This is a genomic window from Allobosea sp. GW821-FHT10B12 (assembly GCF_059415545.1).
Genome location: NZ_JBWKNL010000001.1, coordinates 276714 through 334384, shown reverse-complemented (window position 1 = coordinate 334384; position 57671 = coordinate 276714). Strand labels below are relative to the sequence as shown.

The following is a 57671-nucleotide window of genomic DNA, read 5'->3' as shown; positions in this document are numbered from 1 at the left end:
TCGGAGAGCAGCTGCGCCGTCTGCGACACCGTCAGCAGCCAGGCGAAGATCGAGGCGGCGGTGACGATGAACAGTACCGAAGCGGTGGTCTCGATCGTGTCGAAGGTCGCCTTGGTCAGGCTGCGCATGGTCATCGAGCGATAGCGCACCAGGCCGAGGAAGAGCGACCAGATCACCGCGGCGGCGGCGGCCTCCGTGGGCGTGAACCAGCCCATGGTCATGCCACCGATCAGGATGACCGGCGTCATCAGCGCCATAACGGCCGAGAAGTTGAAGTAATAGTCCATGGCCAGCAGCACGGCGAGCGCGATGCCGATGGCGAGGTTGGGGTCGAGCCCGGCGAAGACCAGCCCATAGGCCAGGACCGGAAAGCCCATGACGACCAGGACCTCGATGCCGGCAGAGCCGAGCTCGCGCAGCGAGAACTTGGTGTCCGAGCCCCATTTGTAGATGCGGGCAAAGATCGCGACGGTGAGCATCATGAACAGCGTCATGACCACGCCGGGGATGACGCCGCCGAGGAAGAGCGCGCCGATCGAGGTGTTCGCCATCATGCCGTAGATGACGAAGGGCAGGGACGGCGGGATGATCGGACCGAGCGTTGCCGAGGCGGCGGTGACGCCGACCGCGACCTCGGTCGAATAGCCGTGGTCCTTCATCGCCTTGATCTCGATCGTGCCGATGCCGGCGGCATCGGCGATCGCGGTGCCCGACATGCCGGAGAAGATCACCGAGCCGATGATGTTGACCTGGGCGAGGCCGCCGCGCATCCAGCCGACGAGGGCGACGGAGAAGGAGTAGATGCGGCCGGTGACGCCGGCGATGTTCATCAGATTGCCGGCGAGGATGAAGAAGGGCACCGCCAGCAGCGGGAAGCTCTCGACGCCGGCGATCATGCGCTGCGCCAGGATCACGTCCGGCACGGTGCCGGAAACGAGGATGAAGGCAAGCGAGGCGACGGCCATCGAGATGGCGACCGGCACGCCGAGCACCATCAGGCCGAGGAAGGTTCCGAGCAGGATCAGCATGGGTCAGGCCTCCGAGCCGTCGAAGGCCGAGGGACGTTCCAGCACGGAGTAGCCCCGGCGCCAATTCTGCCAGGCGACCTGGATCGAGCGCAGCGTCATCAGCGCGAAGGCGACGACGACGGCGTAGAACACCGGCGATTTCGGGAACTGGATCGTCGTCATCATCTCGTCGGGGATGAGCTCGGCATAGCGATGCACCAGCACCGTGCCATAGGCGAAGAAGCCGATGCGGATGACATCTACGGCGGTCGAGAGCGCCCGGCCCGCACCATGCGAGAGATAGCGGTAGAGGAAGTCGACCTGGATGTGCCTGGAGGCGCGCACGCAGAGCGAGGAGCCGAGGAAGACCACGACGATCAGCGCATAGATCGCGATCTCCTCGGTCCAGGCGAAGCTGTCATTGAGAACGTAGCGGGTGAAGAACTGCGCCACGACGCAGGCGACCATCAGCCAGAAGGCGGCCAGCGTCGCCCAGTCCTCGAGGCCGTAGCCGGAGAGGTCGGCCGGCGGCGGCGCCTCGTCGAAGACGTGGGCGATCTCCTCGCTGGTGACTTGGGTATGGACTTCCGGCGTCGTGGTCATGGCATGGTCTTCTGTTCGACGGAATGCGGGAACCTCGCCGTCTTTCCGGGGCAGGCCGAAGGCCTGAGCCCGGAACCCAGAACCGATGCGGGCGTCCGCCGGAGTGAGACGGCCACCGCGCCTTGCCTGAAACGGCATCGGCTCTGGATTCCGGGCTCGCCGCTACGCGGCGCCCCGGAATGACGGAGGAGTCACTTGATCGCCTGGATCCGCTCCCAGTCGGCCTTGCGATAGCCGTACTGCTCGAAGGTCACGTTCTTCTGGACCGCGGCGAGGAAGTCGGCCTTGTCGATCTCGGTGACCGAGAGGCCCTTGTCCTTGAAGACCTGGACGAGCTTGGTTTCGTCCGCCTGGATCTTCTTGGTGGCGCGCTCGGCCGCCTCCTGGGCGACGTCGGTGAAGATCTTCTTGTCCTCGGGCGGGAGCTTGGCCCAGAGCTGCTTCGAGACGACCGTGTTGAGGTGGTCGACGATGTGGCCGGTGAGCACGATGTGCTTCTGCACTTCGTAGAACTTCTTGGCGTCGATGGTGTTGAGCGGATTCTCCTGCGCCTCGACGGTGCCGTTCTGGAGCGCCAGATAGACCTCGGCGAAGGCGATCGGCGTGGTGTTGGCGCCGCAGGCGCGCGGCATGGCGAGATAGGCCGGCACGTCGGGCACGCGGATCTTCAGGCCCTTCATGTCGGCGCAGGTCTTGATCGGCTTGTTCGAGGTGGTGTGGCGCGTGCCGTAATAGGTCACGGCCAGGATCTGGTGGCCGCTCTTCTCCTCATAGCCCTTGGCCATCTCCTTGAAGACGTCGCTCTTCACATAGGCGAGGAGATGGTCGGGGCCGCGGAAGATGAAGGGGTAGTAGGTCACGCCGATCGGCGGATAGGCGCGCGCCGCGAAGCTCGAGCCCGAGATGATCATGTCGACCGTACCGAGCGTCAGGCCCTGGTTGATGTCGGTCTCCTTGCCGAGCTGCGAAGCCGGATAGACCGTGATCTCGTATTTGCCGTTGCTGCGCTTCTTGATCTCCTCGGCAGCCCAGACCGACTCCGTGTGGAAGGGCTCGGAGGTTTCGTAGACATGGGCCCATTTCAGCTTGGTCTGGGCCTGCGCCGGCGCGCCGGCGAAAAGAGCGCCGGCGGCGAGCGCGGCGAGGGCGTAGTGCAACTTCATGGTCAGTCCTCCCTGGAACTCTCGGATATGATCGAAGCCTGCGTCATTTGATCGGCCGCGGCCGGCGTTGACGCTCGCCTGCCCGCTTGAGGTCGGTGTCACCGAAGCTCTGCGAAAAGCGCTCCTGCGAGGCCTGGAGATGGGCGTACATCGCCGCGCGCGCCGCATCGCGATCGCCGTTGGCGAGTGCAGCAAGGATGGCGCGGTGCTCGCGCGCCGCGGTGCGCCAGGATTCCTCGTTCTCGAAATACTGCGCGAGCTGGCGGAAATACGGGCTCATGCGCTGGTCGAAGAGCTCGCCGACACAGCGCACCAGCACGGTGTTGCCCAGCATCGCCGCGATCTCGACATGGAAGGCGCGATCGAGCGCGATCAGCCGTTCGGCCGGCAAACCCGGCGGCTCCATCTGGTCGAGAATGCCGGCGAGTTCGGTCAGATGCTCCGGCGTCGCCTGCCCTGCCGCCTCGGCCGCGACCGCGCCCTCGATCAGCCGGCGTGCCGCCAGCACCTCGAACGGCCCCTCGACGGGAAAGCCCGCTCCGGCGAGTTGCGCGGCGGCCTGGGCGGGATCGACGACATAGACCCCCGAGCCCATGCGGATGCGCACCCGGCCCTCGACTTCGAGCGCGATCAGGGCCTCGCGCACCGAGGGACGGGAGACGCCGAGCTTCTCGGCGAGCTCGCGTTCGGGCGGCAGGCGGCTGCCGACCGGGAATTCATGCTGGTCGATGAGATGGCGCAATTGATCGGCGATCTGCCGATAAAGACGCGGCGACTCGACGACTGCGAGCGGCATCGCTCCCCGGACCCTTCCCTGCGCCGCCTGTTTGGGACGGCTTCGATTTGGCCATGTGGTCAGGCCAATTTCGACAGGGAAGGAACCACCATACCGGTCCGGAGTCAACCGGTATGGTGGCTTAGGCCCTCAGTGTCCCTCGGCCGCCAGCACCGCCTCGACGCGGATCTCCTCGACCAGCCGCTCCTTCAGCGCGACGAATTCCGGCGAGGTCTTGATCGTGTAGGGCCGAGGATGAGGCAGCTCGACCGGGATATCGGCCTTGATCCGCCCCGGCCTCGCACTCATCACCACGACGCGCGAGCCGACGAAGATCGCTTCCTCGATGTCGTGGGTGACGAAGAGCACGGTCTTCTGCTCGCGCTCCCAGATGCCGAGCAGCATTTCCTGCATCAGCGCGCGGGTCTGGTTGTCGAGCGCGCCGAAGGGCTCGTCGAGCAGCAGGATTTTTGGATCGTTGGCGAGCGCACGCGCTATCGCGGTGCGCTGCTGCATGCCGCCGGAGAGCTGCTTGGGGAAATGGTCGACGAAGCCGGCGAGGCCGACGCGTTCGGCCCATTTGCGGGCGATGCCGAGGCGCTCGCGCTCGGGCACGCCCTTCTCGCGCAGGCCGAAGGCGATGTTCTGCACCACGCTCAGCCAGGGGAAGAGCGTATAGCTCTGGAAGACGAAGCCGCGATCGGCGCCCGGCCCGGTGACGGGGGCGCCGTCGAGCAGGATCTTGCCCTCGCTCGCCGTCTCCAGCCCGCCGATGATGCGCAGCAGCGTCGACTTCCCGCAGCCGGAGGGGCCGAGAATGGTGATGAAGTCGTTGTCGGCAACGGTGAGCGAGGTCGGCATCAGCGCGCGCGTCGCCTGGCCCTTGCCACGCGCCGGAAAGACCTTGCCGACCTGGTCGATCAGAAGCTTGCTCATGCTTGCGCCCACGGAAACAGGCGCTGGTTGACCGCCTTGAAGAGAAAATCCGAGATCAGCCCGATCAGGCCGATGACGATGATGCCGAAGATGATCTGCCCGGTGTTGAGCAGCGCCTGGCTGTCGGTGATCATGTGGCCGATGCCGGAGGAGGAGCCGATCAATTCTGCGACGATGACATAAGTCCAGGCCCAGCCGAGGACGAGGCGGAAAATCTCGGCGATCTCCGGCGCGGCATTGGGCAGGAGCACCCGGCGCACCACCGAGGAATCGCTGGCGCCCAGCGTATAGGCAGCGTCGACCAGGTCGCGCCTGATGCCGCCGACCGCGACCGCGATCATCAGCACGAGCTGGAAGAACGAGCCGATGAAGATGACGAGCAATTTCTGCGTCTCGCCGATGCCGGCCCAGAGGATCAAGAGCGGGATGAAGGCCGAGGCCGGCAGATAGCGCGCGAAGGAGACGAAAGGCTCGAGGAAGGCCTCGACCGGCTTGTAGGCGCCCATGGCGATGCCAAGCGGCAGCGCCACGATCACCGCCAGGATGAAGCCGCCCAGCACCCGCCAGATCGTCATGCCGATGTCGAACAGGAAGCCGTGATTGACGAGCAGGTTCCAGCCTTCGCCGACCATGGTCAGCGGATCGGCGAGGAAGAGCTTCTGGACATAGCCGCCGAAGGTCGCGACCGACCAGACGACGACGAAGAGCGCGAAGAAGGCGACGCCGTAGCCGACACGGGCGGCGGCGGAGACCGGCTGAAGTGGTTTCATCGTCTGAGACTTGTTTCCTTCACGAGAGCGGCGAGTTCACGCCAGGGCTCGATGGACCAGTAGCCGGAGGCTGCCCCGGAGGTGGAGGGCAGGATGAAGACGCTAGCACCGGCGAGCGGCGCGGACCGCAGGCCATAGCCGAGCCTGTCGCCCCTCACCTCTCCCAGGGCAGCCTGGGCGGCACGCTTGCCGTTGAACGCGACGATCGCCGGAGCATGCTGATGAATCTTGACCAGGAAGCCGGCGATATCGAAATGCTGCGGCGTCAGCGCCGTGTCGGGGCCGGACGTCCCCTTGGCGACATCGGTGAAGCCGATGCCGTAGCGCGGCAGCTCCCGGAAATCCGCGGGGCCGAGCGGCTCAGGGATCAGCCCGGTCTCGAACAGGGTCTTCCAGAACTTGTTGCCGGGACCGGCATAGTAGGCGCCCCGCCGGGCAGAGGCTGCTCCGGCCTGCGTGCCGCAGAAGACGACATGCAGGCCGGCGCTCAGCACATCCGGCAGGACATCACCGCTCACTTGCCGGCGACGTACTTCGTCTCGACCAGCGTGGCGATGTCGGGCTTGGCCTTGATCAGGCCGATCTCGAGCAGCAGCTCGGCCGCCTTGGTGGTGAAGGCCTGCCACTCGCCGGCGAAGAAGGCCTTGTTGCCGGCGGCATCCGACCAGCGCAGATAGCCGGCCGACTTGCCGAACTGCTCGCCGGTCTGCTTCACATCGGCGCCCATGATGCCATAGGCCTTGGCCTGATCGGCCTTGATCAGCTCCAGCGCCTCGAAATAGCTCTTGGTCAGCGCTACGGCAGCGGCGTCGTTCTCGGCGAGGAATTTCGGCGTGCAGCCGAAGGTGTCCATCACCATCGGGTAGTCGAGCGTGGTGGCGATGATCTTGCCGGCCTCGGGCTTCTCGCGCACGGCCGAGAGATAGGGTTCATAGGTCATGGCGGCGTCGTTCTGGCCGGCGATGAAGGCCTGCGCAGCCGGGCCGGGCTCCATGTTGACGACGCTGACGTCCTTCACCGACATGCCGTTTTCCTTGAGGATCCAGGCGAGGGCGAAATAGGGCGAGGTGCCGGGCGCGGAGGCTGCCACCGTCTTGCCCTTCAGGTCCTTGATCGAGCTGGTCGAGCCGCGCACCGCCATGCCGTCGGCGCCATAGCTCTTGTCGAGCTGGAATATCTGCTTGGTCTTGATGCCGACGGCGTCCCAGACGATCCAGGTCTCGACCGTGGTCGCGGCGCACTGGATGTCACCCGAGGCGATGGCGAGGTGGCGGTCCTTCTGCGGGATCTTCTTGATCGAGACGTCGAGCCCGTTCTTGGCGAAGATGCCGGCCTCCTTGGCCAGCACCAGCGGCGCGAAGCCGGTCCAGCCGGAGATGCCGACATTGACCTTGGTCTGCGCCTGCGCGCCGCCGGCGGCCATGAGAGCCGCAAGACCGATCCCGGCCAACATCCCGATACGCTTGATACCCGTCATGACGAACCCTTCCCCTCTTGTTTCCGCCTGTGGCAGACACCCCGGCCAACGCAGCCCGATGGCGCCCGATAAAGCAAGCTTCGTTCCAGATCACGTTAAATGCATATGCAAACCGGTCAAGGCGGCATCACCCGGACTTGGGAAAGCAATGACATTCTCTTGTTTGACACTGCGGTAGCGATCCCTTCCCCTCGGCATGACAGGCGCGGTGCGCCTTTGGCTATGAAAGAGGTCTTCCCGGATGAATGGCGCCGACCGCCTGTGCGACACGCTGCTGGTCAACGATGTCGATGTCTGCTTCGCCAATCCCGGCACCTCGGAAATGCATTTCGTCGCGGCGCTCGACCGCAAGCCGCAGATGCGCTGCGTGCTCGGCCTGTTCGAAGGCGTCGTCACCGGCGCGGCCGACGGCTATGCCCGCATGGCCGACAAGCCGGCGGCGACGCTGCTGCATTGCGGGCCCGGCATGGCGAACGCGCTCGCCAACATGCACAATGCGAAGCGCGCCAATACGCCGATGATCAACGTGGTCGGCGACCACGCGACCTACCATCTCCAGCACGATGCGCCGCTGACCAGCGACATCGAGAGCCTGGCCTGGCCCATGTCGCAATTCGTGCGCCGCATCGCTTCGCCGGAGGATGTCGGCCCGGCGATCGGCGAAGCCTATGCCGCCTCGCTCTCGCTGCCCGGCGTCACCACCGTGATCCTGCCGGCCGATTGCGCCTGGGGCAGCGTCGAGCCGGCGGAACTGAAGCGCACGCCGGTGCCGGCGCCGAAGCAGGTCGATGCGGCCCGGATTCGCGCGGTCGCCGGCCTGCTGCGCAAGCACGGCTCGCGCGCCGCGATCATGCTGACCGGCTCGGCGCTGCGCGAGGGGCCGATGGCGATGGCGGCGCGGGTCTGCGCCGCGACCGGCGCGCAGATCTTCGCACAGATGTCGAACGGGCGGATCGAGCGCGGCGCCGGCCGCGTCGCTATCCCGAAGGTGTTCTATCCGATCGACATGGCGCTGCAGCAGCTCGCCAATATCGACCTGCTCGTCCTGATCGGCGCCAAGGTACCGGTCGGCTTCTTCGCCTATCCCGGCAAGCCGGGCCGGCTCGTCCACGAGAACTGCCAGGTCGAGCAACTGGCCGTGCAAGGCGACGACCTGCCGGATGCGATCGCGGCGCTGGCCGACGAGCTCTCCGCCAAGGCGACGCCGCCCGCCTTCATCGCCGCGCCGCAGAAGGCGGACAACGCGCTGCCGACCGGGACGCTCGACGCCGACAAGGTCTGCACCATCGTGGCGCGGCTCCTGCCGGAGAACGCGATCATCTGCGACGAATCCGTCTCGTCGGGCCGCAGCTTCTACTATGACTGCCATGGCGCGCCGCAGCACGACTATATCCAGCTCACCGGCGGCGCGATCGGCGAAGGCATTCCGCTCTGCGTCGGCGCCGCCGTTGCCTGCCCCGACCGCAAGGTCATCGGCATGCAGGCCGACGGCTCCGGCATGTACACGGTGCAGGGCCTCTGGACGCAGGCGCGCGAGAATCTCGACGTCGTCACCGTCGTCTTCGCCAACCGGACCTATGCGATCCTGCACGGCGAGATGCGCAATGTCGGCGTCAATGATTTCGGCCGCAACGCCAAGCTGATGCTCAATCTCGACGAGCCGGCGCTCGACTGGGTGTCGATGGCGAAGGGCATGGGTGTCGAGGCCGGCCGCGCGACGACGGCGGAAGAATTCGCCAGGCTGTTCAAGGGAGCGCTCGGCCGCAAGGGGCCGTTCCTGATCGAGGCGGTGATCTGAGCTGCGGACCTGCGCCGTAACCAAACGCGACGACATGGCGAATTCGCATGTCGATACTTATCTCGGCGGCAGCAAGGAGGTTTGACATGACGGAACGTGCTGTACTCGCAGGCGGTTGCTTCTGGGGCATGCAGGACCTGATCCGCAAGCTCCCCGGCGTCGAGACGACAAGGGTCGGCTATACCGGCGGCGACGTGAAGAACGCGACCTATCGCAATCACGGCAGCCATGCCGAGGGGATCGAGATCAGCTTCGACCCCGCCAAGATCGGCTACCGGCAGCTGGTGGAGTTCTTCTTCCAGATCCACGACCCGACCACGCTGAACCGCCAGGGCAACGACCTCGGCACCAGCTATCGCTCGGGCATCTACTATGTCGACGAGGCCCAGAAGAAGATCGCCGAGGAGGTGATCGCCGAGGTGAACGCCTCCGGACGCTGGCCGGGCAAGGTGGTTACCGAGGTCAAGCCCGAAGGCGATTTCTGGGAGGCCGAGCCGGAGCACCAGGATTATCTCGAGCGTTATCCGGCCGGCTACACCTGCCACTGGGTCCGTCCGGACTGGGTGCTGCCGCGGCGTGAGGCGGCGGAATAGCGGAGTTCAAAGGCCGCGCACGGCCGTTGATGCAGCCCCTTCTCCCCTCGGGGGAGAAGGTCCCGGCAGGGGGATGAGGGCGCTACGACTGGGTGAACGACAAAGGGCCGCTTACGCGGCCCTTCCCTCATCCGACCCGGCTATGCCGGGCCACCTTCTCCCCCGAGGGGAGAAGGATAAACCTCAATCTTTGAACCCACCCAGGAAGGCATCGAGGCAATCGCCGATCGCCTCGATCGCGTAGCCGCCCTCCTGCACCACCAGGGTCGGCAGGCCGAGCGCCTTCACCCGCTCGCCGATCGTGCCGAAATCGGCGGCTTCGAGCTTGAGCACGCCGATCGGGTCGTCCTTGTGGGCGTCATAGCCGAGGGCGATCACCAGGACCTCGGCACCGAATTCGCGGATGGCGCGGCCGGCGCGGTCGACCGCCGCCTCCATCTCGGCGCCGCCGGCGCCGGGGGCGAGCGGCAAATTGAGGTTGAAGCCCTCCCCTGCCCCGTTGCCGCGCTCGTCCTCATAGCCGGTGAAGAAGGGATAATAGTTCACCGGGTCGGCATGGACCGAGATCGTCAGCACATCGTTCCGGCGATAGAAGATCTGCTGGGTGCCGTCGCCATGGTGGGCGTCGACATCGAGGATCGCGACCTTGCCGAATTTGCTGCGCAGGCGCTGCGCCGCGATCGCAGTGTTGTTGAGATAGCAGAAGCCGGAGGCGCGGTCGGCGCGGGCATGATGGCCCGACGGACGGCAGAGCGAATAGACCGCGCGCTCGCCGGCGAGGATCGCCTCGGCGCCCGAGACCGCGGTCTCGGCCGAGCGCAAGGTCGAGAGCCAGCAATGCTCGCCGACCGGCACGGACATGTCGCCGAGATACCAGCCCATCTGGCCGACGATCCCGGTCGGGCGGCAGGGCGGGCGGACATCCTCGTCGGTGCGGCCACTCCAATAGGGGAAGGTATTGGGCCAGGCCTCGGGCCCGCGCTCGGGCAGAGCGAGCCAGCGCTGCCACAGCCCCTCGAGGAAGCGGACGAAGCCTTCGTCATGGACCGCAAGCACCGGCCCGGTGCCATGCTCGGCCGGACGCTCGGGCGTGATGCCGTGCTTCGCCAGCGCGCCGAGCAGCCGCTCGGTCCGCTCCGGCAGGTCCTTCGGCGCGACGATCTGGCCGAAGCGCATATATTGCTGCGGATCGTGCTTGGACTGGTCGGGATGATAGAAGGCGCGCATGCAAGGCTCCGGTCTTTGATGCCGGCATAGCGCCACGAAAACCACGTCGCGACCAGTGCGCCTGATCAGGCGGCGGCACTATCCCCGTGCATGGCGTCGCCCTTGGGCAGCAGGTCGGGCAGCTGCAGCAGCCAGGGCACGCGATTGGCGGGCGCCGGCTTGGCGTAGCGATAGCCCTGGGCGAAGCGGCAGCCCTGCTCTTTCAGGAATGCCTCCTGCTCGGCGGTCTCGACGCCCTCGGCGATGACGTCGAGGCGCAGATCGGCGGCAAGCTGGAGCAATGCCCGCACGATCGCCGCATCACCGCCATTCTCGGTGACATGGCTGACGAAGCCGCGATCGATCTTGAGCGCATCGACTGGGAAGCGCTTGAGATGGGTGAGCGAGGCGTAGCCGGTGCCGAAATCGTCGAGCGCGACGCGCAGGCCCGCGGCGCGCAGCGTCTTCAGCGTGCGCTCGGCCTCGTCGGCATTGCGGGTGAGCAGCACGGTCTCGGTGACCTCGACCCCGAAATGGCTGGCCGGGACGCCGGCCGCAGCCAATTGCCCGAGCAGGCGCTCCGGCAGCGCCGGATCGCGGAAGACGCTGGCCGCGAGATTGACGCAGATATGGCCGACATCGAGGCCGGCATCGAGCCAGCGCCGCAGGTCGTTCACCACGGCTGCGATGATCGCATCGCTGATCCCGGCGGCGATCTCGGCGTCCTGGAAGCCTTCCTGGAAGGCGGCCGCCGGAATGATCCCCCGCTCGGAATGGCGCCAGCGCGCCAGGGCCTCGAAGCCGGCGATCCGGCCGGTGTCGAGCGCGACCTGCGGCTGGTAGTAGGGCAGGATACGCTCTTCCTTCAACGCCCCGGCCAGCCCCTGGCAGACGGCGACGCGGCGCGCCATCGCGGCCCGCATCGCCGGCTCGTAGACGACGGCCATGTTGCGGCCGTTGGCCTTGGCCCGGTAGAGCGCGAGATCGGCGTCTTTCATCAATTCGACGCCGTCGCGGTCATGCTCGGGCGCCAGCGCGATGCCGAGGCTGGCCCGGGTCGCGATCGTCTGCCCGGCATGTTCGCAGGGCTGGCGCAGCACCTCGATCAATGCTTCGCCCTTGACCAGCGCCTGCAGTCCCGTCAGCCGCTGCGTCGAGAGTACGACGAACTCGTCGCCGCCGAGCCGGGCGACGAGCTCGTCCGGACCGATCGCAGCCGCGAGCCGCTTACCCGCCTCGATCAGCAGCGCGTCGCCGGCATCGTGGCCGAGCGTGTCGTTGATCGACTTGAAGTCGTCGAGATCGATCAGGAAGAGGCCGACAGCCCCGCCCTTGCTCGCCATCCGCGCCAGCGCCTGCTGCATCCGCTCGCCGAACAGCAAACGGTTCGGCAGGCCGGTCAGCGCGTCATGCGTCGCCTGCCGGCGGGTGCGGGCCTCGGCCGCCTTGCGGTCAGTGATGTCGACGATGCCAGCAACGACGGCCGGTGTTTCACCGATCGGCAGCGTCGTCGCGGTGATCAACACGTCGCGGATGGCGCCGCTGCCGTCGCGCACCTGCGCCTCATGGCCCTCGATCTGGTCGTGGTCGTTGAGCAGGCGGGCGATGACGCGACGATTGCCGCCGTCGAGCAGCACGTCCTGGACCTGCGCCTGCGTGACCTCGTCACCGAAATAGCGCTTCGCCGCATCGTTGCCGCGCAGGAAGCGGCCCTCGCCGCGCGAGGTGACGATCAGCGGGATCGGCACGGCCATGAAGACGCGCTCGATCATCGCCTGGCTGGCACCGAGCTCGTTCTTGGCCTGGCGCTCGGCCTGGGTCGCTGCCCATTCGAGCCGGCGCAGGCGGTTGCCATGCACGACGACCAGCCCGAGCGCGAAATTGAGCATGACGAGGACAAGGATCAAGCCGAGCAGCGTCGTGGGTAGCGGCCCGCCGCCGAGATAGCCGGCGAGCATCAGCGCGCTGCAACCCAGCCCCAGCGTCATCGTCCAGCGGAAAGAGGTCGGCGACACCAGATAGAAGATCGACGGCAGCATCAGCACGACGAAGAGCGCGAGATCGCTGCGTGACGACACCAGCAGCGCGACCATCAGCCCGGTCGAGACCTCCCAGAGGATCAGCACGGCTTGCGCCTGCGAAAAGCGCGTCGCCTTGCGCACCAATGCGAAGCAGAGCAGCGAGGCGAAGACGACCATCAGCCGCGCCGGCACGGCGACGAAGAAGTGCGGCGTGCCGTGGAAGCGCCAGTCGCTGGCGAGGAAGAGCGTGTTGAGCACCGCCGAGATCAGGAAGATCAGCCGGCACTGCCGCAGCGTCTCGCCGAAGCGCGCATCGCGAAACGCCGCTTCGCGGGCGGAATCACGAAATTCGCCACCAAATCGAAACAGGCCGTCGCGCGTCATGCCGTACCCTTGTCCGGCACGAGTCAAGGGCAGGTTAAGGCGGGGCGGTCAGCGATCCCCGCCAGCATCGGCCGGCGCAGCCAGGGCCGTGAGCTCGCCGGCAAGTTGCGCGATGTCGAAACGGCCCTCGCGGTACCAGTCGACCGAGCCGTTCATGGCGCCGAGCAGGAAAAGCCGCAGCCGTTCCGGTACGACGCCGGGCGCGAGCACGTCGGCGGCGGCGAGCTCCTCGATCAGCGCCCGCCAGAGATCGTCATAGGCGCGCCGCGTGCGGCGCACGCTTTCCGGCGTCGGATTCTCGCCGAAGCTGAAGACCTTGATGCTGGCGCAGGTGTAGTCGGAATGGCCATGCAAGGCAGCGAGATGGGCCGCGATCGCCGCCTTGAGGCGCTGGCGCGGAGTCGCCTCGCCCGCAACACCCAAGGCATACATCACCGTCTCATGAACCAGGCGGACGCCGTCATTGACGACGGCCTCGACGATTTCCTCCTTGGAGCCGAAGTGGTGATAGAGGCTGGCCTTGCGGATGCCGACGGCCTCGGCGATCTCGCGCAAACTGGTCTGATGGTAGCCATTGCTGCGCAGCAAACGCGCAGCATGGTCGAGGATCAGGCGGCGCGCGCCGCCCTCCAGTTCCGCCCGCTCGGCCCGTCCCGACACCACCGTCACAGCCGCTTCGCCACCTCTTCGAGCATGACCTCGGTGGCGCCGCCGCCGATCGCCTGGACGCGGGCATCGCGGGCCATGCGCTCGATCGCGCTCTCGCGCATGAAGCCCATGCCGCCATGGAACTGGACGCAGGCGTACATCACCTCGTTGACCAGCTCGCCGCAATAGGCCTTGACCATCGAGACCTCGCGCGTCGCATCGAAGCCCCTGGCGTCGAGCCAGGCGGCGTGATGGACGAGCTGGCGTCCGGCCTCGACCTTGCCTGCGAGCATGGCGAGCTTCTGGCGGATCGCCTGCTTGTCCCAGAGCGGCGCGCCGAAGGCGGTGCGGGTGCGGACATAGTCGACCGTCAGCTCGATCGCGGCCTGCGCCTCGCCCATCGCCATGGCGCCGATCACGGTGCGCTCGTTCTGGAAGTTGCGCATGATCGCGTAGAAGCCGCGGCCCTCGCCGCCGAGCAGGTTCTCCACGGGGATCCGGCACTCCTCGAAGACCAGCTCGGCCGTGTCGGAGGAGCGCCAGCCATGCTTGTCGAGGGCGCGGCTGACGCGGAAGCCCGGCGTGCCCTTCTCGACCAGGAACATCGAGACCGACTGCGAGGGCTTGGCCGAAGGATCGGTCTTGGCGGCGACGCAATAGAGATCGGCATGGACGCCGTTGGTGATGAACATCTTGGCGCCGTTCAGCACGTAGAAGTCGCCCTCGCGCCGTGCCGTGGTGCGGATGCCCTTCACATCGGAGCCGGCATCGGGCTCGGTGACGGCGATGGCGCAGATCACCTTGCCGGCGACGATATCCGGCATCCAGCGGTCGCGCTGCACCTTGCTGCCGGCATTGAAGAGATGGACCGAGGCCATGTCGGTATGGACCAGCGCGGTGATGGCGAAACCCGAGAAGGTCGAGCGGCCGAGCTCCTCGGCCAGCACCACCGTCGCGAGCGTGTCGAGCTCGGAGCCGCCATACTCTGCGGGGTAGCGGATGCCGAGGAAACCGAGCTCGCCCATGCGGGCCAGCACCTGCCGCGGCACCATCCCGGCCTCTTCCCAGGCGAGCCCATGCGGCTTGACCTCATTCGTGACGAAGCGGCGCAGCTGGTCGCGCAGCGCCTCGTGCTCCTCGCCGAAATAGGGCGAGCGCAACGTCCCGCCGCCGACCGCATCGAAACTGTCCATCGCCGCCATCATGCTCCGCTATCTCCCCGGGAGCTTAACCTACCGGTCGGAAGGTAGGCAATCTCGATATTGAACAGGACGAGAGGGGCGATAGGCACCCCTCTCAGCCGGGTCGATATGCGTGGCTTCGGCCAGGCTTTCGTCAGGGATCAGTTGCAGCCGCAGCCGTGGCCGCCATTGCCGATCCCGATGCCGCCGCGACCGACGCTGACCTTGTTACCGTTCAGGATGCCATTGCCGCTCAGCACCGAGACGTTGTTGAGCACCTTGACGTTCGAGACGGCGGTCGTGACCGAGGCCACCGTGGTGACCACGCCGCCGAGAAGGCCGCCGCCGCGGCCACCCTTGCTGCCGGCGAAGGCGGGGGTGACGGAAAAGGCAGCGATCGAGGCAAGAACAATTGCGTACTTCATCTTTCTCTCCCTGCACTCGCTCCGGGTATCGAAGCGATATGCACGTTTTGAGTGCATTCCATTTTGATCGCAACTTGAACACATAATTAACCATACTTGCTAGCCTTAACGTACAGGCAAATGAATACAAGAAACCCATTTCAGCAAGTTGCAGTAATTTAGATCGGATCTATCCTTGTAGTGACACGTGAATTCTCTTCGAGATTAACTATCCATTAGGCATGATCATCTACTCTCCACTGAAAGAGAGGATGTTCATGCGTCCTATCCGTACGGTGTTCGCACTCTGCTGCGTGTTGTTCAGCACTCATCCGGCCACCGCTGGCGACGAGCCGGCCGAAACATTGGTCTCGACGGCGGTGGTGGGATTGCGCGGCGGCTTCGACTCGAGCCCGACCAACAGCAAGGGCGAGAAGGGCAGCCCGACGCTGACCGGCTTCGCGAGCTGGAATTACCTGCGCGGGACAGTGCAGGACGGCTACGGGCTCGACCTCCTCCTGGTCGACACGCAGTACGATCCGCGCCAGCTCGCGGCCAGCCGGCAGCACACCCTGACGCTGAAGCACGCCACCGGCATCGGCGAGCGGCTCACCTTGCAGTCCTCGCTCGCGCTCGAGAACGAGCAGACCTGGTCGCGCCGCCGCAACAGCCTGACATGGCGCGAGCGGCTCAATCTCAGCCTCGGCTCCTTCAGGCTCTTCGCCAATGCCGAGGCGCGACTTGCCGCGCTTAACGAGCGCAACGTCTTCGTCGATGGCGATTTCCTGCCGCAGGACGAGAACCTCGCCACCCTCGGCATCACGCCCGGGATCGCCTGGCGCCAGGGCGACACCGAGATCGGCGTCTCCTTCATGGCGTCACGGACGCGCTTCACCAACGGCACCGACTATCTCGGCATGCGCCGCGACAACTACCGGTTGCAGCCGAACCTGTTCGTCTCGACCGCGTTCAACGGGGCGAGCTTCGAGGCCTCGCTCTCGCCGCTGCAGATCATCTTCCCGGACAGGGAGTTCGAGAACGAGAAGAAGCTGCTCTATACGGCCAAGCTGCGCGTTCCCTACCAGATGCTGACGCTCGACCTGTCCTCGGGCCGCACTGCCGAGGACACCACCCTGCCCTTCGCCGTGGTCAACCTCGTGACCCAGCACGAAGGCAAGCTGACCGCCCGCTTCAACGAGACGAACGCGCTCTCCCTCACCGTCCGGCAGAAGCTCGAGGACTATCTCGGGCTCGACGCGACGACCCGCACGTCGAGCATCGGCCTCGACTATGCCCGCGGCCTCGGTGCCGGCATGACCGCGACCGCCTCCGCCGCCTGGCGCAAGACCAAGGATACCGGGCTGGAGGCGGTTCCGGCCTTCGTCGTCCAGCTTGGCCTGCAGAAGCAGCTCGACTTCAGCGAGCCGGGCAAGGGCGCAAAGAAGGGCGGGTGAGCAAACCGACCCTCGCCGTCATGCTCGGCCTTGTGCCGAGCATCCAAGTCTTGAACGCAACCCTCGACTAGCGAAGACGTGGATGGTCGGGGCAAGCCCGACCATGACGGTTGTGGCTCGGTCGTTCGAAGAACTCAGGCGAGTTTGCCGCCGACCGCCTTCTCCAGGATCGCCCAGGCCTCGTCGCCGTATTTGCCCTTCCACTCGCCATAGAAGCCGGCCTTCTGCAGCGTGGCGCGGAATTCGTCGGCCTTGGTCTGGTTGATGACCATGCCCTTGGAGGTCAGCTCCTCGCGCAGGCCGGCATTGAGCTTGGCGACGTCGGCACGCTCCAGCAAAGCGGCGGCGTCGATGTTCTTGGCGACGATGGTGCGCAGGTCCTGCGGCAGCCGCTCCCAGGCGCGGCGATTGGCCAGGAACCAGAAGCCGTCCCACATATGGTTGGTGAGCGAGAGGAACTTCTGCACCTCGAACAGCTTGGCAGTCGCGATGATCGCGAGCGGGTTCTCCTGGCCGTCGACGATCTTGGTCTGCAGGGCGGTGTAGACCTCGGCGAAGTTGATGCTGGCCGGAGCCGAGTCGAAGGCCTTGAACATCGAGGTCCAGAGCGGCGAGACCGGCACGCGGATCTTGAAGCCCTTGAGGTCGGCCGGCGAGTTGATAGGCCCCTTGGACGAGGTCATCTGGCGGAAGCCATTGTCCCAGATCTTGTCCATGACATGCAGGTTCGCCTTGGCGATCTGGCCACGGACATAAGCGCCGAGCTCGCCGTCCATCGCCTTCCAGACGGAGTCATAGTCCGGGAAGGCGAAGCCGATGCCGCTGACCGAGGCGTTCGGCACCAGCGTCGAGAGGATCAGCGGCGACAGCGTGAAGAACTCGACGCCGCCGGAGCGGACCTGGTTCAGCATGTCGGTGTCGGAGCCGAGCTGGTTGTTCGGGAAGATCTGGATGACGACCCGGCCATTGGTCTCGGCCTTGATCTTCTCCATCGCCTCGGTGGCGCGGAGGTTCATCGGGTGCGAGACCGGCAGGTTGTTGGCGTATTTGTAGGTGAATTCCGGCGTCTGGGCGCGGGCGATCGAGAAGGTGCCGATCGTGGCGGCGGCGGTGGCGCCCTGCAGGATCGTGCGGCGTGAGATCGACATGGTCTTTCCTCCCTGAAGGTTCTTCATTGGTCAGCGCGTCCTCAGCCGGGCGCACAAAGGCGTTTTGCTCATGCTGGCGCGGGTTTCAGCCGTTTCACAATCGACGGGCAAGACGGGCGGCCATGATCGGGCGGCATGGCGCCCATCACAGGAACATCGTCGAGAAGGACGGGACGTAGGCGATGATGGCGAGGCCGGCGAGCAGGGCCAGCAGATAGGGCCAGATCGCGCCCATCGCCTCATCCGGTTCGACATTGCCGATCTTGCAGGCGATATAGAAGCCGATGCCGATCGGCGGCGTCATCAGGCCGATATTCATCGCGGTGACCACCACCATCGAATAGTGCACGTCGTTGATGCCGAGGCTCTTGGCGATCGGGAACATCAGCGGCGCCATCAGCACGATCGCCGGCAGGCCCTCGAGCACGCAGCCGAGGATCATGAAGACCACGACCGTCACGGCCATGAAGCTGATCCAGCCGCCGGGCAGATGCGACATCGCGGTCGCAAGATCGCGGGCAAAACCGGTCTGGGTCAGCGCCCAGGCCATGGCCGAGGCGGTGCCCAGGATCATCAGGATCGCGCCCGAGAGCGCCGCGGTCTCGACCAGCATGCCGTAAAAGGTGCGCCAGCTGATGCCCCCGTAGAGCACGATGCCGACGATCAGCGCGTAGAGCACGGCGATGGTCGAGACCTCGGTCGCGGTGGCGACGCCGCCGCCGACGGCGCTGCGGATCAGGAAGGGCAGGACGAGCGCCGGCGCCGCGATCAACGCGGTCTTCCAGATCGTCGCGAAAGGGGCGCGACGCACGCCCTTCAGCATCTCGCCGCGGGCCTTCCAGCGCGCCAGGATCGCAAGCACGAGCAGCAGCACGCTCGCGACGACGAGGCCGTTGGTGAAGAGCCCGGCGATCGAGACGCCGGCGACCGAGCCGAGCACGATCAGCACGATCGAGGGCGGCACGGTCTCGGCCATGGCGGCGCCGGTCGAGAGCAGCGCGATCAATTCCTTGGGCTGGTAGCCGCGGCGCTTCATCTCGGGGAACAGCGCCGGCGCCACGGTCGCCATGTCGGAGACTTTCGAGCCGGAAATGCCCGAGACCAGGAAGAGCGAGCCGAGCAGGACATAGGACATGCCGGCGCGGACATGGCCCAGCAGCGAAGCGAGGAAATCGACGATCGCCTTGCCCATGCCGGTGGCATCGAGCACGCAGCCGAGCAGCACGAAGATCGGCACCGAGAGCAGGATCAGGCTCGACATACCCTCGTCCATGCGCCCGATCATCACGAAGATCGGCACACTGGTGCTGAAGGAGAGGAAGCAGAGCGCGCCCAGCCCGAAGCAGAAGGCGATCGGGATGCCGGCGACGAGGCAGAGGCCGACGACGCCGAGCAGGAAGATCGCGATGTTGACGTAGCCCAGCGTCTTGAACACCGGCGTCAGCAGGAAGAAGACGGCCGCGACGACGCCGATCACCGCAGCCGAAATCAACAGGTCGCGCAGCGTGCAGGTTCGGACGGCATAGGTCAGCACCAGCGCCAGCATGGCGATGATGCCGAAGGCGATGGCCGAGACGCGATAGCTCGAGGGGATGTTGAGCGCCGCCGAGGTGACGTAGGATTCTTCGATGACATAGTCGATCGCCGGCCAGGTCATCACTGCGAGGAAGGTCGCGACCGCGAGCAGGCCGAAGGCATGGACAAGGCCGCGCAGGCGCTCCGGCAGCATGCCGACGAACAGCGTCAGGCGCAGGTGCTCGTTGCGGTCGATCGCGATCGCGGCGCCGAGCATGGCGAGCCAGAGGAAGCAGATCGAGGCGGCCTCGTCGATCCAAACCACCGGGATCGACAGGACATAGCGCGAGGTCACGCCGGCGAGCAGCAGGGTGACGATGGCGACGAGCAGGCACGCGGCGATGATTTCGAGCGGGCGCACCAGCGCCGAGCCGACACGCTTTGGGGTATGGTCGAGGCTCTCCAGGACCGCGGCGACGCCATCGCTGGCATGCGCGCCGGCGGCGGCGCTCGTGCTCGTCTCGGCCATCAGGGCCGCTCCTCCCATCCGCCCGTTCTGCCGGCATCGCCGATCCAACGGGTCCACATTATGGCGATTTTGCTCGCTCGTTCCGGCTGGAACATACACGGATCGACCGCTGTTGCAATCGCTGGCAGCGCCATCTACACCTTTAAAGCAGATGAGAGGTCCGCATCATGGACCCAATACGGCAGAGGAAATGCAGCCCGAGATCATGCCGACGCCCGATCTCTCAGGCTCGCAGAGCGTCGATCGCGCTTTGCGATTGCTGGCGCTCGTCGGCCGCGAGAGCGCATCGGGCCTGCCGCTCAGCGAGATCGTCGAGGAGAGCGGCCTGAACAAGCCGACCGTCCGGCGCCTGCTGCTGGCGCTGATGCGGGCCGGCCTGGTCGAGCAGGAGGTGCGCACAAGGCGCTACCATCTCGGCGAGGAGGCCTTCGTCCTCGGCCTGCTCTCGGGCCAGCGCCATGGCCTGCTCGACCTCGCCATGGCGAGCCTGCACGCGCTCTCGGACACGACGCAGGATACCAGCTTCTTCTCGATCCGGCGTGACCGCTTCGCCATCTGCCTGCATCGCGAGGAAGGCACCTGGCCGGTGCGCACCCATGCCCTGCAGGCCGGCGACCAGCACCCGCTCGGGGTCGGCGCCGGCTCGCTCGCCATGCTGGCGCTGATGCCGGACACCGAATCCAGCGCGGTGATCGAGGCCAACCGTGCCGTGCTCGCGGCACGCTACCCCGCCTATTCGCCTGCCCAGCTCATCACCGATATCGCGCTGGCGCGTGCGCAGGGCTTTGCCCTCAACCCGGGGCGCATCGTCACAAACTCCTGGGGCATCGGCGTCGGCGTGCGCTATCCGGACGGGCGCATCGCCGGCGCGCTCAGCATCGCCGCGATCGATTCGCGCATGCAGCCGCAGCGGCAGGAGGAACTCGCCGTCCTGCTGCGCCACGAGGCGCGGCAGGTCGAGACGAGGATCGCGGCCATGCTCGACCGGCGGCAGGCGCAGCCGAAGCCGGCGCAAGACGAGATCAGGACAGCGGAGACGACGCCATGACGAGCGCTGCGGACACCGGCCCGGCCGGTGGGCAAAAGCCCGTGACGACGCGAGTGATGAACCTCGCGCATGTCCTGACGCGCAATGCCCGCCGCTTCCGCGACCGGCCCGGACTGATCTGGGGCGAGCGGCAATGGACGTGGGGGCAACTCGATGCGGCGGCGCACGCGCTCTGCGCCGCTCTCGCCGCGCGCGGCATCGGCAAGGGCGACCGCATCCTCGTCCACTCGAAGAATTGCGACGAGATGTTCGTCTCGATGTTCGCCGCATTCCGGCTTGGCGCGGTCTGGGTGCCGACCAACTTTCGCCTGATGCCGGACGAGGTCGCCTGGCTCGCGACCTCCTCGGGCGCCAAGGGCTTCCTTTGTCATGGCGATTTCCCCGATCATGCCGCAGCCGTCGCCAAGGAGAGCAAGGCGCTCGCGTTCACCTGGCGGATCGGCGCGGGCTCTTTCGGCGAGACGACGCTGACCGAGGCGATTGCCGCGCATCAGGATAGCCATGTGCCGGACGCGGTCGTCGACCGCGACGATCCCTGCTGGTTCTTCTTCACCTCCGGTACCACCGGCCGCTCCAAGGCGGCGGTGCTAACCCATGGCCAGATGGGCTTCGTCGTCACCAACCATCTCGCCGACCTCGTGCCGGGCTCGACGGAAGCAGACGCCTCGCTCGTGGTCGCGCCGCTGTCGCATGGCGCCGGTGTGCACCAGCTCGTGCTGGCGGCCCGCGGGGCGCCCTCGATCCTGCTGCCGACCGAGCGCTTCGACATCGACGAGGCCTTCCGGCTGATCGCGAAGCATCGGGTCACCAACATTTTCACCGTGCCGACGATCCTGAAGATGCTGGTCGAGCATCCGGCCGTCGACCAGCACGACCATTCCAGCCTGCGCCATGTCATCTATGCCGGCGCGCCGATGTATCGCGAGGACCAGAAGACGGCGCTCGCCAAGCTCGGCAAGGTGCTGGTGCAGTATTTCGGGCTCGGCGAGGTCACCGGCAACATCACCGTGCTGCCGACCTATCTGCACGAAGAGGAGGACGGGCCGGAAGCGCGCATCGGCAGCTGCGGCATCGAGCGCACCGGCATCCAGGTTTCGATCCAGAACGACGAGGGCGCGGAGCTGAAGCCTTTCGAGACCGGCGAGATCTGCGTGATCGGCCCGGCCGTCTTCGCCGGCTATTACGAGAACCCGGAAGCCAATGCGAAATCCTTCCGCAATGGCTGGTTCCGCACCGGCGATCTCGGCCATATGGACGAAGAGGGCTTTACCTACATCACCGGCCGCGCCTCGGACATGTACATCTCCGGCGGCTCGAACATCTATCCGCGCGAGATCGAGGAGAAGATCCTGACCCATCCCAAGATCGCCGAGGCCGCCGTGCTCGGCGTGCCCGATGCGGTCTGGGGTGAGATCGGCGTCGCCGTCTGCGTCGCCCGCAGCCCTGTCGACGAGAACGAGCTGGCGAGCTACCTCGCCGAGAAGATCCCGCGCTACAAGATGCCGAAGCGCTTCTTCTTCTTCGAGGAGCTGCCGAAATCCGGCTACGGCAAGGTGCCGAAGCGCCTCGTCCGCGACGAATTGGAGAAGCGCGGCCTGCTCGACTTCGTCCGCGCGCCGGGAGCCTCCGCGTGAGGACGATCCAGCAGCCGGGTCCGGCCGAAGCCGAGCGCATCCAGTGGGCCGAGGCGCGCGGCCGCAAGCTCACGCTGGAGCTGAAACCCGGCCTGCTGCTCGATGCGATCGCGGGGGCCTTCGCTGCGGAGGGCTTTTCCAGCGGCGTGCTGCGCCTGCCGGCCGGGCTCACCCTCGCCCCCTTCGCCTATGTGATGCCGGCGCTCTCGGCGACGCCCGAGCATGCCGCCTTCTACAGCGAGACCTTCCGGCCGGAGGGCGTGACCCGGATCGAGACGGGAGCGCTAACCTTCGGCGAGCGCGACGGCGCGCCGTTCTTTCATGGCCACGCCCTGTGGCGCGAGGCCCATGGCAGGCACAATGGCGGCCATATCCTGCCGGACCAGAGTTTCCTGGCCGAACCGATCAGCGTCGACGCGGTCGGGCTGGATGGCGCCGGCTTCGTCGCTGGCCATGACCCTGAGACCAATTTCAAGCTGTTCATGCCGGCGCAGCGGCCGAGCACCGGTGCAGGCGCCGGCGGGCGCTTCTTCGTGCTGCGGCTGCGGCCGAACCGCGACGTCTTCACGGCACTCGAAGAGTTCTGCGGCGAACGCGGCATCGCCCACGCCGTCGTCCATGGCGGCGTCGGCTCGACCATCGGGGCGCACTTCGCCGACGCCCGGACGATCGAACCCTTCGCCACCGAGATCGCGATCACGGCCGGCCATGTCGCGCCGGGCGTCGATGGCAGGCCGGAAGCGGCGCTCGCCATCGCACTGGTCGACTATACCGGCGGCATGGCGCAGGGCGCGCTCAAGCGCGGTGACAATCCGGTGCTGATGACGCTGGAGCTGTTGCTGGAGGCGCAGTAGCGCCCCCGGCTCAGAACCGCATCTCGACCCTGCCCTTGAGGGCGTGGTCTCTGGCGCGCTCGCCGATGGCGGCGGAGTAGGTCAGGCCGAGCGCGGTGGCCTGCGAGATGCGCCAGTCGAGGCCGGCCTCGGCGGTGAGGGCGTTGCGGTCGATCGGGGCGGCGAAGACCACCGCCGGGCTGGTGCCGAGGGCGAAGGCGGTGCGGGCCTGCGGGGTGAGCTCGCCAAAACCATGGCGCCAGCCGAGCATGGCCCGGGCGAACAGCGGCATCGTCCCGATTTGCGCCTCGGCCCTGAGGCCGAGCGTGGTGAAGCCGAGCGTCTGCTCGGAGGAGAGGACCCGCAGTGCCGCCGCGCCGCCCTGCTCGGTGCCGGCATCGGTCGAGACCCGGAGCAGCGCCAGCTGGGCGAAGGGCTCGAGCGCAAAGCCCGTGAAGGCAAAGCCATAGCCGAGCTCGGCAAAACCCTGCAGGACCTGCCCCGGACGCTGCAGGCGCAAGAGGTCGCCGAAGCCGCGGATCGCGACCTGGCGGCGGATGTCGCTCTCCGACCAGGAATAGGCCGCGCCAGCGTCGAGCCTGAGCTGGCCGACACGCGCCCCGGCATAGAGCGCGGCATGGCCGCTTTCGAGCTTGCCGGAGGACAGGCGCGCATCGAGATCGAAGCGCGACTGGCTGTAGCCACCGGCGACGCCGACCTTCAGCGACGAGCCCGGCGCATCGTAGAGCATCAGGTCGGCGCCGAGCAGGGCGCCGCCGCTGCGGCGGCTCACGCTCGCGGCATTGCCGTCGGCATCGCTGGTGCCGGCGCTGCCGAAAGCCTCGCCCCAGAGCGTGTAGCGCGGCTGCGGCAGCGGAGCAGCCATCGCGACCGCACCCTTGCGCCCCGGAAGATCGGCGCTGAACGAGGCGGCGACCTGCCCCGGAGCCGGCGTGAGCAGCGGGCCGCGCAGATGGCCGAGAATGGTGTCGCGCACCAGCCGGCTCTCGTCGATCATCACGCTGACCGCCTGGGCATGGGCCTCGCCCGAGAGCAGGTCGAAGCCGGCTCTAGCCTCGGCCGCCGTCGCCGAGATCAGTGCGTCATAGACCGGATTGCCAGCGCCGAGCGCCTCGGCCGCATTGGCGATGAAGCCCTGGTTGCGGGTCTGGGCGATGTAATTGCCGCCCGTGCCGCCGGAGCCGCCAGACGTGCCACCACCCGGTGTCGTGCCGCCGCCGGTGTCCCCACCGCCCGGGCCGAAGCCGGTGTCGTTGCGCGTCATGGTCAGCGTGACGTTGTTCGCGTCATAGCCGAGCGACGGCGTCAGGAAGGCCAGGTTCGAGCTGACGCTGGTGAACGTGCCGGTGACGCCGCCCGAGGCGGTGAGGATGGTATAGTTCGTCGCGGCCGCGTAGTTGCCGGTCTCGGCCAGCACCTGCACCGTGCCGCCGGTGATGTTGGCGTTGCCGGAGGCGACGATCCTGTCGCTCTGCCCGGCGGCGTTGACCTCGACCTGATAGGTCGAGCCGCTGGCGAAGGCGACATTGCCGGAGACGCTCAGGGTCCCGATCGAGTTGCCCGGCGCGATCGTCGCGCCGCTGGCGACGCTGACGCCGCCGATGGTGCCCGAGCCGCCGAGCGAACCGCCGTCTAGCGTCACTGTGCTCGCCAGCGAGCCGTTCACGACGAGCTTGCCGCCCGAGACTTTGGTCGAGCCGGTGTAGGTGTTGGCTCCCGTCAGCGTCAGCGTGCCGGTGCCGGTCTTGTCGAGCCCGCCATTGCCGCTGATTGACCCGGAGAAGGTCGTCGAGGCGTTGCTGCTGCCGGCCTTCAGTGTCGTGCCGGTGCCGATCTGGATATTGCCCGCACCGGCGATCGAGCCGGCAGTCATCGCTCCCAGACTGTCGCTGACCTGCAGCGTCGCGCCCGAAGCGACCGTGTAGTCCGAAGCCGCCGACATCGCCCGGGCAGCGTCGATGAAGAGCGCGCCGGCCTCGATCGAGGTCGCGCCAGAATAGGTGTTGGTGCCGGACAGGGTCAGCGTGCCGGCGCCGGTCTTGGTCAGCCCGCCCGTGCCGCTGATGGCGCCGTTGAAGCCGAGCGAGCCGCTGCGATTGAAGACGAGCTGGCCATTATTGACGACGTCGCCGAGGATCGAGCCGGTCGTGCCGCCATCGCCGATCTGGAGCGTGCCGCCCGAAATCGTCGTGCCGCCGGTATAGGTGTTAGTGCCCGTCAGGATCAGCGTGCCCGCGCCGGCCTTGGTCAGCGAGGTGCCGTTCCAGCCGGTCGCAGGGTTCGCCGTCTGATCGGCCAGCACCGCCCCGACCGTGAAGCTGTCGGTGGCGTTGGTCAGCGTGAAGGTGCCGTGGGCGAGAGTGTTGCCGGCGTTCCAGGTCAGGCTATAGCTGGCGAGATATTGCCGGCCGTCAGCCGATTTGCGGGTGGAGACGGTGAGATAGTCCACCGTGCCGCTGAAGCCGCCGACGCTGATGCTGGCGAAGTCGCCGCTGATGCCGGAGGCGGTGTCGATCAGCACCAGGTCGAGCTGGCTCGCGTCGGCGATGCCGCTGAGGTTGAAGGTGACGCCGTTGCCGATCGTGATGCTGTTGGCGGAGAGCGCGGGGCTGCTCGCGCCGGCGGCGATGGACAGCGTGGTGCTGTTGCCGAAGGTCACGGTCTGGGCGACGGTCAGGGTCGTTGGCGCCTGGATCGCCAGCGTGCCGCCGGTCACATTGACGCTGCCGGCCAGATTGATGCTGCCGCTTGACGTGCCGTTGCCGAACTGGAGCGTGCCGGCCGCGATCGTCGTGTTGCCGGTATAGCTTTTGGCTCCGGTCAGGGTCAGCGTGCCCGTGCCGGTCTTGACCAGCGAGCCGGCGCCGGAGATGTCACCGCTCACCTCGGTCGAGAGGTTGTTCGAGCCGACCGTCAACTCATTGGCACCGAGGACGTAATTGCCGGCGCCCGCGATCGATCCCGCGCTCTGCTTGCCGTCGCCGTTAGGGCCGGTGCTGCCCGAGAAATCGACCGTTCCACCAGCATTGTTGACAAGGGTGGCATTGCCCGCCGTGCTGGTGTTGTTGAATCGCAGCGTGCCGTCGTTGGTGATGGTGGCGTTGCCAGCCGTGCTGGCCGCGTTGAAGTCCACCTGGCCGGTGTTGAAGATGGTGGCGTTGCCGGCCGTGCTGGTATCGTAGAAGTACAGATTATTGTTGTTGGTGATGGTGGCGCTGCCCGCCGTGCTGGCGTTGTTGAAGCTCAGGTAGCCACTGTTGGTGATGGCTGCATTGCCCGCTGTGCTGGTGCCGTAGAAGTACACATTGTGGTTGTTGGTGATGGTGGCGCTGCCCGCCGTGCTGGCGCCGAAGAAAGCAAGGGCGTCGTTGTTGGTGATGGCGGCGCTGCTCGCGGTGCTGCTGTCGTTGAAGCGCAGGTTGCCGCTGTTGGTGATGGCGGCATCGCCTGCCGTGCTGGAGTGGTTGAAATCCAGATTCCCGCCGCTGTTGTTGGTAATGGTGGCGTTTCCCGCCGTGCTGAAGTCGCGAAACAAGATCGAGAAACTGTTGTTGTTCGTAATGTTGGCGCTCTCGGCCGTGCTTGAGCTGTAGAAAATTAGGGAGCCGGCGTTGGTAATGGTGGAGTTCCCGGCCGTGGCGCTGAAGGAGAAAGCAAGGCGGTCGTTGTTGGTGATGGTGGCGCTGCTGGCCGTGGCGCCGTCGCTGAAGAGGGCGATGCTGTTGTTGGTGATGGTGGCGCTACCCGCCGTGCCGTTGTTGATGAAGCTAAGGACATCGCTGTTAATGATGGTGGCGCTGCCGGCGCTGGCGTGGTCTGCGTAGTACAGCGTGGCCGCGTTGGTGACCGTGCCCGATGCAATGCTTCCGGTAATAAAAAGGGTTCCGCCGCTCACCGTGGTTGCGCCGGTATAGGTGTTCGTGCCCGTCAGCGTCAGCGTGCCCGTGCCCGTCTTGACCAGCGAGCCGCTGCCGGAGATGACGCCGCTCACCTCGGTCGAGAGATTGTTGGAGCCGACCGTGAACTGCTTGGCGCCGACGACGTAGTTGCCGGCGCCCTCGATCGAACCGGCCGTCATCGCCGCCAATCCGGTGGGATCCGAGATATCGACCGTGCCGCCGGCCTGGGTGATGAAGCGCGCCCCGGCGCTGCTGCCGGCGGCGATGAACTGGGTCGTCGCCCCGGCAGCCGTTGTGATCGTCGCCGTGCCAGCCGTGCTGAAGCCGCGAAAGATCAGGCTGCTCTCATTGACGATGGTCGCGCTGTCGGCAGAGCTGCTGTCATAGAAGATCAAGTTGTTCTTGTTGGTGATGGTGGCGCTGCCGGCCTTGCTCGTATCGTAGAAACTCAGGTTGTGGTTATTTGTGATGGATGCGTTTCCGGCCGTGCTCGACGTCTGGAAATTGGTCAGACTATTGTTGACGATCGTCGCGTTGCCGGCCGTGCTGTTGCTATGGAACAGCAGGTAAGCCGTGTTGGTGATGGTGGCGTTGCCGGCCGTGCTGGTGTCGTGGAACTCCGTGAAGAAGCTGTTCGTGATCGAGGCGCTGCCCGCAGAGCTGGCGTTCCGGAAAAAGAGGTCGCCGCTGTTGCTGATGGTCGCGCTGCCGCCGTTGACGACGATACCCGCTCCGATGAACTCCAGAATCCGGTTGGTGTTGAAGGTGTAGTTCGCGGCATTGGCGTTGAACGTCCATCCGCCGATGGTGACATCGTTCGCGAACGACAGGTTCGTGATCGTCGACGTGCCGAAGAAGGCGGTGCCGGTCGGCCGCACTAGTGTGTCCCAGTTCAGGCCGGCATTGAAATTGGTCGAGACCGGCGTCGCGTGCCAGGTCGCATTCTGAGCGTGGGCAGGCGCGACGAGCGCCGTGCCGGCGAGCAGCGCCAGCCGCAGGGCCAAGCTGCCCCATTTTCCATCGAGAAGCGGTATAGCCACGTCTTGTTCCCCGGCCGTTGCGGAAGGCTTACGCCAGGGCACCGGCAAGGCAATGAACAGCCATTCACAACCGTTCAGAAAGGCAAGGTGCGGCAATCGTGCAACGAGCCGTTCGGAGGGGAGGACGGATTGCCAGGGCGCAACATCCGCGATGGGTCGGCCGACAGGATCGGGAAGCCTTGCTCGACACAAAGAAGGCCCCGCAGTTGCCTGCGGGGCCTTCGATAAGGGGGCGATACGCCAACCGCGCCTCAATCGTCCCTGAACACCCGCTCATTGCGCTCATGGCGCTCCTGCGCCTCCAGCGAAAGCGTCGCGATCGGGCGGGCCTCCAGGCGCTTCAGCGAGATCGGCTCGCCGGTCTCCTCGCAATAGCCGTAGGAACCGTCCTCGATGCGGGAGAGCGCGGCGTCGATCTTCGAGATCAGCTTGCGCTGGCGATCGCGGGCGCGCAGCTCGATGGCCCGGTCGGTCTCCGAGGAGGCGCGGTCGGCGATGTCGGGGTGGTTCTCGCTCTCGCTCTGCAGGGTGACCAGGGTCTCCTTGGCCTCCTTGAGGATCTCCTCCTTCCAGGCGAGCAGCTTGCCGCGGAAATATTCGCGCTGCCGCTCGTTCATGAACGGCTCGTTGTCGGTGGGCTTGTAGTCAGGATCGAGACTGATCTGCTTCGACATGAGAGGCCTTTTGCATGAACGTCCGCTCGAAGGCCCGCCGGCTTTGCCGTGTCGAGGCCGCCGATTTGGCGCCCTTATAGCGATTGGTCACATCGGGAACAATCGCTTTCGCGCAGCCGTGAACAAGCTGGCAAAGTGCTGGAAAATCAGCGCAATCCGATGACCGCAGCGGCGATGTCGGCTCCGAGCGGTCCGGCGACCCTCTGCCGGTAGTGGGTATGGTCGAAGTAGTTGTCCGGCTCGCGATTCTCCGGACGGTCGATCCGCCAGTCGATCAGCGCGGTTTTCGGGCGGTCCGCAGCGAGCTTGGCATAGGCGTCGCGGCAGGCGGCGTCGGCCTGGGCCCCGGTGCTGCCGGGCACCGGCAGAGCAGAGATGAAATTCGGTGGCCGCACCAGCACGACCGGCACATCCGGCGCCATCCTGTCGAGCAGCTGGCGCAGCGCGGTGGCGGCAGGGAAGGGGCCGGCGAGATTGCCGCCGCTGGTGTCGAGCGGCTCGAGCAGCTTGGCGCGGCGGACGGGATCGCTATGGAAACCCTGGACCTCGTAGCCGGCCTCGTAATCCCAGTAGCCGTCCGGCCGGGCGCGCTCGGGCGCCTTCGCCGAAAGATAGCGCAGGCGGCGCAGCGTCTCCTCGATCACGTCGAAGCGCACCAGCCCGGCGAGGTAACGCGTGGTCGAGGCCTCGAACAGCCAGAACGGGAAGGGCTTCTCGACCGCCAGCGCCGGGTCGGGCGTGCACCAGCGCACGTCGATGCCGATCACCAGCGCCTTCGCTGGTTCCTTGCGCTGGCGCAGGAACCAGTCGAGCAGGACGAGGCTCTCGCGCGGGCCGGTGGCGGGGGCGATCAGCGAGACGAAGGGGATGCCGGTCTTCTGTGTGAGGAGTTCGGGCGAGACCAGCTGGATGTGCGAGTTGCCGAAGATCGCGCCGGAGAACTGCGGATCGCGGCCGCGGCTGGCGGCGGCGGTGCGCGGCCCCTGCGGGCTGACGCCGGTCTTCAGCTTCAGCGGCGAGCGCCCGCTGTCATAGGGATCGACCAGGAAGGCGAGCGCCAGCAGCGCTGCGACAATGAAGGTCGCCGCGAGCAGGAAGGTGCGACCGAAACCGCCCCAGCGCACGTCAGAACTGGAAGTAGATGAACTCATAATTGGCGTCGTCGCCGATCTTGAACAGGACCAGCACGAAGAGGATGGCGGTGAGGACGGCGAGCCAGCGCGCCGGCGGGGCCTTATGCACCGCGGCCCAGGCGGTCGGGCCGATCATCGCGACGGCAATGGCCGGCAGGAAGGCGCGCCATTTGAAGCCGGTGCCGACGGGCGAAAGGCCGAGCATGCCCTTGTAGATGACCAGCGCCGCGTCAAAGGAGGAGGCGCGGAACAGCACCCAGCAGAAGGCGACGAAGAGGAAGGTCAGCGCCCAGCCGAGCAGCTGCGGCATCGGCAGGCCGGCGCGGCGCCAGAGCACGCCGATGGCGAGCGCGACGCCATGGGCGACGCCCCAGGCGACGAAGTTGAGGCCGGCGCCGTGCCAGAGGCCGCCGAGCGCCATGGTGGCGAACAGTGCCCAGAGCTGCAGCGGCAGGCCATGCCGCGAGCCGCCGAGCGGGATGTAGAGATAATCGCGCAGGAAGCGCGACAAGGTCATGTGCCAGCGCCGCCAGAAATCCTGCAGGCTGACGGCGCGATAGGGCACATCGAAATTCTGCGGCAGCACGATGCCGAAGAGCAGGGCCAGGCCGAGCGCCATGTCGGTGTAGCCGGAGAAATCGAAATAGATCTGGAAGGTGAAGGCGAGGGTGCCCTGCCAGGCCTGCGCCATGCTCACGACCTCGCCGGCGGCGGCCGCGGCGAAGACCGGATTGGCGTATTCGGCCAGGGGATCGCCGATCAGCACCTTCTTCGCCAGGCCGAGCGTCAGCAGCATGATGCCGCGGGCGATGCGCTCGGCCGCGTCGGGGCGCAGGTACGGCCGCTCGTCGAGCTGGTGCATGATCTCGCGCCAGCGCACCAGCGGGCCGGCCAGCACCTGCGGGAAGAAGGCGATATAGAGCGCGTAGCGGACGAGATCGTAGCGCGGGGCTTCGCCACGGCGCAGATCGGTCAGGTACATCACATGGTGGAAGGTGAAGAAGGAGATGCCGAGCGGCAGCGCCAGATCGAGCTTCGTCGTCGGCAATCCCGGAATCATCGCAGCGAGATCGGCGAAGAAGTTGAAGTATTTGAACAGCGCCAGGATCGCGAGGTTGATCGCGATGGCGAGCGTGATCAGCGCGCTGCGCTTGGTCTTGAGGAAGGCTTCCGCGATCAGCCAGTTGAGCAGGATCGAGAAGGCGAGCAGCGGCACGAAGCGCCAGTCCCACCAGCCATAGAAGGCGAAGGAGAGCAGCGCCAGCAGCGGCAGCCGCCAGGCCGGCGCGAAGCGCTCGACCAGCCAGTGCAGGGCGAGCGCCAGCGGCAGGAAGCCGAGCAGGAAGGCGAAGGAGTTGAACAGCATCGGGCGGGCGAGGGCGGCAGGAGAGCGCCGCCTTAGACGATTATCGCCGCCCTGTCATGGTCAGGACGCCGCACATTGCTTTCGCCGGCGCCCCCATCCTCAGATGTTGTCGCCGCGCAGCGCCTCGCAGACGGCCTGCGTCACCTGCGCGGTCGTCGCGCTGCCGCCGAGATCGGGCGTATGCAAAGCAGGGTTGGCCGTGACGCGCTCGACGGCGCGCATCAGACGGGCTGCCGCGGCCTTCTCGCCGAGATGCTCCAGCATCATCGCCCCGGTCCAGAAGGTCGCGACCGGGTTGGCGATGCCCTTGCCGGTGATGTCGAAGGCCGAGCCGTGGATCGGCTCGAACATGGACGGGCTCTTGCGCTCCGGGTTGAGATTCGCCGTCGGCGCGATGCCGAGCGAGCCGGCCAGCGCTGCGGCGAGGTCGGACAGGATGTCGGCGTGGAGATTGGTCGCGACGATGGTGTCGAGCGTCTCCGGCTTCAGCGTCATGCGCATGGTCATGGCGTCGACCAGCATCTTGTCCCAGGTCACATCCGGGAATTCCTGCGCGACCTCGGCGGCGATCTCGTCCCACATCACCATGCCATGGCGCTGGGCGTTCGACTTGGTGACGACCGTCAGCAGCTTGCGCGGCCGCGCGCTGGCGACCACGAAGGCGTAGCGGATGATCCGGGTGACGCCGGCGCGGGTGAACATGGCGACATCGGTCGCGACCTCCTCCGGCAAGCCCTTGTGCACGCGGCCGCCGACGCCGGAGTACTCGCCCTCGGAGTTCTCGCGCACGATGACCCAGTCGAGCTCGGGCCCGGAGACATGACGCAGCGGGCTGGTGATGCCGGGCAGGATGCGCGTCGGCCGGACATTGGCGTATTGGTCGAGCGGCTGACAGATGGCGAGGCGCAGGCCCCAGAGCGTCAGGTGGTCGGGGATGTCGGGCGCGCCGACCGCGCCGAAATAGATCGCATCAAAGGTGCGCAGCTGGTCGGCCCCGTCAGCCGGCATCATCACGCCGTGCCTGCGGTAATAGTCGGAGCCCCAATCGAAGGCTTCGATGTCGAGGCGGAAACCGCCATCGCGCTCGGCGCAGACATCCAGGGCCTGGAGCCCGGCGGCGATGACCTCGGGGCCGATTCCGTCCCCGCCGATGGCGGCGATCCTGTGCGTGCGCATGCTCTTGTCCGATGCTGTCGTGCTGCTGTTGTGAAGATGCGGCGCCCGGGGGCGCCGCTTTGGTTGACTACTGCGCCGTCACGCCGGCATTGCGGATGACCGGTACCCATTTCTCGATCTCGCTGCGGACGAGTTCGCCGAGCGCCGCCGGCGTCTGGCCGGCTTCGTCGGGCAGTTCGGCGCCGAGGTCGAGGAAGCGCTTGCGCGTCGGCTCGTCCTTGAGCGCGGCGCGGGCGGCGGCGTTCAGCTTGTCGACGATCTCCTTCGGCGTGCCCTTGGGCGCGAACATCGCATTCCAGCCGGTGGCCAGGAACTGCGGCAAGCCCTGCTCGGCCGAGGTCGGGACATCGGGAATGACCGAAAGCCGGCTCTTGACCGCGACGACGAGGCCCTTGCCCTCCTTGGCCTGCACGCTCGGGACGATGGCGACGGTCTGGTCGCAGACATAGTCGACCTGGCCGCCGAGCAGCGCATTCAGTGCCGGCCCGGAGCCGCGGAAGGGGACATGCTGCGGCTTCACGCCGAGCAGCGAGTCGAGGAAGAGGCAGGTCAGATGCGAGGTCGAGCCAACACCGCCCGAGCCGTAGTTCAGCTTCTCGGCATTGGCCTTGAGATAGGCGACGAACTCGCGGAAATCCTTGACCGGCAGGTCCTTCTTGGCGACCACCAGCATCGGCGTCGAGGCCGAGTTCATCACCGGCTCGAAGTCGGTGCGTGGGTCATAGGAGAGCTTGGGATAGAGCCCGACGCTCGCTGCCTGCGTGCCGAGATTGCCCATCAGCAGCGTGTAGCCGTCGGGCGTCGCCTTGGCGACGCGGGCCGCGCCCGTGGTGCCGCCAGCGCCGGCGACGTTCTCGACCACGACCGACTGGCCGAGCGTGCGGCCCATATGGTCGGCCATCAGCCTTGCGACGATATCGGTGGTGCCGCCGGCGGCGAAGGGGACGACCAGCGTGATCGAGCGGGTCGGGTAGGTTTGCGCAGCCACTGAAGATGTCGCCGCCAGCCCGAGCGCCAGCGCGATCAGCATTCGTTTCATCGATTCCCTCCCTGGAGTGCGCGCCATTGCTTGGCGCGTCGATCTGCTCTTCCATTTGTCTTCCATGGAAGTTTGCATGGCTGATCGTCATCCGCCGGGTGGCGCGCTGTCAAGCTTCCATTCTTGCTTGCATGGAAACAATCTTTTGTGCTCAATCGGGCCCGGAGGGACCATGGTCGAGCTCGCGCGTGCCGAAGTTTTCGAGGTCGGAGCCAAACGTGGCTCCCTGGTCGACGAGGCCTATGCCGCGCTGAAGCAGGCGATCCGCGACAATGATTTCCCGCCGGGTTATCAGGGCTCGGAGCAGGAGATCGCGGTTAGGCTCGGCATGAGCCGCACGCCGGTGCACGAAGCGATCATCCGGCTACAGGAGGATGGGCTGGTCCGCGTCCTTTCAAAGCGCGGCGTGCTGATCTGTCCGCTGGCGCCGCAGGACATTCGCGAGATCTACGAGGTCGTCATCGCGGTCGAATCGATGGCGGTCGAGCTGCTGGCGGCCTTGCCCGAGGCGGTGCGCGCGACTGCGGCCGATGAGCTGGAGGCGGCGAGCGCAGCGATGGACGAGGCGCTGGCGCGCGACGACCTTTCGGGCTGGGCCGAGGCCGACGAGCTCTTCCATCGCCTGCTGGTCGAGCGTTGCGGCAATGGCCGCCTGCGCCGCATCGCCCAGACGGTGACGGACCAGGCCCATCGTGCCCGCATGCTGACGCTGAAGCTGCGGGCACGGCCGGTGAACTCGGCGCAGGCGCACCGCCTGATCATCGCGGCCGTGTTGGCTGGCGACGCCGGGGAGGCGCATCGCCGCGCCCGCGCGCATCGTGTCGCGGCCCGCGACGAGATCGTTCCCTTGATCGAGCATATCGGCCTTCGGCAGCTTTGAGTGGCCAGCGGACGGACGGTGTTCATCATCGTTGGAAGGCGAGGCGGCTCCGCTCACTCGACGACGCACGAGCGCCATCGCGACGTCAGTTTGCAGCGGGCCGGAGCTGCACGAGCGCTTGAAACAGCACCACATCGCGGCCTGGCTCGGCACTACGCCGGAAAGCCTCAGCCGCCGTCGGCGCGCTATCGCCTATGGCTGGATGGAGCGCGGTTGAGACGGTCGCCGACGTCAGCCTGGTCGACACCTGCAATCTCTTCATCGCATGGCTCGGAGAAGCTCGACGCATCGGCCGGAGCGCTCTAGCCGGCGGGCGCATTTGCGAGTGGGCGACCGCCCCGGGATATTGTATTATACTGGCTACCGAAGAGTGTGTGCCGGTACCTGTGATCGCATCGGGAATGCGATCCAGCCGTTGATGAATGGTGCCTCTGAGCAGCGGGAGGAGGGTCCTCGTCTCCTTCGTCGGTCACAATCTGGTGTCTGGCGCGCGGGATCTCCGACTGCTGTACCAACAATATAGTGCTCAAGAAGCTATCGACGTTCGAAAATTTCAAGCAAAGCCCATAATCCATCATGCGGACCAACAAGCGCGAGCATTTCTCGTATTGATGCAACCGCGAATACCGTGCGGCGCTCAGGTTGGGATAATAAATTGACCCTGAGCCTTGATTTACCGGATACTGCATTCAACTCGATTCAGTCGGGTCACTTGAAAAGATTGGAAGATAGCGGCATGCCGATCATTCCGGAGAAGGAAGAGGACGAAGAGGGCTGGCTGTCGGTTCTGCTCGCCCTGCGCCTTCGGCAACTCGAGTCCGAGTTTCGCGACATCAAACACTTCGCGGAGGCGACAGGCCTCTCGCGCGGGACACTTTATCAACTGCGCACAGCCAAAGGTAATCCGACCCTCGTGACGGTCGAGCGGATCGCCAGATACCTGAATATTTCCGTCTGGGATCTGCTGAGCCGCAACAGCGACCCGAAGCAGGTTCGCGACGACCTCGAGGGCTTCGGCCTGAACTACGACGAGATCGCTCACCACATCGAAGCGACCAAGGCGGCAAAGAAATCATCGGCGCTGCTCTATGGCAGCGCCGGCCGTGTCGAGGCGACACCGAAGCGCAAAGCGCGGATGGCCCGGGGGCCGGCCAAGAGTGAGAAGTAGACGGATCGCTTGAGTGTTCCGCCGATCGCAGTAACGGCGATCGGCAAATCCCTTGATCACCATCGTGGCAAGCGCGATTGCGGCGAAAAGCCGTGATCGCGCTTTTGTCGTTCGTTCAATCTTTAAGTGCAGACAAGGCGCATTGAAACTGTTGATATGTAGTCAAGAATGATTTCAAGCAAAGGGGATTCATACAATGCTGGATAGCCAGGCTGCAGTATCGGCGCTGTTCCGGGACGTTCTCAGGTTCGTGGAGCGTCAGCCTGCGGCAAGCTATCTGGACGTAGCGGAATTCCTGCGGGAAAAAGCTGATCCGGAAACGTCGACCTTGGTCATCGGGCAGTTTCTGGTGCGCGCGCTGTTCGAGGATCGGCATGACGATCTGTCGTGGTGGCCGTTGGTGGCGCATGAGTTAGCCGGGGTCGGCGCGGAACAGCTGGCGCCGAGCGTCGTGGCGCAGGCGAGGGCGTTTCTGGAGCAGGCGCCGGCGCAGGCTCACTGACGCCGAGGGCGGGCTATCCATCTTACGGCCGAGCCGCGGTGCGTGTTCCGCGCGCCCGGCGTCGCTCGCCGAGCAAAGCCGCAAGAGTCGCCCTGATGAAGCGGGAAAGTTCGCCGGGCACGACGTCGATGAAGCCGGCGAAGGACAGCGCCTCAACTGTGCGGCTGTAGGCAAGGCGAAGCCGCCGACGGCTCAGGCGACGAGGCGATTGCGCTGACGCGCATGCGCCTCCTTCGCTGCTGCCCTGGCAGTTGCGCGAGCCGCTCCACAATCGCATCCGCGGAATGGTCGGTCGTTCCAGCCTTTTCGCGGAAGCGTTCTGCGACCTGGACCGATACGGACACGCTCTTGCGAACGTAAGTCCGGACGAATTGGCCAATCCTTTCCGCAAGGATGGTGACGGCGCCGGGCTCGTTGCCGAGCCGATTTCCTCACCGACCTCGTCCCGACAGGCCCTATCTGGCGGCGCCACCACGACCTTGGCCGCTTCGTCAATCCGACGGGGGGCGGGGGGCAACTTCCTCGACAGCAGATGCCGATCGACCGACGTCAGGTGCCACTTGCATCATGGTTATCTGTTCAATAGAATGAACTAGCGATCATTGATCGAAGCGCCATTGGCTTGTTGTGCAGCATGCGGCCAGCATGAGTCAGCCCTGATGGCGCCGCCGGACCGCGCGTTTTGATGCTTGGCAGGGGGGTGATGTGCTAAGTGCTTCAGAAGTAAGCGGCTTGGGATCGAGGGATCTTCGTGACCTCGCCTCTCGACTTCATACCGGCACGTTGGCCGACGTTCTCGACACGCTGGGTGTCTGGGGAGTTCTGCCTCCCGCCCTGCAATGCCGAACGGCAGAACGCCTCACCTTTCTTGGCACTGCCTACACGGTACGTTGGGCGCCCGTTCGCAAGCCGGCCGACATCATGGCATTGCAGCGCTCTACGTGGGATTGCGTGGCTTCATTCCTGGTCCCGGAGCTCAATACCGGTGCAGGAAAGGTTTACGTTGCCGGCGTCGATGATGGAATTCTCACGGATTACGCCCTCGCGGGCGGCTTCAGCTGCACGCATTTCGAGAAGGCCGGGTTCGAGGGCGTAGTGCTGGGCGGCGCGGTTCGCGACGCTCACGTCGTCTCCGGCCTCTCCATCCCGATCTGGGCCTCGAACTTCACGCCGGCGGACACGCAGGGCAATTACCTGGTCAAGGAGACGGGTACCTCCTGCCGGATCGGGTCGGTGCAAATCAATACCGGCGACTGGATATTTGCCGATGCGACCGGGATCGTGGCCATCCCCGCTGCCCATTTTGAGGCCGTCCTCACCCGCGCGCTCGCGTTCGAAGACACCGAAACCGTCATCCAGACGCGCGTGGACCGAGGCGAACGCCTTTTCGATGTCGTCGCCGATCTCAGGCGCCTGTAGGCGAGGCCCCCGTCCCGACTCTCTAGCTGACACAGGTGGAACGTGGACCTTTCCGATCCTCAGTTCATGGCCGATCCCTATCCGACCTTCGAGCGCTGGCGAAGGGAGGAGCCGGTGCGCTGGGACGAGCCGCACAAGGCCTGGTGCCTGTCGCGCTATGCCGACGTCCGGGCCGCTCTCCTGGACGATGACACGCTGTCCAACGACGTCATGCGACCCTATATCCGCAATGCCTCCCGTGCGGATCATGAGTTGCACTACCTTTGGCAGTGCCTGGGTATCTGGCTCACCTTCGTCGACCCGCCGGAACACACCCGGCTGCGGAGCATCATCAATCGGGCCTTCCTCCCAAACGCCCTCGCCCGGATGGAGCCTCTCATCCGCGAGCAGATCGAGACCTTGCTCGACTCGATGATCGCAAAAGGCGACCGGGCCGACTTCGTCAGGGACTTCGCCTATATCCTGCCGGCATGCACCATCGGGGCGATGCTCGGGGTTCCCAATGAGGACCTGCCCAGGCTGACGAGCTGGTCCGACCGCCTGGCCCGCTTCGTGTTCATTTCAACGGGCGACTCGGGGCTGAGCCGCTATGTCGGAGCGGTCGAGGCTCTCAAGGAGATGCGCGCATACTTCTCTCAGCTCGTCGAGAACCGGCGCAGCGCGCGCGGCGATCTCGTCATCGACGACCTGATTGCCGCCCAGGACGATGAGGGTCGCCTCAGCGACCAGGAGGTGGTCGCAACCTGCATGCTGCTGCTGTTCGCGGGACACGAGACCACAAGCATGTATCTGACCAACGCTCTGCGTGCGCTGTTCATGCACCCCGAGGAGCGGGCGAAGCTCCTCGACCGTCGTCAGGACCGGGAATTCGTCAGGAATTCGGTGCGGGAGCTTCTCCGGTGGGATAGCGCCAGCTTCACGCTGATCCGCGTTCCGACCAAGGACGTGAGCTATGGCGGACAGATCATTCCCGCGGGCTCTCGGATCTACCTTTTCATCGCATCGGCCAATCGTGACGAGGTGGTCTTCTCGGAAGCGCAACGCCTCAATCTCGAACGGCCCGACGCCCGGAAGGTGATCACCATGGGCCAAGGCATCCACAACTGCCTCGGAACCCACCTGGTCTACCTCGAAAGCGAGATCGCATTTCCAATCCTGATCGAAAAGCTCAGGGATTGGCAGCTCGGGCCCAGCTCGCTCGAGTTCACCGACATGCTCGCGTTCCGGAGCACCAAGCAGCTGGCGATCCGTCCGCGGACCTAAGCCAACGCACGCGAAACGCATGAGCGGGAACAGGCCGATGATACTGCCCGACTACGCAAGGATCATGGCGCGATACAATCACGAGATGAATTCCAGGATCTATGCCGCTGCGGCCACTCTGACTGACAGTCAGCGGCGGTCTGATCTCGGTGCTCACTGGAGCTCTATCCACGGAACCTTGAGCCATCTTCTCTGGGGCGATCTCCACTGGATGTCGCGCCTCGCCGGCTGGGAGAGGCCGGCGGGGGGGCTCGCCGAGAGCGCGACCTTCCACGAGAGGTTCGAAGACCTCGCCGCTGCCCGTTCCGAGGCGGACGAGGGTATCGTGGCCTGGGCCGATCGGGTCGAGTCCGATTGGCTCGCCGGTGACGCCACCTGGCTCAACCCGGCGACCGCAAGACCGACGCGCAGCCCGCGCTCGCTTCTTGTGACCCATCTTTTCAACCACCAGACGCATCATCGGGGGCAGGCTCACGCCCTGCTCACCCGGCTTCATGCGAAGGTCGCCGACACCGACCTTCCGCTCGTCGTTCTGCCGTGACCCCGCGCGCGGCGTCCATTGACCAGGAGGCGCTCCATGACACAGCAACTTGTTCTTGAGCCGGTGCCCGCGGCCGTTCCCAAGGAACTGGCTCCGGTTCTGGAAACACTGGACCGGATCGCCGTGATCCATACCCTCGGTCCGGAGGGTACGAACCTGGCGGCGGCCGCCCGCGAGTGGTTCCACCGCCGCGGCCGGCAGGGCGAGGTCATCCTTCATCGCACGGTGGAGGAAGCGATCGCGGACATGCCGCAACAGGCTGACGTCGCCCTCTTGACCTGCGCGGTCTATCCGGCGCTGCACGAGGTGGTCTTCCGCAACCTCCATCGCCTGCGCTTCATCGACAGTTTCATCTGGCCGACGCACTCAATGATTCTGGCCTCTCGCGACGGCTCTTCGCCGGCCACGGTGGTCACCCATCCGGCGCCGCAGAGCCTCGTGCCCCAGGGCGCCGCCAAGGTCTTGACGACGAGCAACTCGCAGGCGGCGGCAGATTGCGCAGCTGGCCTCTATGACGGCTGCATCACCACCTCCGAGGCTGCTCGCCTCCATCAGCTCAAGCCCGTGATCGACTTCGGGCCCGTGCCGATGGTGTTCACCCTCCACGGCCAGTAACGCCGCCGCTCGGACGGCGCTCCGATTCCTCAAGCCGGACGACGGCTACCATGCTCGCCGTGATCTTTCCGGGACAAGGGGCGCACAGTGCCCGCTTGTCCAGAACGCTCTCTGCCGCCGCGCCCGCCGGGCAGGTCGTCGCGGCCGCGAGCGCGGTCGCCGGGCGCGATCTTCTCCATGACCTGGCCGACCCCAACCCGCCGACCGGGCGAGTCCAGTCGGCGATCGTCGCGGCCGAACTCGCATTGCTCTCGCTCCTTCGCGCGGCGACGCCTTTGGACGCCGCCTTCTTCGCCGGTCACAGCCTCGGCGAGTGGGCGGCCCTGGGCGCCGCCGGGGCGCTATCATTGGAGCAGGTCATTGCCTGCACGGAGAGGCGCGGGAGCCTCATGCAGGCGGAATGTGACGCGGACGGGGGGATGCTCGCCGTCGAAGGGATCACCGCTTCCCGCTTCGAGCGGCTCCGACGGGACTCGGACGGAGCTCTGGATGCGGTCGAGATCGCCTGCCGGAACGCTCCCAGTTCCCTGACCCTGGCAGGGCCCAGGGAAGCCCTCATGTCAGCCGCGTCCGAGGTCGCCGCCCTGGGGGCAACAGCTCTGCGCCTGCCTGTAGCGGGCTGCTTCCACACGGGCCGTTTCGCTCGCGCGGCAAATCACTTCGCCGCCTTCCTGGAAACGGTTGAGTGGCGCCCCCTTGAACGCCCGGTGATCGCGAACCTCGACGGGAGCCCCTATCCGGCGGAGCATGACCACTGGACGCGGCTCCTCAGTCTTCAGCTCGTGCGCCCCGTGCAGTGGGAGGCGACTGTGCGCCGCCTTCGCGCCTGCGGCGTCACCCACGTCCTCGAAATCGGTCCGAGGCCCGGCGTGGCAGCCTATTGCCGGGCGGTGCATGCGGAGATCGAGACCTTCTCGTTCTGCGCTCCCAGCAGCCTGGATGCTGCGGTCGAGTTCGTGGCCTCGGTTCCTCCATGGACGCGGAGTGCCGCGCTCGTGGGGCGGGCTCTCTGGCTGGTTGTCTCCAACCGCGTCGATGACGTCGAACCTGAGATGCACGCCGGCTTTGCGGCCCTCACGCGACTCCAGCGGCGTTGCCTCGAGGGGCGCCAGCCGCTGACGGAGGACGAGTGCCTCGAAGCCGTCGAGCTGTGCAACAGCCTGCTGCGCCGCGCCGGCCTGCCCGAGGCCGCAAGTTCCGAGCTTGCCGCAAGGCTGCATCCCGGCCGCCCGCGACAGGAAATGGCCTGCGTTGCAAGACGTCTGCCTGACACGACCGCCGCAGCGATCAAGCCTGCGGGATTCCCTTCCGAAGCGTCGGGCGCCGCCGGCAAAGGGCAGAATGAGGTCTGTCATGAAGGCTAGGGAGGGCGCATTCCCGCCGCCATCGGGTGATTGCGGGACGCATAGTGCGGCGCAGGTCGAGGTGTGGGTCCCGCTGGCGGCTGAAGGCAATTCGACTGTTCCGGGATACGTCCTGACCGGCAGCCCGCTCGATGTCGTCACTTTCGACGAGATGGTCCGGTCGACCTGCGGAGAGCCCGGCGGCCCCATTGCCTACTACACCTCGGCGGAGACGGTCATCGACGACGAGGCCGTGACGCAGGCGGTCGCTGCTTGGCCGGAAGGATGGCTCGTCAGTGATCCGGGCCCCACGGGCCGGCGTTCTCAAGCTGCCGTCCTCGGTAGTCTTCAGAGCAGTGTCGGGGCGGCAGAGACGGAGGATTTCGCCGCGCTGGGCCTTTCCTCCCTCGACCTCATGGAGGTGCGGGCGCGGGTCGAGGCCGCGGTCGGGGCGAGCATCTCCACCGCTGACGTGATGCGCTTCAGCTCACCCCTTCTTCTTTCCTGGCGGCTCAACGCCATCCTCCACGGCCCGAAGCTGTTGGAGCCGCCACCGCTTGCAGGCCACGACGGCGCGGAATGCCCTGCCAGCGAGGCGCAGGCGCGAATCTTCGCCGCATGCGCCCTTCATCCGTCACCGCTGGCCTACAGCACTCCGCTTCTGTTCCTGTTGCGGCGCCGGCCCTCCGTGCAGACCGTCGAAGCCTGCCTGCAGTACCTGGCTCGGCGCCATCCGGCCCTGCGCGCACGCTTCGCGCTGATCGGCCAGCGGCTTGTGGAGACCGTGGGCGCAGATGATCGCATCCCCTGCGCGGCGCGCCGTATCCGAGCGGGCGAGCTCGAGCAGGCCCTCCAGCGGGAGGCCCGGGCTCATGATTTGAGGACGGGACCGCCCGTTCGCGCGACGCTCTTCATCGCTGACGACGGTGAACGCCATCTCCTGCTCGATGTTCATCACATCGTGGTGGATGGGCGCTCCGCCCTCCTGATCGCCGACGAGCTGGAGGCCCTCCTCGAGGGCCGGGCACTGCCCGAGGCTCCCCCTTACGCCCGGCTAAAAATGCGGGAGGCCGAAGCGGCGACGCCGCACCTGCGCCGTGTAGCGGACCAGTTCTGGCGTACCGTGATGCCCGAGGGCCGGACCGTCACGAGGCTTCCGCTCCGGCGCGAGGACGCAGCCTGGAAGCGCGGTTCGGGCACCACGCTGTGCCACCGTTTGGGGCCAGAGCTCACCGAAGCGGTCCACGGCTTCGCCGCTGAATGCGCCGCGTCCCGCCATGCGGTCCTTCTTGCCGCGCTGGTCGCGGCTGCGGCGCGGTTCACGGCGAATGACGAGATCGTGGTCGGCGTCCCCACCTCGGTTCGCGCCTCCTCCGAAGCGATGAAAACGGTCGGGATGTTCGTGGCCACGCTGCCGGCCCGGCACAGCGTCGGCGAGGCCAGCTTTCGGGCGCTTGTCGCCGCGGTCTATCGGCAGGATCGGGAGCGGGCCCGGGTCCAATCAATTCCCCTGCCAGGCTGGCTCAGCGCCCCCGATCCCACTACGCCCCCCGGCCTGAGCCCGTTCGCGCTGGCCTTCGTCAGTCAGGAGTTTCCGGCGACGGCGGACCGCTCGGTCCAGCTGGTTCCGGCATTCCTGAGCTCCGCCCGATTCGAGATCGCGGTCCATGTCATCCCGGGCCCCTCCGGGATCGAGCTGCACGTGGAATTTGCCGACGAGTTCTACGACCCGGTGCTGATCGGTGGATTCGTCGAGGCGATCGAGCAGCTTCTCAGGGCCGGGATCGACGCATCCGAGAAGCCGGTGAAGTATCTCCCTGCAGCGGACCAGAGCGCCGCGCTGGCGCGAGCAAGGGCCCATCTTGCTTGCGAGGAACCACTACCCGACCTGACCGTCGTCGAACGCTTCCAGGAGATCGCCCGGCGCCAGGCGGATGCAGTCGCGCTCCTCAGCGGTGGGCAGGTGATCACCTATTCCGAGCTGGAGTCGCGAGCACAGCGCCTCGCTGCAGCTCTGCGGGGGAGAGGCGTCAGCGCTGGGGACGTCGTGCCAGTCCTGGCCGACCGCAGCCCCGGCTACGTCGTCGCACTCCTTGGGATCCTGATGGCCGGTGCGGCCTATCTTCCGCTTGACCCTGCCTATCCGCAGGTCCGGCTCCAAGCCATGATCGAACCCTGGCGGCCTGCGCTCGCCATCCGGGCCTGCGCGGCGGCCCTCGATCTGGGCCTGCCGATCGTGGAGGTCGATGCGCTGGAGTCAGACGGCGTCGCCGGTGCTCGGCACCCGGGCAAGCCGAGCGATCTCGCCTATGTCATGTACACCTCCGGTTCGACGGGGACGCCCAAGGGCGTTCTCATCACGCACCGCAACGTGATCCGGACCGTCGTTCCCGAGAACGTCGTGCCACTGGGCCCCGGGACGCGCTTCCTGCTCACCGGCTCCCCGTCCTTCGATGCGACCACCTACGAGGTCTGGGGAGCGCTTCTGAACGGCGGCTCGGTGGTTCTGGTAGACGCCGCGACGCTGCTCGACCCCGGAGCGCTCGAGCGCGCAATTCGGAGCCAGCAGCCGACCATCATGTGGATGACCGCGCCGCTTCTGGCCCAGCATGCGGCGGCCCGCCCCGGCATGTTCGCGGGCCTCAGCTACCTCGTGGCCGGCGGCGACGTGGTCCGGCCCGAGGTGGCCGACGCGGTCCGCCGTGCCAATCCCGGGCTGGTTCTCGTCAATGGCTACGGGCCCACCGAGAACACGACCTTCAGCACCCTCCACGTCGTGCGTGACCGGCAGCAGGGCCCGATCCCGGTCGGACGCTCCCTCGCGTCTTCCACGGCCTACGTCCTCGACGAGGGCCTCAACCTGCTTCCGCCGGGCGCGATCGGGACCCTCTGGGTCGGCGGTGCTGGCGTCGGTGCCGGCTACTTTCCTGGCGACGAGGGCGGGGCCTTTGTGGAGCACGCTTGGCCCGATGGCGTCAGGGAGCGCCTCTACCGGACCGGTGACGTCGCTTCCATGGATGCGGGCGGCGAGATTTCGGTTCACGGGCGGGCCGACGATCAAGTGAAGATCCGCGGCACGCGGGTCGAACTCGGCGAGGTCCAGGCGGTCATTCGTCGCGCTGAGGGCGTGGTCGACGCCCATGTCTGCGTCGCTCGAGTGGATGGCGAGGCTGCCATCGACTGCTACGTGGTCGGCGAAGGCGGGTTCTCGGTGCCTGGGCTGCAGGCGCAGCTGACAGCGGTCCTCCCGGCGGTGATGCGCCCCCGGCACGTGATCCAGGTGGAGCGGATCCCCCTCAAGCCGAACGGCAAGGTGGATGCGCAGGCATTGCCCGCGCCCGCGGCCATTCGTGCCCCCCAGCTCCGCGAAGCGCTCGAGCCGGGCGCCGGGCGCCTCGAAGACCTGATCGCGCAGGTTTGGGCGGAGGTGCTGGGCGCAGCTCCTCCTCGGCCTGAGGCAACCTTTTTCGAGTGCGGGGGCACATCTCTATCCGTCATCTCGCTCTGGGAACGCCTCGAATCTCTCGCGCCCGGGGCCTTCTCCGTTGCCGACCTGTTCATGTTCGGCACCCTGGGGGAACAGGCGAAGCACCTGCAGCAGCACGCGAGCCGCCAGCATCAGCATCCGCATGAATCCTCATCCCCCGCTCGCGGACGCACCGTGAGCAGCGTCAGCGATGCCCGCGCGGCCCTTGGCCTGACGAGGGCCTCATGATCGATCCTTCGAAGGAGCCCGAGCTCACTCAAGCCGTCGTCTCGGCCCTCGCCGGCGGGATCATGAGCCGGGAAGCTGCGGCAGATCTTCTCGATGCCATCGAGGCAGCGCTCCAGAGGAGCGCCCCGATCGCAGTGGTGGGCCTGTCGGGCCGCTGGGCCGGCGCTGAGACTTACGGGGAGTTTTGCAGCGCGCTGATGGACGGATGGACGAGGGCGAGGCCCTTCCCGGAGCTGCGCCGTCGTCACATCCTGCCCTGGCTGGACATATCATCGCCTGCCTTCACGGCCGGCGCCTTCGTGGACGACATCCTCGGCTTCGACAACGATGCGATCGAGATCAGCGCCCGCGAAGTCGCGCTGATGGATCCCACGCACCGACAGGTCCTCCAGGCCGTCTGGCTTGCCTGCGAGGATGCCGGCCATCCGCTGCCGAGCCTGGGAGGGCAGGCGGTGGGCGTGTTCATCGGCTCGAGTTCAGGCGGCGTCGAGATTACCTACCGGGATCTCATCAGGCGCCATGAACCCTCGCTGGATGCCGCAGCCCTCACCGGGAATCTCTCCGGGATGCTCGCCGGGCGGATCAGCCGGATGTTCAACCTGCGTGGGCCCAGCTGCGTGGTGGATGCGGCGTGCGCCTCGTCGCTGGTCGCTGTTGTCGAGGCCGTCGAAGCCTTGCGGTCCGGACGATGCGACACGGCCATCGTCGCGTCGGGCAAATTCTACCTCGCGCCTCTTCGCCCGGCTGACACGATCGGGATCGAGGCGCGGGACGGGGTGACCCGCCCCTTTGCGGCGGGGGAGGGCGGCACGGGGGTAGGCGAGGGCGCCGTAGCAGTTGTCCTGCGTCGGCTGGCCGATGCGCAGGCGGACGGCGACCACGTCATGGGCACCATCCTGGGTGCGGCGAGTCTTAGCGAGGGGCGCAGCGCCACGCTCACCGCTCCGAGCGCAAGGGGACAGGAAGCGATCCTACGGAAGGCCTGGGGGAGCGCCGGTGCCCAGGCGCGGCGCCCCGCCTATCTGGAAACCCACGGCACTGGCACCCTGCTCGGGGACCCCATCGAGTTCGAGGCCCTGCGCAACGCTGTCGGTTCGGGGGCTGCGTCCGATCGCTGCGTTCTGGGGGCGAGCAAGACGGTATTCGGGCACCTCGATTGCGCCTCGGGGCTCACCGGCCTCGTCGCCGCCCTGACCGTCGCTCGTGAAAGGCGCTGTCCGCCTCTTGCGGGAGCCTTCGGTCCCAACCCGCATCTCGATCCTCTCGCAAGTCGTTTCGTGCTCCCGCACGAAACCTGCGCGCGGTTGCCCGATCAAGGACAGGTCGCGGTCGGGGTGAGCTCCTTCGGGATGTCGGGGACCGGCGCTCACATCGTCCTGCTCGCCGAGCCGCCGGCGGAGGATCACGGCGCGGACCGGCCAATTCCGCTGCTCCTGTCGGCCCCCACGCCGGCCAGCTTGCGCAGCGTGCTCCGCGAGCTCGAATGGCTCCTGCACAAGCCGGGGGCTCCGACCCTGGCGCAGGTGGCGCGCGCATGGGCTCGACGTCATGTCTATCCTTGGCGATCGGCCCTCGTGGCGGCATCGAAGGCCGAAGCTGGAGCGATCCTGCGCGAAGCCCTTCGCGGAGGTTTCAGCGGAGCCGAAGCGCCCTTCTGGTGCGGGAGCGAGCCGGTCCGCCCGTCCGGCTCCGCCTCCGGGCCCATCCCCGATGACCCGGGCGAGGCCGCTCAGGCCTATGTCGCAGGAGCGCCGGTGGCCTGGCGTGGCCTGCTTGCAGAGACATCTCCGGCTCATGTGCCTCCCCGGCCAATGCTGACCCGCGAAAGCTGGTTCTCCAGCACGCCTCGGCGGCCGATCGCGGTTCCTCCTGGTCCGGCGAAGGACTCCACCATAGCTCCTGACGACGTGGAGGCGTGCCTGAGGGAGATCTGGCGCGGCCTGCTCGGGGTCACGGACATCGCGCGGGACGAAGACTTCTTTGATCAGGGTGGTGACTCCCTGAAGTTGGCGATCGTCGCCTCACGCCTCTCGGCCGCCCTGGGGCGCGATATCACCGCGCCCACGCTGCATCGCGCGAGAACGTTTGGCGCAATGGTAGAGGCCCTGGCTGGTGCGCGGCGAACCGGGGAGACCAGGCTCGCGAATGCCGAGGCGACGCCTGCACCGCTCTCCCAGCGGTTGGGGTGTCCCCCGACGCCCTCGCAACGCCAGCTTTATCTGCATGGCCTGCGTAGCGCCGATACGCGGTTCAACGTGCCGCACGCATTGCTTCTGGAAGGCCCTCTCGACCGCGACAGACTAGAGGCCGCCATCCGCCTGACCTTCGCCCGGGATCCTGGGCTGACGGTCTTCTTCCGGTCCGCGCGCGGCCGGCTCGAACAGGTGAGCGATCCGGCGGCACTGCCATCTCTGGAGGAGGCGTCGGCCCGTAGCATTCAGGACGCGATCCAGTCCTGCGCCGAGTTCGTGCGGCCCTTCGATCTCGCACGCGCGCCTCTCGCCCGCTTCCGGCTCGTAGCGGTCGAGAGCGGGGGGGCGGTGCTGCTGATGGATTTCCATCACACCATCATCGACGGGGTCTCCCTGCCGTTCTGGACACAGCGCCTATCCACGGCCTACCGCACCGGGGCCTTGGAACGGCCCGCGCTCACGGCCCTCGATCAGGCGGCCTGGATCGACCGTGAATTCGAAACGGACGGCTTCAAGGCCCACCGAGCGTTCTGGCTGCAGGAATTCGCGCGGGCGGGTTACGAGCCGCTTGATCTCGACCGTGCCGCGGTATCGCGGCCAGGACAAGCTTCCGCCGAGCGACATACCCTGGAGCTCGCCCTGGATACCTCCGCGCGGATCCGCGCCTACGCCCGGGAATCGGGCGCAGGGGTATTCTCCACCGTCCTTGGCGCCTACGCACTCGCCTTGGCCGGAGCGTTCGGGCAGCGCCAGTTCTGCGTTTCGACTGCGACGTCCGGTCGGCCGCGACGCTTCAGCGAGGACGTGATCGGCCTGTTCGCCACCGTCGTCCCGATTCCAGTCGCCGTGACCCCGTCGGTAGAGCTCGGGACGTGGCAACTCGCTCTGCGCGAGCGCCTCATCGGGGCCCTCGAGGTCCAGGAATACCCGATCCATGCTCTCGATCCGGAGACGAACGCCCTGCGCTCGGCCCCGCTCTCGAACGTTGGCTTTGCTCTGCAGAACATGGATCTCGAGCCGTTCTCCTTCGCGCAGGACGTGATGGCGACGCCGATCCCGTACGTCGCGATGCCCTGGAAGACCGCCCGGCACGATATCGAGCTCTTCGCCTTCGACCTTGGTGGGCGCTACACGCTGGATTTCGGCTACCGCCCGGAGCGCGTGTCCCACGCCACGGTCACCGCGGTGGCGAGCGCGACCCGCGCGATTCTCAACCTTGCGCCCGAGATTGCCGACCGACCTCTCGAGCATCTGCTCGCGATGATCGGACCGCAGGCCATCCTGACCGGAGAGCCTGCATGAGCTATCGCGAGCCGGGGCAGCGCCTTTCCGGAGCCGCCGAGCGTGCAGGGCGATCCTCAGCCCTCCGCTGCTGCCGCCCGGCCGGTGCGGGAGGCGCCGCCGGCAAGATCGACCGGCGTCAAGGCCCGATCCTCGATGGCGGTGACAAGGTCTCCGAACCGTTCCGCGGTGCTCTTCTTGATCTCCAGCCACTCCTTGTCGTGGATAAAGGCCTGCCAGGCTGCCCGCATCGTTCCTTCGTCCGGCCAGGACAACAGGTAGATGAACTGGGTCCGCTCCTCGGCCCGGTGCTCCCAGCATCCCGTCATTTCGAAGCCGTACCGGCGCATGATGCGCGATGCGTGATCCTGGAAGCGGGCCATGAACGCGGCCTTGTTGTGCTCGACGAGATCGTAAATGCGCAGCTGCTGAATCATCTGGAACTCCCTTGGCTGGATCGATGCTTTCTGGCCATGCCGGCGGGCGGGCCGCAGGCATTCGTCATGACCGCCTCCTCGCAAATGCGGGCGATTCGGCTGCCTTCCTGGAGGATTGAGAAGTGATCTCCGGGGAGGCTCGCGAAGCGCCAGCCCGCCGCGTAACGGCACATCAGCTCGGCCAGGGACGTGGGGGCTTGACGGGCGAGCCACCCTGCTTCGGCCAGGACGACATGAACCTCGAAGCCCTCGGGTGGGGGCTGCGGCGGGCGGTAGGCGTGATGGGCTCGGATCTGCCGGCGCATCGCCTCGACCAGGCGCGTGACCTGATTTCGGCTCACGATGCGCCGCGTTACCGCGAACTCGGTCAACTCTTCGAAGGTGGCCCCCTCGGCTGGCAGGTCCACTGGGAAGGGCAGGGTCGACAGGAACCATCGCAGCACCCACTGCTCCGTCGGTCCGCCCTCCGCGAGATGAGTGGGAGGCGCGAGGTCGGCCGGGAGCGCGTCGAGCATGACGACTGCCGTGGAAGCGCCCCGGGCATGGCGCAAGCGACCCATCTCGAAGGCCAGCCGCCCTCCGAACGAGTGGCCCAGCAAGACGGTGGGCCGCCCGGGGGCCAGCGCCTCCACCGCACCGTCGAGCTCGGTGGCCACCTCGGCCAAACTCCGGGCGCCGCCGGGCGGCGCGAACAGTTCGATCAGCTCGGCCGCCATGAGCGTCACCCCGATCTCCTCCAGCGGCTTCGCAAGCCGAGCGAAGGACGACGTGAAGGCGCCGACGCCCGGCAGCGCGAACCAGGTCAGATCTCGGCCCGACGACAACCGCTTGAACATGAAGGCTCCCGAGCAAGAAGGGCGGCGAAGGTAGCGATGCAGGAGAGGGCCGGCGCGGGCGAGACGGCCCGGGCGCGAGCCCGACCTGAACGCTCAACGCCACCTATCCGGTTCTCACCGGATGAAAAGGTAGATATCTGCCTTGCAATTCAAATAATAACCTGAAAACCATGTGAGTGATCATGGACAAGAAGTAGATATAAAGTCAATCTCCTTCTGAGCCGCAGATAATTCAATGAACATTGGCATTATTATATGCCGATGCATTGAATGCATCGATGTGTGAGGATGTTCATAACTATGATGAAAAGCTCTTATCTCAACGAAGACACTCATGAAGAGCTTGCGAGCGTCTTTCGGAACATCGAAGCCGAGTCCGTCAATTCCTATCTGAGATCCTGCGGAGCGTTCACCGCGTCCGGCATGCCCAACCACCATCGGGAGCTCACGCTGTGGGACGATCCCGGTCTTTCCGCAGAGGCCGGGGCGGGATCCCGATGCGCGACTGCGGAACTCACTTTGATTGTCGGCTTTGCTCTTTCCGTCTTCTCGGGACAGTCGGACATCGACATGGAGGTATCGGTCGACGGAAGGGCGACGAGGGTCCGCATGAGTTTCGGACGCGACCTGTCGTTCCAATCGGCGGTTTTCGATGTTCGGACGGAGCTGGACTCAGCCGGGTTCGGCCGGGGCAGGCCGGTGGCACATCGGCTGGCGCTTCTGGAGCAAGACGAGGAGCAGATCGCGTTCGTGTTCACAGCCGAGGCAGGTCGCCTCACCTACACGGTCACTGGAGTGGCTGCCCAGGGCCTGCAGGTCTGGATCACCTGGTTCCACGAAACGCTGAGGCACATGGGCGATCAGCTTCTGCGCGCTCCGCATCTGACCTTCGGCGAAGTCGATCTCGTGCCCGCCGACCAGAAAGCCCGCCTCCTGGAAGTCAATCGGACCGAAGCGGAATATCCCGCGGACGAGGATCTGGTCACCGTCTTTCGGCGAGCCGTTGAGGCTTGGGGATCGCAAATTGCGCTGACGGATGGAGCCCGGACCTGGACCTGGGATGAGGTTGATCGAGCCGCTCGGCGGCTCGCGGGCCATCTGTCCAGCCGGTTCGACGTCCGAGGCCGCCCGGTCGGCGTCGTGGCCGAGCGAAGCATCGAGGCGCCGATCGCGTATCTCGGCATCCTGATGGCCGGCGGATTCTACCTCCCGGTATCCTCTCTGGCGCCCCCCGAACGGATCCGGGAGATCCTGGACGACGCGCAGTCGTGTTGCGCTATTGTGCTCGACCAGGCTCCGCATCTCGCGGGGGACATCCCGTACATCGACGGCGTCAATGTGGGCGAGGCCGAGGCCTTCGAGCCGGTCGCGCGCGCCGCCTCCAGCATCGCCTACGCGATGTACACATCGGGTTCGACGGGCAAGCCGAAGGGCGTACTCGTCACGGATCGGAACGTGCTGCGCCTCAGTTGCGGATCGAACTATGTGAGTTGGGAGCCCGGCGACAGGATCGGCGCGCTGTCAACGCAGAGCTTCGATGCTGCGACGTTCGAGATCTGGGGCGGACTGCTCAATGGCGTGCCGATCGTGCATGTGCCCAAGGAGATGCTCCTGGACGCTGCCAGGTTCGAGGCGTTCGTGCGGGAGCACGGGATCACGGCGATCGTGATCACGAGCGCCCTGCTCACTCATCTTGCCTCCCTGAACCCAGCGGCCTTTGCGCCACTGCGCTACGTTCTCTACGGCGGGGAAGTCACCTCTCCGGATGCCGTGCGCCGCATCAGGGCCGCGTGTCCCGACCTGACCTTCGTGCACGGCTACGGTCCGACAGAGAACACCACAATCTCGACCTTCCTGCTGGTTCCTCCCAATCCGCCGGACCGGCTGCCGATTGGCCGCCCGGTGGCCAACTCGACCGCCTGGATTGTCGACGGGACCCTGCGGCCCCTCCCGGTCGGCGCGCGCGGCCTTCTGATCGTGGGAGGGGCCGGGGTCGGCGCCGGTTATCTCAATCGGCCGGACCTCACAGCCAGACGCTTCTTCACCATGCCTGACGAGAACAGCGGCGACATGGCGCCGGCCTATGTGACCGGGGACATGGCGCGCTGGAATGGCCGTTACGAGATCGAGTTCCTGGGACGCTTCGACAACCAGATCAAGCTGAGGGGGTACCGGATCGAACTGGACGAGATCCGAGCGCACGTGACCGCGTGCCAGGGGGTGGTCCAGGCGGAGGTGGTGCCGGAAGGAGACCGGGTGAGCGGATACACCGCCCTCGACGCCTATTTCGTGTCGGACGGTACGGCGGATCCTTCCAGACTCCGCGAGGCCCTGGCGGCGCGTATGCCCGAATACATGGTGCCTCGCCGCTTGATTCAGCTGAGCTCGTTTCCGCTTGGCCCGACGGGCAAGGTCGACAAGGCCGCCCTCGCTACCCTGGGGCAGGACGCCGGGAACACAGCCGCCGTGGCAGCGGGCCCGCGCAACCCGCTGGACGATCGCCTGATCCAGATCTGGAAGAGCATGCTGCGGGTCGACGCCGTCGCGATCACCGACAGCTACATCGCCCTCGGCGGGCACTCGATGATGCTCCTCGAGATGGCCGAGCGGATCTACGACGAGTTCGGGGTCGACTTGTCCCTGACCGATCTCGTGACGCTCACGACCGTCGCCGAGATCAGCGATGCGATCGCCGCACGCCATGGGGAACGAGCGCTCGATGCGCCGGTCCCCGTCTGAACCAACCGTCTCCACCAACTCCACCATGTACAGGACGTCGAAATGGAATTGGGGCTCGCAGGAAAATCCTCGCTCGTCCTGGCGGCATCGAAGGGATTGGGCCGGGCGATCGCCGAAACCCTCTGCAGGGAGGGCGTCCGGACGGCCATCTGCTCGTCGAACCAGGAGCGGATCGAGGCCGCTGGCGCGCAGATGGGGGCGCATCCGATCGTGGCCGACCTCGACAGCCTCGAGCGCGTCGGAGCCCTCGCGCAGGAGTGCCGCGCCGCCGTCGGCGTGCCGGACATTCTGGTCCTGAATTGCGGAGGGCCTGAATCGGCTTCGTTCCTCGCCACCCCTGCCGACCACTGGAGTCTCAACTTCACGCGGCTATGGGCCGTTCCGATCGAGCTCTTGCGGCTCCTGCTCCCTGCCATGCTCGAGCGCGGCTCAGGCCGAATCCTCTGGGTGACGTCGGTTGCCGCCAAGCAGGTGGTCTCCGGCGTGACGATCTCGAGTTCGCTGCGGGCGGGACTCCACGGTCTTGTAAAATCCCTGAGCGACGAGTGCGCGGGCCGTGGCGTGACGGTGAACGCGCTGCTTCCGGGCTTCATGAGCACGGACCGGCTGAAGCACCTGTCGATGGATGACATCGCCCAGGTGAGCATCCCGGCCGGGCGTTTCGGCACTGCGGAGGAGTTCGCCTCCCTGGTGGCCTTCATGGCCTCCGATCGGGCCGCCTACATCACCGGCCAAACAATCGCCTGCGATGGCGGGTGGCTCAGGAGCTGAGCCGGCCGCCGGTCACCCTTGTCGAAGCGGGATATTTCCGATGAAGCGCAGAACGATCAGATCCTTTCCTGAAGCGATGGGTACGAACGCCTGGTTTGGGACGCTGGGCGAGGTGACCGCCAGGCCACCCGTCGAGCGGGACATCTCGGTGGACTGGGCGGTGATCGGGGCCGGGGTCTGTGGCCTTGCCGCCGCGCGGCAGCTGGCGGAGCACCTGCCAGACGCGTCCGTGGCCGTCCTGGAAGCCGATGCGGTCGGTTACGGCACATCCGGCCGCAACGCCGGTTTCGTGGTCGACCATACCCTGCATGTCTCTTTCGAGAGTCCCGAGATGGCTCTGCGCCGGGTGCAGCTCTGGTCTCACGGGGTGGAGTACCTCAGGCAGCTGGTCAGGGAGCATCAGATCCAGTGCGATTGGAGCGACTGGGGCCGGATCTATGTCGGCACGCGGGACGGCGGTGACCGGGGGGTCGAGCAGAAGATCGCCTCCTTCCGCCGGCTAGGGCTCCCTCACCAGGAGGTGAGCACCAAAACGCTTTCGGCGATCTCCGGAACCGACTTCTACACGAGCGGAGTCCGGGTCGCGAACTCTGCGCTGGTCCAGCCGGCCGCGCTCTGCCGCGGGCTCGCGGCCACGCTGCCGGCCAATGTCACCGTGCACGAACATTCCCCTGTCCGTCGCTTCGGTCGCGAAGGTGGCCGTTTCGCTTTGGAATGCGACCAGGGCACCGTAAGTGCGGGGAACGTCGTCCTGGCAAACGCAACCTTCATCCCCCAGTTCGGTTACATGCGCGGGCGGCTCTTCGGCTTCGCCGTCTATGCCAGCCTCACGCGCCCGCTTACTTCGGCCGAGCTTCAGGCCAACGGTCTCAAGGATGAATTCGGCATCCTGTCCGCGACCCCGGGCGGCAGCTCCGTGCGCCTCACCCGCGATAATCGTTTGATGATCAGAGCGCGCCTCGACGTGCCGCCGGGGAACGGGAAGCTCACGCCCCAGCATATTCGGGACGCAGAGCTGACCCAGCGGCAGGCAATCGCACGCCGCTGGCCAGCGCTGGAAAACATTCCCTTTGTCGGCACCTGGGGCGGGATCCTGGGATTCACGGGTAATCAGGGCGCCATCTTCGGACGGCTGGAGGAGGGGGTTTACGCGGTGGTGCCCACTGACCAGTCCCCGGTGTCGAAGGGCAGCCTGATGGGCAAACTCCTCGCCGACCACATCGTCGGCGCAGACTCGCCGCTCTTGGAGGATCTGCTCCAGCTTCCCCACCCATCCCGCCTGCCACCCGGCCCGATCATGCGGTTCATCGCGCGCCGGCAGGTCAAGCAGGCCATGCGTGCTCACGGGCCTGAATAAGCAGTCCGCGCACCCTCGGTTCAACGCGGCAAGCCGCACAACGAGAGGATACAGAAAATGGCCGCCTACCTTCTCGCCCGGGTCATCGTCGACGATCCTGAAACCTACAAGCAGTACATGGAGCGCAACCCTCCAACGATCCAGAAGTTCGGCGGCCGTTTCGTGTTCCGAAACGGGGAGCGCGAGCAACTTGAGGGGGAGGCGGAGAGCGGACGAATGGTCCTCATCGAGTTCCCGAGCCTCGCTCAGGCCAAAGCCTGGTACGAGTCGGCCGAATATCAGAGCATCGTTCCGCTTCGGCAATCGAGCTCCAAGGCGAACCTCGTTCTGTTCGAGGCCTCGCCTGCATGAGGGAAGCCTCTTCTGCGAGCCCGGAGGAGCCTGCCGAGGGGACCGTCGTCCTCACTCGCGATCTTCTGAGCGACGGGGGGCTGCACGCCCTCGTCAGGGCGGCCGACCCCGGCTCGGCCGTCAGGCGCACCGACGAGCTGAAGCGATCGCTTGATCGCCTCCTCGCGGCCAGGCCCGAGCGATGCGGGCCGCTGTGGTTGTTCGCCTACGGCTCCTTGATGTGGAATCCGGTCTTCGAGCCGGCGGAGACCCGGGTCGGCCGTGTCTATGGCTGGCGCCGTGCCTTCTGCATTCGGACAACCGCCGCCAGAGGGACACCCGAGTTTCCCGGCCTGCTGCTCGGGCTTGAGCCGGGCGGCAGCTGCATGGGCGTGGCGCTCCGCCTGAGAGCAGAGCGGGAAATCGAGGATCTCCTGGGCGTCTGGACCCGCGAGATGATCACGGGGGATTACCGGCCAGTGTGGGTGGCGCTGCACGGAACTGACGGGCGATTACTCAACTCCGTTCTGACCTTTGTGGCTGACCCGTCCTCTCCCGGCTACGAGCACGGCTTGGGCGAGGTCGCTGTGGCTGAGAGGATCGGCCGGGCGTCGGGCCGGCTGGGCAGTTGCGCCGCCTACCTGGAAAATCTGGCCCGGTCCCTTGCTGCATTCGGCTGCCGGGACGGGCTCGTGTCGAGGCTGACCCGGCGCGGCACCGAGCGCCCATAACTCGGATACGGCCCACACGCCGTAGAGCCGTATCCCTCGTCTTCCGGCCCAGCAGGACCTGTCCATATGAGCACGGCCTCCCTCGTCAACTCCCGCGTCGCCAACTACTGCTTCGGGGTGTTCTGCTTCCTCACAGCAAGCTGGGTGCAGAAGCTGGTCATCGGCTGGCTGGTCTGGGAGGGAACGGGATCGGGTCTTTGGGTCGCCAGTCTGGCGGCGGGGGAGCTGATCCTGGCCTTGGCGCTCCTGCCCGTGACCGGAGCCTTCATTGATCGCGTTGGCAGCGCACCCATCCTCGTCCGCTCGCAGGCCGTGGCGCTCGTTCAAGGCCTTCTCCTCGCTGCCGCCGTGGCCGCCGACGCTCCGCTCGCGGTGGTCCTGCTCCTCTATGCGGTCAGGGGCGTCGTCGCGGCCCTCTACCTCCCGGCCTCGCAAGCATTTCTGCCCAGCATCGTCGACGCCGGAGCTCTCCCGCGCGCGACCTCGATCCTGGCTTTCCTCGGGAGCTTCGCCGTTCTCGCCGGACCGGCGGTCGCGAGCGTCGGTCTTGCCCGGATCGGAGCCGCCGAAACGCTGGCCGCGGCCGCGGCCCTTCACCTTCTGTTCCTCGCCGCGATCCATCGCGACGTTCGGGCGGTCCGCCCGGCCTCGCCCGGGCGCCCCGCGGCGGACCGAGCTCAAGGCCAAAATCGCGGGGGCATCCGCGAGGGCTTGGCCTATACGGCGGGAAACTGGGGGGTGCTCTTCGCTCTTGGGTCGTTCCTCGCCGTGTCTCTGTTCGGGCGGTTCGTCCTCGAGGTCGCGCCCCTTTTCGCAAGCTACTTGCGTGGCGGGTCGGTCGGGGACGTGGCCGCGCTGCTCTCGGCCCTGGGCGGGGGAGCCCTTTGCGGCGGAGCGTTGATGATCGCGCTCGCCGGCTCGCCGACGGCCTCGGAGCGGACCCTCGACCTGACCCTGGTTCTCGTGCCGGCTGTTCTCCTTGTCGCAGTTCTATCGCCCTACCAAGCGGTCCCGATGGTCCTGATGATTGCCACCGGGGCGCTCGTGACGATGAACTCGATCTCGGCCCAGGCCGCGATCTACAAGTATGCGGACAAGGAGTATCTGGGACGGGTGATGAGCATCTATTCCCTGGCTTACCGCAGCGGGCAGATCGGGGGAGCCTTCCTGTTCGCGATTCTCGGCCCGGTGCTGGGCGCGGGTCCTTACCTGACCGCAGCGCTCATCCTCTGCCTCGCGCTTCTGGCGCAACGCATAAGACACCGCAAATATGGTGCCGTCCTCGGTGCCTCGGGCATCGGAAGACAGTGAACACTGTGCGGGGCAGGCGCCCCGCACGCCTCGGCCGATCGGGCGCCTCGCTATCCCGCCGAGGTGGCGAATTCCAGCCCCAACAGGTACTTCTCGCCCGCGCCGGCGATCAGGGGCTCGCCAACCGCGTCTGACCAGGACAGGTTCAGCACGACGGCAGCAGCCATCAGATCCTCACGGGTCTCCTCGATCGCCGCCATTGCCGTGGTGGGAGCGTTCGTCCCAAGAGCGATGCTCAGGTGCCTGATCGGCGCCTTGATGGACAGCTGGCGGTCCGACTTGGCCTTGCGAATGGCCGCAAGCACGCTGACGCTATCGGTGCCGGCGTCATGGGCGCGGAGGTCAAACACCTGCACCTCCGGATCTGGCCAGTTGCCACGGCGATGGATGGAGGCTTCCTCTCCGGTTTCGGCCGGGAGGCCGTTCACGAAGACGTCGCGGTAGATCGTTTCGGTGATGAAGGGCAGCGTGGGAGCGAACAGGCGCAGGACAGTATCAAGGCAGTGCCAGAGGGTGTACCGCGCCGAACGCCGCCCCAGCGCCGTGCCGACGTCACCGTAGACGCGCCCCTTCACCATCTCGACATAGTTGTCGCAGAGATCTCTCCAGAAGAAGGTCTCCACGGCATGGAGCGCATCTGCGTATTCGTACTTCTCATAGAGTCCCGTCGCGGTCCTCACGGTCTCGGCCAATCGGCTCAGGATCCAGATGTCGAGCGTCTCGGTGACGATTCCCGCCTCCACGTCGTGCTTGGGCGTCGTCGGA

General features: G+C 66.5%; 46 protein-coding genes (2 of these 46 cut by a window edge). 22 read left to right on the top strand and 24 right to left on the bottom strand.

The window, feature by feature from the left end:
• The 8 genes from AC07O0_RS01620 to AC07O0_RS01585 all read right to left on the bottom strand — a co-directional run.
• A protein-coding gene (locus AC07O0_RS01620; RefSeq protein ID WP_494619476.1) for a TRAP transporter large permease crosses the window boundary here: on the bottom strand, positions 1-1028 show its 5' portion. Its footprint begins 379 nt before the window's first position; the window shows 1028 of its 1407 coding nt (coding positions 1-1028); the start codon lies at positions 1026-1028; the stop codon falls past the left edge of the window.
• 3 nt (positions 1029-1031) lie between these two features.
• Positions 1032-1610 carry a TRAP transporter small permease gene (locus AC07O0_RS01615; RefSeq protein WP_494619474.1) on the bottom strand — a complete coding sequence of 193 codons (579 nt, stop codon included), beginning with the start codon at positions 1608-1610 and terminating at the stop codon, positions 1032-1034.
• A gap of 191 nt (positions 1611-1801) precedes the next feature.
• Positions 1802-2773 (bottom strand): sialic acid TRAP transporter substrate-binding protein SiaP, encoded by a 972-nt coding sequence (locus AC07O0_RS01610; RefSeq protein ID WP_494619472.1) that lies wholly within the window; start codon positions 2771-2773, stop codon positions 1802-1804.
• 43 nt (positions 2774-2816) lie between these two features.
• Complete coding sequence (locus tag AC07O0_RS01605) at positions 2817-3569, bottom strand: FadR/GntR family transcriptional regulator (protein WP_494619471.1); 753 nt, start codon at positions 3567-3569, stop codon at positions 2817-2819.
• Between the two features lie 129 nt (positions 3570-3698).
• Entirely contained in the window at positions 3699-4484 is a 786-nt protein-coding gene (locus AC07O0_RS01600; RefSeq protein WP_494619469.1) for an ABC transporter ATP-binding protein, read from the bottom strand.
• Positions 4481-5254: an ABC transporter permease gene (locus AC07O0_RS01595; RefSeq protein WP_494619467.1), complete on the bottom strand. Its 774-nt coding sequence runs from the start codon at positions 5252-5254 to the stop codon at positions 4481-4483. Before AC07O0_RS01595 ends, AC07O0_RS01600 begins: the two co-directional genes overlap by 4 nt.
• Positions 5251-5772: a mismatch-specific DNA-glycosylase gene (locus AC07O0_RS01590; RefSeq protein ID WP_494619465.1), complete on the bottom strand. Its 522-nt coding sequence runs from the start codon at positions 5770-5772 to the stop codon at positions 5251-5253. The genes AC07O0_RS01595 and AC07O0_RS01590 overlap by 4 nt, the downstream gene beginning before the upstream one ends.
• Positions 5769-6707, bottom strand: coding sequence for an ABC transporter substrate-binding protein (locus AC07O0_RS01585; protein ID WP_494620634.1), 939 nt, complete (start codon positions 6705-6707; stop codon positions 5769-5771). The genes AC07O0_RS01590 and AC07O0_RS01585 overlap by 4 nt, the downstream gene beginning before the upstream one ends.
• A gap of 265 nt (positions 6708-6972) precedes the next feature.
• Between AC07O0_RS01585 and AC07O0_RS01580 the strand changes: the two genes are divergently transcribed.
• Positions 6973-8529 (top strand): acetolactate synthase large subunit, encoded by a 1557-nt coding sequence (locus AC07O0_RS01580; protein WP_494619464.1) that lies wholly within the window; start codon positions 6973-6975, stop codon positions 8527-8529.
• A gap of 86 nt (positions 8530-8615) precedes the next feature.
• Positions 8616-9122 carry a peptide-methionine (S)-S-oxide reductase MsrA gene (gene msrA / locus AC07O0_RS01575; RefSeq protein WP_494619462.1) on the top strand — a complete coding sequence of 169 codons (507 nt, stop codon included), beginning with the start codon at positions 8616-8618 and terminating at the stop codon, positions 9120-9122.
• 183 nt (positions 9123-9305) lie between these two features.
• Here the strand turns inward: msrA and AC07O0_RS01570 are convergent, their stop codons facing one another.
• The 5 genes from AC07O0_RS01570 to AC07O0_RS01550 all read right to left on the bottom strand — a co-directional run bounded on the left by AC07O0_RS01570 (position 9306) and on the right by AC07O0_RS01550 (position 14987).
• Positions 9306-10349 (bottom strand): histone deacetylase family protein, encoded by a 1044-nt coding sequence (locus AC07O0_RS01570; RefSeq protein ID WP_494619461.1) that lies wholly within the window; start codon positions 10347-10349, stop codon positions 9306-9308.
• 65 nt (positions 10350-10414) lie between these two features.
• Positions 10415-12733: a putative bifunctional diguanylate cyclase/phosphodiesterase gene (locus AC07O0_RS01565; protein WP_494619460.1), complete on the bottom strand. Its 2319-nt coding sequence runs from the start codon at positions 12731-12733 to the stop codon at positions 10415-10417.
• 48 nt (positions 12734-12781) lie between these two features.
• Positions 12782-13402, bottom strand: coding sequence for a TetR/AcrR family transcriptional regulator (locus AC07O0_RS01560; RefSeq protein ID WP_494619458.1), 621 nt, complete (start codon positions 13400-13402; stop codon positions 12782-12784).
• On the bottom strand, positions 13399-14574 hold the full coding sequence (locus AC07O0_RS01555) for an acyl-CoA dehydrogenase family protein (RefSeq protein ID WP_494619457.1): 1176 nt from the start codon (positions 14572-14574) through the stop codon (positions 13399-13401). The genes AC07O0_RS01560 and AC07O0_RS01555 overlap by 4 nt, the downstream gene beginning before the upstream one ends.
• A gap of 149 nt (positions 14575-14723) precedes the next feature.
• Positions 14724-14987 (bottom strand): hypothetical protein, encoded by a 264-nt coding sequence (locus tag AC07O0_RS01550; RefSeq protein WP_454026551.1) that lies wholly within the window; start codon positions 14985-14987, stop codon positions 14724-14726.
• 257 nt (positions 14988-15244) lie between these two features.
• Between AC07O0_RS01550 and AC07O0_RS01545 the strand changes: the two genes are divergently transcribed.
• Entirely contained in the window at positions 15245-16420 is a 1176-nt protein-coding gene (locus AC07O0_RS01545; RefSeq protein WP_494619455.1) for a hypothetical protein, read from the top strand.
• Between the two features lie 134 nt (positions 16421-16554).
• Here AC07O0_RS01545 and AC07O0_RS01540 read toward each other — a convergent pair whose 3' ends face one another.
• Positions 16555-17568 carry a TRAP transporter substrate-binding protein gene (locus tag AC07O0_RS01540; RefSeq protein WP_494619454.1) on the bottom strand — a complete coding sequence of 338 codons (1014 nt, stop codon included), beginning with the start codon at positions 17566-17568 and terminating at the stop codon, positions 16555-16557.
• Positions 17569-17713: 145 nt separating this feature from the next.
• Positions 17714-19612 carry a TRAP transporter large permease gene (locus AC07O0_RS01535; protein ID WP_494619453.1) on the bottom strand — a complete coding sequence of 633 codons (1899 nt, stop codon included), beginning with the start codon at positions 19610-19612 and terminating at the stop codon, positions 17714-17716.
• 190 nt (positions 19613-19802) lie between these two features.
• Between AC07O0_RS01535 and AC07O0_RS01530 the strand changes: the two genes are divergently transcribed.
• From AC07O0_RS01530 to AC07O0_RS01520, 3 genes are read left to right on the top strand one after another with little or no spacing between them, the layout of a single operon-like run.
• Positions 19803-20660 (top strand): IclR family transcriptional regulator, encoded by an 858-nt coding sequence (locus AC07O0_RS01530; RefSeq protein WP_494619452.1) that lies wholly within the window; start codon positions 19803-19805, stop codon positions 20658-20660.
• Positions 20657-22294 carry an acyl-CoA synthetase gene (locus AC07O0_RS01525; RefSeq protein WP_494619450.1) on the top strand — a complete coding sequence of 546 codons (1638 nt, stop codon included), beginning with the start codon at positions 20657-20659 and terminating at the stop codon, positions 22292-22294. Before AC07O0_RS01530 ends, AC07O0_RS01525 begins: the two co-directional genes overlap by 4 nt.
• Positions 22291-23148 (top strand): PCC domain-containing protein, encoded by an 858-nt coding sequence (locus AC07O0_RS01520; protein ID WP_494619449.1) that lies wholly within the window; start codon positions 22291-22293, stop codon positions 23146-23148. The genes AC07O0_RS01525 and AC07O0_RS01520 overlap by 4 nt, the downstream gene beginning before the upstream one ends.
• A gap of 10 nt (positions 23149-23158) precedes the next feature.
• On the opposite strand, the gene AC07O0_RS01515 is transcribed toward AC07O0_RS01520, so the two are convergent.
• The 6 genes from AC07O0_RS01515 to AC07O0_RS01490 all read right to left on the bottom strand — a co-directional run bounded on the left by AC07O0_RS01515 (position 23159) and on the right by AC07O0_RS01490 (position 33475).
• The gene (locus AC07O0_RS01515; RefSeq protein ID WP_494619448.1) at positions 23159-28087 is read right to left on the bottom strand and encodes an autotransporter domain-containing protein; all 4929 of its coding nucleotides are present in this window, start codon (positions 28085-28087) and stop codon (positions 23159-23161) included.
• A gap of 251 nt (positions 28088-28338) precedes the next feature.
• Positions 28339-28761, bottom strand: coding sequence for an RNA polymerase-binding protein DksA (gene dksA / locus AC07O0_RS01510; RefSeq protein ID WP_494619447.1), 423 nt, complete (start codon positions 28759-28761; stop codon positions 28339-28341).
• A 146-nt stretch (positions 28762-28907) separates the two neighbouring features.
• On the bottom strand, positions 28908-29912 hold the full coding sequence (locus AC07O0_RS01505; RefSeq protein WP_494619446.1) for an SGNH/GDSL hydrolase family protein: 1005 nt from the start codon (positions 29910-29912) through the stop codon (positions 28908-28910).
• Positions 29887-31260: an MBOAT family O-acyltransferase gene (locus AC07O0_RS01500; protein ID WP_494619444.1), complete on the bottom strand. Its 1374-nt coding sequence runs from the start codon at positions 31258-31260 to the stop codon at positions 29887-29889. Before AC07O0_RS01500 ends, AC07O0_RS01505 begins: the two co-directional genes overlap by 26 nt.
• 99 nt (positions 31261-31359) lie before the next feature.
• Positions 31360-32436, bottom strand: coding sequence for a tartrate dehydrogenase (locus tag AC07O0_RS01495; protein WP_494619443.1), 1077 nt, complete (start codon positions 32434-32436; stop codon positions 31360-31362).
• Positions 32437-32503: 67 nt separating this feature from the next.
• Positions 32504-33475 (bottom strand): tripartite tricarboxylate transporter substrate-binding protein, encoded by a 972-nt coding sequence (locus AC07O0_RS01490; protein WP_494619442.1) that lies wholly within the window; start codon positions 33473-33475, stop codon positions 32504-32506.
• A 172-nt stretch (positions 33476-33647) separates the two neighbouring features.
• On the opposite strand from AC07O0_RS01490, the gene AC07O0_RS01485 reads away from it, so the two are divergent.
• The 10 genes from AC07O0_RS01485 to AC07O0_RS01440 all read left to right on the top strand — a co-directional run bounded on the left by AC07O0_RS01485 (position 33648) and on the right by AC07O0_RS01440 (position 48415).
• Positions 33648-34355: a GntR family transcriptional regulator gene (locus tag AC07O0_RS01485; protein ID WP_494619441.1), complete on the top strand. Its 708-nt coding sequence runs from the start codon at positions 33648-33650 to the stop codon at positions 34353-34355.
• Between the two features lie 655 nt (positions 34356-35010).
• Positions 35011-35523, top strand: a complete 513-nt coding sequence (locus tag AC07O0_RS01480) for a helix-turn-helix domain-containing protein (protein WP_494619439.1) — start codon at positions 35011-35013, stop codon at positions 35521-35523.
• A 196-nt stretch (positions 35524-35719) separates the two neighbouring features.
• Complete coding sequence (locus AC07O0_RS01475; protein ID WP_494619438.1) at positions 35720-36025, top strand: hypothetical protein; 306 nt, start codon at positions 35720-35722, stop codon at positions 36023-36025.
• Between the two features lie 783 nt (positions 36026-36808).
• Positions 36809-37444, top strand: coding sequence for an RraA family protein (locus AC07O0_RS01470; RefSeq protein ID WP_494619437.1), 636 nt, complete (start codon positions 36809-36811; stop codon positions 37442-37444).
• 66 nt (positions 37445-37510) lie between these two features.
• On the top strand, positions 37511-38707 hold the full coding sequence (locus AC07O0_RS01465) for a cytochrome P450 (RefSeq protein WP_494619436.1): 1197 nt from the start codon (positions 37511-37513) through the stop codon (positions 38705-38707).
• A 37-nt stretch (positions 38708-38744) separates the two neighbouring features.
• Positions 38745-39248, top strand: a complete 504-nt coding sequence (locus tag AC07O0_RS01460; protein WP_494619435.1) for a DinB family protein — start codon at positions 38745-38747, stop codon at positions 39246-39248.
• A 36-nt stretch (positions 39249-39284) separates the two neighbouring features.
• Positions 39285-39863: a type 2 periplasmic-binding domain-containing protein gene (locus AC07O0_RS01455; RefSeq protein WP_494619433.1), complete on the top strand. Its 579-nt coding sequence runs from the start codon at positions 39285-39287 to the stop codon at positions 39861-39863.
• A gap of 50 nt (positions 39864-39913) precedes the next feature.
• A complete protein-coding gene (locus tag AC07O0_RS01450) occupies positions 39914-41227 on the top strand; it encodes an ACP S-malonyltransferase (protein ID WP_494619432.1) in 1314 nt (437 codons plus the stop codon).
• Between the two features lie 61 nt (positions 41228-41288).
• A complete protein-coding gene (locus AC07O0_RS01445) occupies positions 41289-44921 on the top strand; it encodes an amino acid adenylation domain-containing protein (protein ID WP_494619431.1) in 3633 nt (1210 codons plus the stop codon).
• Positions 44918-48415, top strand: a complete 3498-nt coding sequence (locus AC07O0_RS01440; RefSeq protein WP_494619430.1) for a beta-ketoacyl synthase N-terminal-like domain-containing protein — start codon at positions 44918-44920, stop codon at positions 48413-48415. Before AC07O0_RS01445 ends, AC07O0_RS01440 begins: the two co-directional genes overlap by 4 nt.
• 56 nt (positions 48416-48471) lie before the next feature.
• On the opposite strand, the gene AC07O0_RS01435 is transcribed toward AC07O0_RS01440, so the two are convergent.
• Positions 48472-48831 carry an NIPSNAP family protein gene (locus AC07O0_RS01435; protein WP_494619428.1) on the bottom strand — a complete coding sequence of 120 codons (360 nt, stop codon included), beginning with the start codon at positions 48829-48831 and terminating at the stop codon, positions 48472-48474.
• Positions 48828-49667, bottom strand: coding sequence for an alpha/beta fold hydrolase (locus AC07O0_RS01430; protein WP_494619427.1), 840 nt, complete (start codon positions 49665-49667; stop codon positions 48828-48830). Before AC07O0_RS01430 ends, AC07O0_RS01435 begins: the two co-directional genes overlap by 4 nt.
• Positions 49668-49967: 300 nt before the next feature.
• On the opposite strand from AC07O0_RS01430, the gene AC07O0_RS01425 reads away from it, so the two are divergent.
• The 6 genes from AC07O0_RS01425 (at position 49968) to AC07O0_RS01400 (ending at position 56906) form a co-directional block, all read left to right on the top strand.
• The gene (locus AC07O0_RS01425; RefSeq protein ID WP_494619426.1) at positions 49968-52406 is read left to right on the top strand and encodes a non-ribosomal peptide synthetase; all 2439 of its coding nucleotides are present in this window, start codon (positions 49968-49970) and stop codon (positions 52404-52406) included.
• A 42-nt stretch (positions 52407-52448) separates the two neighbouring features.
• Positions 52449-53177 carry an SDR family oxidoreductase gene (locus tag AC07O0_RS01420; protein ID WP_494619425.1) on the top strand — a complete coding sequence of 243 codons (729 nt, stop codon included), beginning with the start codon at positions 52449-52451 and terminating at the stop codon, positions 53175-53177.
• 40 nt (positions 53178-53217) lie between these two features.
• A complete protein-coding gene (locus AC07O0_RS01415) occupies positions 53218-54534 on the top strand; it encodes an NAD(P)/FAD-dependent oxidoreductase (protein ID WP_494619423.1) in 1317 nt (438 codons plus the stop codon).
• A gap of 57 nt (positions 54535-54591) precedes the next feature.
• Complete coding sequence (locus AC07O0_RS01410; RefSeq protein WP_494619422.1) at positions 54592-54885, top strand: DUF1330 domain-containing protein; 294 nt, start codon at positions 54592-54594, stop codon at positions 54883-54885.
• On the top strand, positions 54882-55595 hold the full coding sequence (locus AC07O0_RS01405; protein WP_494619421.1) for a gamma-glutamylcyclotransferase: 714 nt from the start codon (positions 54882-54884) through the stop codon (positions 55593-55595). The genes AC07O0_RS01410 and AC07O0_RS01405 overlap by 4 nt, the downstream gene beginning before the upstream one ends.
• 66 nt (positions 55596-55661) lie before the next feature.
• Positions 55662-56906: an MFS transporter gene (locus AC07O0_RS01400; protein ID WP_494619420.1), complete on the top strand. Its 1245-nt coding sequence runs from the start codon at positions 55662-55664 to the stop codon at positions 56904-56906.
• A 50-nt stretch (positions 56907-56956) separates the two neighbouring features.
• Here the strand turns inward: AC07O0_RS01400 and AC07O0_RS01395 are convergent, their stop codons facing one another.
• Positions 56957-57671: the 3' end of a valine--tRNA ligase gene (locus AC07O0_RS01395; protein WP_494619418.1), read on the bottom strand. 1865 nt of this gene lie beyond the right edge of the window; 715 of the gene's 2580 nt are visible here — the last part of the coding sequence; its start codon lies beyond the right edge, outside the window — the gene reads right to left on this strand; the stop codon is at positions 56957-56959.

What these genes read in the sequence shown, in the direction of transcription:
- msrA (WP_494619462.1), top strand. Translation starts at nt 8,616, where the DNA reads ATGACGGAACGTGCTGTACTCGCAGGCGGTTGCTTCTGGGGCATGCAG.
- AC07O0_RS01475 (WP_494619438.1), top strand. Translation starts at nt 35,720, where the DNA reads ATGCTGGATAGCCAGGCTGCAGTATCGGCGCTGTTCCGGGACGTTCTC.
- AC07O0_RS01610 (WP_494619472.1), bottom strand. Translation starts at nt 2,773, where the DNA reads ATGAAGTTGCACTACGCCCTCGCCGCGCTCGCCGCCGGCGCTCTTTTC.
- AC07O0_RS01555 (WP_494619457.1), bottom strand. Translation starts at nt 14,574, where the DNA reads ATGGACAGTTTCGATGCGGTCGGCGGCGGGACGTTGCGCTCGCCCTAT.
- AC07O0_RS01455 (WP_494619433.1), top strand. Translation starts at nt 39,285, where the DNA reads ATGACACAGCAACTTGTTCTTGAGCCGGTGCCCGCGGCCGTTCCCAAG.
- AC07O0_RS01490 (WP_494619442.1), bottom strand. Translation starts at nt 33,475, where the DNA reads ATGAAACGAATGCTGATCGCGCTGGCGCTCGGGCTGGCGGCGACATCT.
- AC07O0_RS01405 (WP_494619421.1), top strand. Translation starts at nt 54,882, where the DNA reads ATGAGGGAAGCCTCTTCTGCGAGCCCGGAGGAGCCTGCCGAGGGGACC.
- AC07O0_RS01570 (WP_494619461.1), bottom strand. Translation starts at nt 10,349, where the DNA reads ATGCGCGCCTTCTATCATCCCGACCAGTCCAAGCACGATCCGCAGCAA.
- AC07O0_RS01460 (WP_494619435.1), top strand. Translation starts at nt 38,745, where the DNA reads ATGATACTGCCCGACTACGCAAGGATCATGGCGCGATACAATCACGAG.
- AC07O0_RS01440 (WP_494619430.1), top strand. Translation starts at nt 44,918, where the DNA reads ATGATCGATCCTTCGAAGGAGCCCGAGCTCACTCAAGCCGTCGTCTCG.
- AC07O0_RS01545 (WP_494619455.1), top strand. Translation starts at nt 15,245, where the DNA reads ATGCGTCCTATCCGTACGGTGTTCGCACTCTGCTGCGTGTTGTTCAGC.
- AC07O0_RS01540 (WP_494619454.1), bottom strand. Translation starts at nt 17,568, where the DNA reads ATGTCGATCTCACGCCGCACGATCCTGCAGGGCGCCACCGCCGCCGCC.
- AC07O0_RS01485 (WP_494619441.1), top strand. Translation starts at nt 33,648, where the DNA reads ATGGTCGAGCTCGCGCGTGCCGAAGTTTTCGAGGTCGGAGCCAAACGT.
- AC07O0_RS01530 (WP_494619452.1), top strand. Translation starts at nt 19,803, where the DNA reads ATGCAGCCCGAGATCATGCCGACGCCCGATCTCTCAGGCTCGCAGAGC.
- AC07O0_RS01580 (WP_494619464.1), top strand. Translation starts at nt 6,973, where the DNA reads ATGAATGGCGCCGACCGCCTGTGCGACACGCTGCTGGTCAACGATGTC.
- AC07O0_RS01525 (WP_494619450.1), top strand. Translation starts at nt 20,657, where the DNA reads ATGACGAGCGCTGCGGACACCGGCCCGGCCGGTGGGCAAAAGCCCGTG.
- AC07O0_RS01495 (WP_494619443.1), bottom strand. Translation starts at nt 32,436, where the DNA reads ATGCGCACGCACAGGATCGCCGCCATCGGCGGGGACGGAATCGGCCCC.
- AC07O0_RS01615 (WP_494619474.1), bottom strand. Translation starts at nt 1,610, where the DNA reads ATGACCACGACGCCGGAAGTCCATACCCAAGTCACCAGCGAGGAGATC.
- AC07O0_RS01465 (WP_494619436.1), top strand. Translation starts at nt 37,511, where the DNA reads ATGGCCGATCCCTATCCGACCTTCGAGCGCTGGCGAAGGGAGGAGCCG.
- AC07O0_RS01505 (WP_494619446.1), bottom strand. Translation starts at nt 29,912, where the DNA reads ATGAGTTCATCTACTTCCAGTTCTGACGTGCGCTGGGGCGGTTTCGGT.
- AC07O0_RS01410 (WP_494619422.1), top strand. Translation starts at nt 54,592, where the DNA reads ATGGCCGCCTACCTTCTCGCCCGGGTCATCGTCGACGATCCTGAAACC.
- AC07O0_RS01595 (WP_494619467.1), bottom strand. Translation starts at nt 5,254, where the DNA reads ATGAAACCACTTCAGCCGGTCTCCGCCGCCGCCCGTGTCGGCTACGGC.
- AC07O0_RS01500 (WP_494619444.1), bottom strand. Translation starts at nt 31,260, where the DNA reads ATGCTGTTCAACTCCTTCGCCTTCCTGCTCGGCTTCCTGCCGCTGGCG.
- AC07O0_RS01420 (WP_494619425.1), top strand. Translation starts at nt 52,449, where the DNA reads ATGGAATTGGGGCTCGCAGGAAAATCCTCGCTCGTCCTGGCGGCATCG.
- AC07O0_RS01550 (WP_454026551.1), bottom strand. Translation starts at nt 14,987, where the DNA reads ATGAAGTACGCAATTGTTCTTGCCTCGATCGCTGCCTTTTCCGTCACC.
- AC07O0_RS01600 (WP_494619469.1), bottom strand. Translation starts at nt 4,484, where the DNA reads ATGAGCAAGCTTCTGATCGACCAGGTCGGCAAGGTCTTTCCGGCGCGT.
- AC07O0_RS01435 (WP_494619428.1), bottom strand. Translation starts at nt 48,831, where the DNA reads ATGATTCAGCAGCTGCGCATTTACGATCTCGTCGAGCACAACAAGGCC.
- AC07O0_RS01450 (WP_494619432.1), top strand. Translation starts at nt 39,914, where the DNA reads ATGCTCGCCGTGATCTTTCCGGGACAAGGGGCGCACAGTGCCCGCTTG.
- AC07O0_RS01565 (WP_494619460.1), bottom strand. Translation starts at nt 12,733, where the DNA reads ATGACGCGCGACGGCCTGTTTCGATTTGGTGGCGAATTTCGTGATTCC.
- AC07O0_RS01400 (WP_494619420.1), top strand. Translation starts at nt 55,662, where the DNA reads ATGAGCACGGCCTCCCTCGTCAACTCCCGCGTCGCCAACTACTGCTTC.
- AC07O0_RS01535 (WP_494619453.1), bottom strand. Translation starts at nt 19,612, where the DNA reads ATGGCCGAGACGAGCACGAGCGCCGCCGCCGGCGCGCATGCCAGCGAT.
- AC07O0_RS01605 (WP_494619471.1), bottom strand. Translation starts at nt 3,569, where the DNA reads ATGCCGCTCGCAGTCGTCGAGTCGCCGCGTCTTTATCGGCAGATCGCC.
- AC07O0_RS01415 (WP_494619423.1), top strand. Translation starts at nt 53,218, where the DNA reads ATGAAGCGCAGAACGATCAGATCCTTTCCTGAAGCGATGGGTACGAAC.
- AC07O0_RS01425 (WP_494619426.1), top strand. Translation starts at nt 49,968, where the DNA reads ATGATGAAAAGCTCTTATCTCAACGAAGACACTCATGAAGAGCTTGCG.
- dksA (WP_494619447.1), bottom strand. Translation starts at nt 28,761, where the DNA reads ATGTCGAAGCAGATCAGTCTCGATCCTGACTACAAGCCCACCGACAAC.
- AC07O0_RS01585 (WP_494620634.1), bottom strand. Translation starts at nt 6,707, where the DNA reads ATGTTGGCCGGGATCGGTCTTGCGGCTCTCATGGCCGCCGGCGGCGCG.
- AC07O0_RS01430 (WP_494619427.1), bottom strand. Translation starts at nt 49,667, where the DNA reads ATGTTCAAGCGGTTGTCGTCGGGCCGAGATCTGACCTGGTTCGCGCTG.